Origin of the sequence: Stenotrophomonas sp. TEPEL (genome assembly GCF_004348785.1) — a bacterium.
GTDB lineage: Bacteria > Pseudomonadota > Gammaproteobacteria > Xanthomonadales > Xanthomonadaceae > Stenotrophomonas > Stenotrophomonas indicatrix.
Window position 1 is genome coordinate 264,970 of the sequence record NZ_QQXJ01000001.1, and the last position, 42,212, is coordinate 307,181.

Annotated in this window: 36 protein-coding genes and 1 pseudogene; 15 read left to right on the forward strand and 22 right to left on the reverse strand. The window is 64.7% G+C overall.

The window, feature by feature from the left end; all coding sequences use genetic code 11:
* Positions 1-52: 52 nt before the first annotated feature.
* The 3 genes from TEP_RS01160 to TEP_RS01170 all read left to right on the forward strand — a co-directional run bounded on the left by TEP_RS01160 (position 53) and on the right by TEP_RS01170 (position 2,288).
* Positions 53-493, forward strand: coding sequence for a DUF2231 domain-containing protein (locus tag TEP_RS01160; RefSeq protein ID WP_132823798.1), 441 nt, complete (start codon positions 53-55; stop codon positions 491-493).
* On the forward strand, positions 486-1,796 hold the full coding sequence (locus tag TEP_RS01165) for a sorbosone dehydrogenase family protein (protein ID WP_132823800.1): 1,311 nt from the start codon (positions 486-488) through the stop codon (positions 1,794-1,796). The genes TEP_RS01160 and TEP_RS01165 overlap by 8 nt, the downstream gene beginning before the upstream one ends.
* Before the next feature lie 81 nt (positions 1,797-1,877).
* Positions 1,878-2,288 (forward strand): hypothetical protein, encoded by a 411-nt coding sequence (locus TEP_RS01170; RefSeq protein WP_132823801.1) that lies wholly within the window; start codon positions 1,878-1,880, stop codon positions 2,286-2,288.
* 20 nt (positions 2,289-2,308) lie between these two features.
* Here TEP_RS01170 and TEP_RS01175 read toward each other — a convergent pair whose 3' ends face one another.
* A complete protein-coding gene (locus TEP_RS01175) occupies positions 2,309-2,992 on the reverse strand; it encodes an exopolysaccharide biosynthesis protein (protein ID WP_132823803.1) in 684 nt (227 codons plus the stop codon).
* Between the two features lie 172 nt (positions 2,993-3,164).
* On the opposite strand from TEP_RS01175, the gene yidA reads away from it, so the two are divergent.
* From yidA to TEP_RS01190, 3 genes are all read left to right on the forward strand, one after another.
* Positions 3,165-3,998 (forward strand): sugar-phosphatase, encoded by an 834-nt coding sequence (yidA, locus tag TEP_RS01180; RefSeq protein WP_132823805.1) that lies wholly within the window; start codon positions 3,165-3,167, stop codon positions 3,996-3,998.
* A gap of 440 nt (positions 3,999-4,438) precedes the next feature.
* Positions 4,439-6,754 carry a TonB-dependent receptor gene (locus TEP_RS01185; RefSeq protein ID WP_132823807.1) on the forward strand — a complete coding sequence of 772 codons (2,316 nt, stop codon included), beginning with the start codon at positions 4,439-4,441 and terminating at the stop codon, positions 6,752-6,754.
* A 288-nt stretch (positions 6,755-7,042) separates the two neighbouring features.
* The gene (locus TEP_RS01190; protein WP_223496980.1) at positions 7,043-7,345 is read left to right on the forward strand and encodes a hypothetical protein; all 303 of its coding nucleotides are present in this window, start codon (positions 7,043-7,045) and stop codon (positions 7,343-7,345) included.
* Here TEP_RS01190 and TEP_RS01195 read toward each other — a convergent pair.
* The 7 genes and pseudogenes from TEP_RS01195 to TEP_RS01225 form a co-directional block, all read right to left on the reverse strand.
* Positions 7,342-11,688 (reverse strand): AAA domain-containing protein, encoded by a 4,347-nt coding sequence (locus TEP_RS01195; protein WP_132823811.1) that lies wholly within the window; start codon positions 11,686-11,688, stop codon positions 7,342-7,344. The two genes, TEP_RS01190 and TEP_RS01195, sit on opposite strands and share 4 nt — an antisense overlap.
* A gap of 36 nt (positions 11,689-11,724) precedes the next feature.
* A complete protein-coding gene (locus TEP_RS01200; RefSeq protein ID WP_033832442.1) occupies positions 11,725-12,093 on the reverse strand; it encodes a hypothetical protein in 369 nt (122 codons plus the stop codon).
* Positions 12,094-12,277: 184 nt separating this feature from the next.
* Positions 12,278-13,783, reverse strand: a complete 1,506-nt coding sequence (locus tag TEP_RS01205; protein WP_132823813.1) for a YifB family Mg chelatase-like AAA ATPase — start codon at positions 13,781-13,783, stop codon at positions 12,278-12,280.
* 227 nt (positions 13,784-14,010) lie between these two features.
* The gene (locus tag TEP_RS01210) at positions 14,011-16,725 is read right to left on the reverse strand and encodes an XVIPCD domain-containing protein (RefSeq protein ID WP_132823815.1); all 2,715 of its coding nucleotides are present in this window, start codon (positions 16,723-16,725) and stop codon (positions 14,011-14,013) included.
* Between the two features lie 41 nt (positions 16,726-16,766).
* A complete protein-coding gene (locus TEP_RS01215) occupies positions 16,767-17,432 on the reverse strand; it encodes a DUF1629 domain-containing protein (protein WP_240790732.1) in 666 nt (221 codons plus the stop codon).
* A 172-nt stretch (positions 17,433-17,604) separates the two neighbouring features.
* Entirely contained in the window at positions 17,605-18,150 is a 546-nt protein-coding gene (locus tag TEP_RS01220; RefSeq protein ID WP_132823819.1) for a cold-shock protein, read from the reverse strand.
* Positions 18,151-18,196: 46 nt separating this feature from the next.
* Positions 18,197-18,567 (reverse strand): annotated as a pseudogene (locus TEP_RS01225) (hypothetical protein).
* 670 nt (positions 18,568-19,237) lie between these two features.
* Between TEP_RS01225 and TEP_RS01230 the strand changes: the two are divergent.
* The gene (locus tag TEP_RS01230; protein ID WP_132823821.1) at positions 19,238-19,840 is read left to right on the forward strand and encodes a DUF998 domain-containing protein; all 603 of its coding nucleotides are present in this window, start codon (positions 19,238-19,240) and stop codon (positions 19,838-19,840) included.
* Positions 19,841-20,089: 249 nt separating this feature from the next.
* Positions 20,090-20,581 carry a hypothetical protein gene (locus tag TEP_RS01235; RefSeq protein ID WP_132823823.1) on the forward strand — a complete coding sequence of 164 codons (492 nt, stop codon included), beginning with the start codon at positions 20,090-20,092 and terminating at the stop codon, positions 20,579-20,581.
* 31 nt (positions 20,582-20,612) lie between these two features.
* Here the strand turns inward: TEP_RS01235 and TEP_RS01240 are convergent, their stop codons facing one another.
* From TEP_RS01240 to TEP_RS01260, 5 genes are all read right to left on the reverse strand, one after another.
* Positions 20,613-21,473 (reverse strand): OST-HTH/LOTUS domain-containing protein, encoded by an 861-nt coding sequence (locus tag TEP_RS01240; RefSeq protein ID WP_132823825.1) that lies wholly within the window; start codon positions 21,471-21,473, stop codon positions 20,613-20,615.
* Between the two features lie 244 nt (positions 21,474-21,717).
* On the reverse strand, positions 21,718-23,472 hold the full coding sequence (locus TEP_RS01245) for a hypothetical protein (protein ID WP_165933879.1): 1,755 nt from the start codon (positions 23,470-23,472) through the stop codon (positions 21,718-21,720).
* Entirely contained in the window at positions 23,465-25,516 is a 2,052-nt protein-coding gene (locus TEP_RS01250) for an SIR2 family protein (RefSeq protein WP_165933880.1), read from the reverse strand. Before TEP_RS01250 ends, TEP_RS01245 begins: the two co-directional genes overlap by 8 nt.
* Before the next feature lie 318 nt (positions 25,517-25,834).
* Positions 25,835-26,269 carry an NAD(+)--rifampin ADP-ribosyltransferase gene (gene arr / locus TEP_RS01255; protein WP_132823831.1) on the reverse strand — a complete coding sequence of 145 codons (435 nt, stop codon included), beginning with the start codon at positions 26,267-26,269 and terminating at the stop codon, positions 25,835-25,837.
* Between the two features lie 126 nt (positions 26,270-26,395).
* Complete coding sequence (locus TEP_RS01260) at positions 26,396-26,647, reverse strand: accessory factor UbiK family protein (RefSeq protein WP_089237467.1); 252 nt, start codon at positions 26,645-26,647, stop codon at positions 26,396-26,398.
* A 158-nt stretch (positions 26,648-26,805) separates the two neighbouring features.
* On the opposite strand from TEP_RS01260, the gene TEP_RS01265 reads away from it, so the two are divergent.
* Positions 26,806-27,144 carry a P-II family nitrogen regulator gene (locus TEP_RS01265; protein WP_079223976.1) on the forward strand — a complete coding sequence of 113 codons (339 nt, stop codon included), beginning with the start codon at positions 26,806-26,808 and terminating at the stop codon, positions 27,142-27,144.
* A gap of 130 nt (positions 27,145-27,274) precedes the next feature.
* Here the strand turns inward: TEP_RS01265 and TEP_RS01270 are convergent, their stop codons facing one another.
* Together TEP_RS01270 and TEP_RS01275 are read right to left on the reverse strand one after the other, a co-directional pair.
* Complete coding sequence (locus TEP_RS01270) at positions 27,275-27,934, reverse strand: RIO1 family regulatory kinase/ATPase (protein ID WP_132823833.1); 660 nt, start codon at positions 27,932-27,934, stop codon at positions 27,275-27,277.
* 210 nt (positions 27,935-28,144) lie between these two features.
* A complete protein-coding gene (locus TEP_RS01275) occupies positions 28,145-29,095 on the reverse strand; it encodes an alpha/beta hydrolase (protein ID WP_165933881.1) in 951 nt (316 codons plus the stop codon).
* Between the two features lie 224 nt (positions 29,096-29,319).
* Here TEP_RS01275 and TEP_RS01280 point away from each other — a divergent pair, with 224 nt between their 5' ends.
* Positions 29,320-30,225, forward strand: a complete 906-nt coding sequence (locus tag TEP_RS01280) for an aspartyl/asparaginyl beta-hydroxylase domain-containing protein (protein WP_049465655.1) — start codon at positions 29,320-29,322, stop codon at positions 30,223-30,225.
* Between the two features lie 144 nt (positions 30,226-30,369).
* On the opposite strand, the gene speE is transcribed toward TEP_RS01280, so the two are convergent.
* A complete protein-coding gene (gene speE, locus TEP_RS01285; RefSeq protein ID WP_132823837.1) occupies positions 30,370-31,221 on the reverse strand; it encodes a polyamine aminopropyltransferase in 852 nt (283 codons plus the stop codon).
* Between the two features lie 179 nt (positions 31,222-31,400).
* On the opposite strand from speE, the gene speA reads away from it, so the two are divergent.
* A complete protein-coding gene (gene speA, locus TEP_RS01290; RefSeq protein ID WP_025874563.1) occupies positions 31,401-33,290 on the forward strand; it encodes an arginine decarboxylase in 1,890 nt (629 codons plus the stop codon).
* Between the two features lie 43 nt (positions 33,291-33,333).
* On the forward strand, positions 33,334-33,654 hold the full coding sequence (locus TEP_RS01295) for a DUF6122 family protein (protein WP_033832425.1): 321 nt from the start codon (positions 33,334-33,336) through the stop codon (positions 33,652-33,654).
* Positions 33,655-33,714: 60 nt separating this feature from the next.
* Here the strand turns inward: TEP_RS01295 and TEP_RS01300 are convergent, their stop codons facing one another.
* From TEP_RS01300 to TEP_RS01310, 3 genes are read right to left on the reverse strand one after another with little or no spacing between them, the layout of a single operon-like run.
* Positions 33,715-35,034: a sensor histidine kinase gene (locus tag TEP_RS01300; protein ID WP_132823839.1), complete on the reverse strand. Its 1,320-nt coding sequence runs from the start codon at positions 35,032-35,034 to the stop codon at positions 33,715-33,717.
* Positions 35,031-35,690, reverse strand: coding sequence for a response regulator transcription factor (locus tag TEP_RS01305; RefSeq protein WP_025874566.1), 660 nt, complete (start codon positions 35,688-35,690; stop codon positions 35,031-35,033). The genes TEP_RS01300 and TEP_RS01305 overlap by 4 nt, the downstream gene beginning before the upstream one ends.
* Positions 35,690-35,980 carry a PepSY domain-containing protein gene (locus TEP_RS01310; protein WP_132826417.1) on the reverse strand — a complete coding sequence of 97 codons (291 nt, stop codon included), beginning with the start codon at positions 35,978-35,980 and terminating at the stop codon, positions 35,690-35,692. Before TEP_RS01310 ends, TEP_RS01305 begins: the two co-directional genes overlap by 1 nt.
* Before the next feature lie 156 nt (positions 35,981-36,136).
* Between TEP_RS01310 and TEP_RS01315 the strand changes: the two genes are divergently transcribed.
* Positions 36,137-36,571: a PepSY domain-containing protein gene (locus TEP_RS01315; protein WP_025874568.1), complete on the forward strand. Its 435-nt coding sequence runs from the start codon at positions 36,137-36,139 to the stop codon at positions 36,569-36,571.
* A gap of 151 nt (positions 36,572-36,722) precedes the next feature.
* Here TEP_RS01315 and TEP_RS01320 read toward each other — a convergent pair whose 3' ends face one another.
* The 3 genes from TEP_RS01320 to TEP_RS01330 all read right to left on the reverse strand — a co-directional run bounded on the left by TEP_RS01320 (position 36,723) and on the right by TEP_RS01330 (position 39,055).
* Positions 36,723-37,214: a hypothetical protein gene (locus TEP_RS01320; protein ID WP_025874569.1), complete on the reverse strand. Its 492-nt coding sequence runs from the start codon at positions 37,212-37,214 to the stop codon at positions 36,723-36,725.
* Positions 37,215-37,339: 125 nt separating this feature from the next.
* Entirely contained in the window at positions 37,340-38,548 is a 1,209-nt protein-coding gene (locus TEP_RS01325) for an FAD-dependent oxidoreductase (RefSeq protein ID WP_132823841.1), read from the reverse strand.
* 12 nt (positions 38,549-38,560) lie between these two features.
* A complete protein-coding gene (locus TEP_RS01330) occupies positions 38,561-39,055 on the reverse strand; it encodes a lipocalin family protein (RefSeq protein ID WP_025874571.1) in 495 nt (164 codons plus the stop codon).
* 182 nt (positions 39,056-39,237) lie between these two features.
* Here TEP_RS01330 and TEP_RS01335 point away from each other — a divergent pair, with 182 nt between their 5' ends.
* Positions 39,238-39,486: a hypothetical protein gene (locus tag TEP_RS01335; protein ID WP_132823843.1), complete on the forward strand. Its 249-nt coding sequence runs from the start codon at positions 39,238-39,240 to the stop codon at positions 39,484-39,486.
* Between the two features lie 90 nt (positions 39,487-39,576).
* Complete coding sequence (locus TEP_RS01340) at positions 39,577-42,003, forward strand: DUF3772 domain-containing protein (RefSeq protein WP_132823845.1); 2,427 nt, start codon at positions 39,577-39,579, stop codon at positions 42,001-42,003.
* Positions 42,004-42,212: the final 209 nt, after the last annotated feature.

The following is a 42,212-nucleotide window of genomic DNA, read 5'->3' on the forward strand; positions in this document are numbered from 1 at the left end:
GCCCCCCTGTGCTACTACAGCCCGTGCACCCTTCCCGTCCCGGAGCACGACCATGGTCAACCCCGTCGCCCAGGCCCATCGCGGCCTCGGCACAACACTCTTCAGCCTGTTGAATCCGATACCGTTCGGCTTCTTCGTGGCCGGCCTCATTTTCGACATCCTCTACCTCAACACCGCTGAAGTGATGTGGGGCAAGTCGGCGGCGTGGCTGATCACCTTCGGCCTGCTGGTCGCCATCCTGCCGCGGCTGATCAACCTGTTCGCGGTCTGGCGCCGCAACGGCACCGCCACCGGCACCGACCGCCTCGATTTCCTGCTCAACCTGGTCGCCATCGTGCTGGCCGTCTGGAACGCCTTCGTGCACAGCCGCGACGCGTATGCGGCGGCCGTGCCGGGCACCATCCTTTCCGCGCTGACGGTGGCACTGATCGCGCTCGGCTTCATCGTGCTTTCGCTGCAGCAGCCGGTGCTGCAAGGAGCCCGTCATGGCTAAGCGCTTCCTGCCCGCCGTGGGCGTGCTTTCGCTGGCATTGGCGCTGGCCGCCTGTGCCGGCAAGGCCGAATACCACCCGGCCGACCAGTCCGGTGCACAGCCACCGCTGCCCAAACCCGAGAACTACCTGATGCCGCCGATGCAGGTGCCCAAGGGCGTGGGCTGGGCCGACGGCCAGGCACCGTCGGTGGCCGACGGCCTGAAGATCGAACGCATCGCCGCCAACCTGCAGCACCCGCGCCGGCTGCTGTCGCTGCCCAACGGTGACGTACTGGTAGTGGAAGGCAACGGTCCCGGCGAAGAGCCGGTCACCACGCCCAAGCAGTGGATCGCCGGCAAGGTGAAGGCGCGCTCGGGCAAGGCCGGCAAGGGCGGCAACCGGGTAACGTTGCTGCGGCGCACACCGGGTACCAACACCTGGACCCAGCACGTTTACATCGAAAATCTGCACTCGCCGTTCGGCATCCAGCTGATCGGTGACACGCTGTATGTGGCCAACACCGGCAACATCATGAAATACCACTACGTGCCGGGCGAAACCCGCATGTCCGACAAGGGCAGCGAGTTCACCGACCTGCCCAGCACCATCAACCACCACTGGACCAAGGAACTGCTGGCCAGCCGCGATGGCAGCAAGCTGTACGTGGGCGTGGGCTCCAACAGCAACATCACCGAGAACGGCCTGGCCGTCGAGTACCGCCGTGCGGTGGTGCTGGAAGTGGACGTGGCCACCGGCGGCAGCCGCGTCTACGCCTCGGGCCTGCGCAACCCGACCGGCCTGGACTGGGAGCCGAGCACCGGCAAGCTGTGGGCGGTGGTGAACGAGCGCGACGAGATCGGTGCCGACCTGGTGCCCGATTACCTCACCTCGGTGCAGGAGCATGGCTTCTACGGCTGGCCCTACAGCTACTACGGCCAGCATGTGGACGAGCGCGTGCAGCCGCAGCGGCCGGACCTGGTGGCCAAGGCAATCCGCCCGGACTTCGCCATCGGCTCGCACGTGGCACCGCTCGGCCTGCTGTTCTACACCGGCCAGGCGTTGCCGGCGAAGTACCATGGCGGTGCCTTCATCGGCGAGCACGGCAGCTGGGACCGCTCGCCACTGAGCGGCTACGAAGTGGTGTACGTGCCGTTCAAGGACGGCAAGCCGGCCGGCCGCCCGGAAGCGGTGGTGAGCGGGTTCGCGTCCAAGGATGAGAAGACGCTGATGGGCGCGCCGGTGGGCATGGCCATCGACGCGGAGGGCGCGCTGCTGGTCGCCGACGATGTGGGCGACGTCGTGTGGCGGGTGTCGGCGAAGTAGGGCGGACCTGGCTACTGTACTGCGGTGCCGCTGCCGGCGGCATCGCCTCGATCTTCATGTCCCACCTGAGGAGACACAAGGATGTACCGACGGATCGTGCTGGCTACCGCTGCGCTCATCTTCCCGGTTGCTGCCGTTGCTGTCGAAGCCGCGCATTGGCAGGGCAGCTACTCCAATGTCTGCATGCATCCCGAATCGGGTGACCTGCTCGGCCATGCGCTGTCCTTCATCCCCTATGCGGGAGGGACGGCGGTGCTGCTGCAGCGGTTCGAAGGGGAAGCGTTGGCCCCGCAGCTGCTGATCCTGCGTGAGCAGGACGGCATCATCACCGCCTCTGCAGCGGAGGGCATGCCGCCGGTCATCCGCCTGACGCGCGAGCACACCCGGTTGCGCATCCGTTACCTGGACGGCCAGCAGGATTCACCGGAAGGCAGCCTGCGGCCCATCGCCGCGCCGCTGTGGACGGGCGCGCGATTCCCCGATTGCAGATGAAATGCAGGGGTATCCACGGGTCAGACCAGTGCCGACCAACGCCCTGAACCGACCCAGCCCGCGCGCAGCCCACTGAACACCGATTCGGCCGCAAAGCCCACACCGCCCAGCAGCACACCGAAGTACACCACCGACGCCACCACGAAGCCGTAGCCGGCCGCCACTGCCGCGCCGTCACGCTGGATGAAGCCGATGGCGAAGGACATCAGCGCCAGCGCCGGCAGGGTGTTGCTGAAGGGAATCGGCCCGGCCGGCAGCATCAGCAGGATCGTGGCGAACACCAGCGCCAGGTTGTTCAACCGCATCATCTTCTTCGAGCGCACCATTGCCGCCAGCCGCATCGGCCGGGACAACTGCTCCATCCGACGCACCCATTTCAGCGCACGGCCCAGGTTGGCTTTCAGCTTGTCGGTGGCGATCTGCTTGTCGGCCAACCGCTGAGGCACCCACAACGGACGATCGCGCACGCGGCTCAGGCCGATCAGCAGGATGGACGCACCGAACACCGTGCTCAGCCCGGGAATCGATACCGGAATCAGGAAGATCGCCGACAGCAGGATCACCACCAGCATCAGGCCTTCGTCGCCCAGCGCATGCAGCAGCGTGCCGACACGGATATGGTCGCCGGGCAGGCCGTCGATCAGGTCTTCAATCTGCTGGGCAAGAGGGGCGGTGTCAGTGGCGTCGGGCGCTTGGTAGGTCATGCGTCGAAAGAGTGTCCAGGGAAGGGCGGTCGATTGGGCCGTCCTGCGGTGGGGGACGCACAGGCCCCACGAGTATCCCCGGCCGGCGCCGCGCAGAGGTGAACGATGCATGAGGCCGGCGTTGCCAGGCGGCCTGGCCTAAAATGGGCGTCCCCCGCACTGGTTGAAGATGATGGACATGGGTCGCAGGCAATCGACCATCGAACTGGTCGCCATCGATATGGATGGCACCCTGCTGGACCCCGCCCACAAGCTCACCGCGCGCGTGAAGCAGGCCATCGCCCAGGCGCGCGCGCTGAGCGTGCACATCGTGCTGACCAGTGGCCGCCCGGTTCCCGGGCTGGCGCCGTTCCTGCATGAGCTTGGCATCGAGGGTGACGATGACTACTGCATCGCCTGCAACGGTGGCCTGGTGCAGCGCATCGGCCCGCGCGAAACCGTGGTCGAGTATCCGCTCAGCTTCGACGATTTCGTGTACTGCGAACGGGTCGCACGCGAGATCGGCGTGCACTTCCAGGCACTGGACGCGCAGCGCATGTACACGCCCAACCAGGACATCAGCATCTACACCGTGGCCGACTCGCATCTTTCGCGCATGCCACTGTCGTACCGCCGCGTGGCCGACATGGACCCTGGCATGTCCTTCATCAAGCTGATGATGATCGACGAACCGGACGTGCTGGACGCCGCCATCGCGCGCCTGCCGGCCGCGCTGACCGAGCGTTTCGCGGTGCTGAAGAGCGCGCCGTTCTTCCTGGAAGTATTCGACCACCGCGCCGGCAAGGGGCCGAGCCTGCAGAAGCTTGCCGAGCACCTGGGCATCGACCGCGCCAACGTGATGGCCATCGGCGATCAGGAGAACGACCTCACCATGCTGCAGTACGCCGGCACCAGCGTGGCGATGGGCAATGCCATCGATGCGGTGAAAGCTGCCGCGCGCTTCGAGACCGCCACCAACGCCGATGAAGGCGTGGCCAAGGCGATCGAACGTTTCGTTCTGCAGTAACCGCGCGTCCATCTTCGCCGGTAGGTGCCAACCTTGGTTGGCACACGCAGCTGACAAGCGCCGACCAAGGTCGGCCTCCACCAGGCACCCTCCGCCCAGGTAGCTGCCAACCGTGGTTGGCACACGCAGCCGACAAGCGCCGGCCAAGGTCGGCCTGACACGCAAGGGCTATACCCACGTATAGCCCATCCATACACATCGCCATCGGCGCTGTACCACGGTGCAATGGCGGATGCGGCAGTGCGATGCAAGAATTCCGCACGTCGAAATCACGCCACCGAATCCCACGGCAGATGATCGTCTTCATCCGCCACTGACCGGCGCGTACCGCGCCGTCATCACTTCAACGCAATCGCCGCCAGCCAGCGCGCCGCACACCGGCGCTGCATCGCGCTGGGCGTGCGCCTGCGCCACCTTTCCCCCGCACCCCGGATCTGGCCATGAACACTCCACCTACGCTTCTTGCCTTGGCAATCGGCACCGCCCTCGTTGCACCGCTGCACGCTGCCGAGTCCACCGACGCCGCGCACGACACCCCCACCACCTTGAACGCGCTGCAGGTCATCGCCACCCCACGCGGTGCCGCTGTCGCCCCCACCCAGGTGGTGGGCCCGAACCGCTACGTCATCAATGCCAGCGACCTGGATGCGATGGTGACCGGCAACAACGGCCTGTCGATGCTGAAGAACGTGCCGGGCGCCAGCTACACCGCCACCGACGGTCTCGGCCTGGACATCTCGGCTACCAGCCTGTTCGTGCGCGGTTTCCGCATGAATGAAATGGGCATCACCTTCGAAGGCGTGCCGCTGAACGACAACGGCTTCCTCTCGCTTACCGGCACCAGCGTGGTCAACGTCGGTGTGCCCGATGGCATCGGTTCGATCACGGTCAGCCCGGGCGGTGCACCGGTCAGCGTGTTCTCCAGCAGCGTCAACGGCGGCAGCCTCGAGTACCGCCTGCGCGACCTGCAGGACACCTCCAGCCTGCGCCTCAAGCAGGGCGTGGGCAGCAACAACACGCGGGTTACCACGGTCTCGGGCCAGAGCGGCCAGCTGGGCGAACACGGCCCGAAGCTGCTTGTCGACCTGCAGCGCGTGTCGGCCGACAAGTACCAGGGCGCCGGCACCCAGAAGTTCCTGCGCGGTGACCTGAAGGCGCAGCAGGATGTGGCGTGGGGTGACTTCACCGTGTTCCTGTCCGACAGCAAGGCCGCGGTGTGGGGCTACAACAACATTTCCTTCGACATGATCCGCAAGCTCGGCTGGAAGGCCGACAGCTTCTATCCGGACTATGCGTGGGCGTATTACGTGGCCTCGCCGGAAAACGCCGACAATTCCTGCGGTGCCTACACGTGCGGTGAGCTGTCCGAGCTGATTCCCTACGACACCGGTCAGGTGACCCGCGACCGCGTCGCTTCGATCAACCACCGTTTCCAGATCACGCCCGCACTCAGCGGCAACGTGCAGCTGTACAACGCCAACAGCCACACCCAGGCCACGTTGACCGACCCGACCGTGCCCTCGCCCAACGGCGCGCCTTTCTCCGAACAGGTGCAGACGCCGCACCTCAATCGCCTCGGTGGCATGTTCAACCTGCAGTTCGAGACCGGTGCACACACCCTCACCACCGGTTTCTGGCAGGAGAAGAGCAAGGCGGCCGCGAAGACCGAGTGGTACCAGCAGCCGCTGTTGGGGCAGGGCAAGCCACTGAAGGCCACCGGGCCGTTCGATGTGTACGGTCCGGCGTTCCAGACCGACAACGCATCCAGCTGGGTGACCCGTTCACGGCAGCTCTACCTGCATGACAACTACGCCGTCACCGACACGCTGGTGCTGGGGTTGGGCTTCAAGGCCGTGGACTTCACTACCACCGGTGGTGGCATCGGCGACTCAGCGGAGCGCCCGGTGTTCGGCACGCTGCGCGCAAAGAGCAACTTCCTGCCACACGTGTCGCTGTACTGGAGCCCGACCGAGCGCACCGATGCCTTCATCGACCTGGTCAACACCATGAACGGCTATCGCGTGGCCCAGCGCGGCAACATCGGCTACACCGCGTCGGCCTGGACCATCAGTGACCAGAAAGAGTTCGACCGCGTGGCCGGCACCCTGCGTCCGGAAAAGAACTGGAACCTGACCGTGGGCGCCAGCCACCGCTTCGACCGCCTGACCGTGACCGGTGATGTGTTCTACAACGACATCCGCAACCGCCTGCTGTCGGCAGCCATCGGCACCCAGTTCGCGCAGATCAACACGGTGCGCTTGATGCCGAAGATGCACGTGATCGGCGCCGACCTCGGCATCACCGCCGACCTGACCGACCACCTGCAGTTCTACCAGGGCATCGCGCTGGCGCGCTCGTACTACGACAGCGATTTCGTGGTGGGCGATACCGTGTACCCGATCAAGGGCAACGCGCAGCCGGGCTACCCGCAGCTGTCGCTGGTCAGCGACCTGTCCGCGCACTTCGGCGACTGGCGCTTCGGTGCCACCAGCACCTCATACCTGCGCCAGCCCTTCACCTATGAAAACGACATCCGCGTGCCGACGTTCTGGCAGGTCAACGCGTACACGGCCTACACCCTGGGCCCGGACAGCCTGCTGCCGGGGCTGGAGCTGCGGCTGGACGTGAGCAACCTGTTCAACCGCAACAACATCGGCACCGCCACCATCGCCGGCTCGTCGTTCTCGGGCGACTACCAGACCCTGCAGCGCAGCGCCCCCCGGCAGGTGATGTTCAGCACCTCGATGTCGTTCTGATACATGGAACGGGGTCGGATCCCTCTGCATGGCAGAGGGCTCTGACCCCGGTAGATCCACGCCATGCGTGGATGCACTTCGCGGCTCTTCGGCGGCTGCCATGACCGGGGTCGGATCCCTTTGCCACGCCAAGGGCTCCGACCCCATCCGCTGTTTGCACGATCTGCACTGATTTCCTGGCACCAACGCAAGGTTCCCACAATGTTGCTGGGTCATCCTGTACGCATGGCACAGCACAACCCCCGTTTCCCTCCGGTCCGCAGGCGCGCCCATGGACGTGCGCGTCCGGTGCCGTTCGCAGCACCGGCGGTCGACCTGGAGGCCGAATACCAGTTCTGGCAGGTCTATGACCGCGTAGTCCGCCCCCTGCCCGGGGGCGGGTTCCGCCTGGCCTGGCTGGTGCTGCAGGCCGTGTACCGGGCGCGGGCGCGCTATCCCGCCGACACCCACAAGGCCGCGCTGTCGCGGGTACTGTTCGGTACCAACATGACCGACGCGCGCGCGGCCGAACTGGAAGAGCTCTACGCGCTGGTCAGCCGCAGGCTGGCGGCGGTGGCACTGCGCACGCTGGCACCCCGCAACACCGCCTAGCCCGCCTTGCAGGGCATGCAGATCCGTCCCACCCCGCCGGCACCGGCGCGCAGGTCAGGGTCGAAGAACTCTTCCTGGCTGCGGATCTGCCCACAGCGGCTGCAGACCTTCTTCTCCTTCGATTCCAGCCCCTGCACCTGCTCGATCACCTGATCGACCGCTGCCGAACGGATTTCCGTGCCGGCCACTTCAATCAGGCGATAGAGCCGGTCGGACAGCGTCTGCACCGGGTCGCTGCCGAGGTTGAACCGGTTGATGCGCAGGAAGCGGTAGCCGTAGCTTTCCAGGGTCAGCTGGCGCTCGACGTCGGCCTCCACCAGATAGCGCTCGTGGTTGCCCACATGCACCGGCTTGTCGCGGCGGAAATGGAATTCGAAGCCGTCGTACTCGATCACGATCTGCAGCGCGCCGCGCACGGTCTGCACGGTCACCAGGAAGTCCACGCGCCACGCCGGGTGCTGATAGGTCGGGTCGAGCTGGCGCAGGTAGTCACCCACCGGGAACTGCGGAATGATCTCGACCGCATCGCCATGAGCAAGCACGAACGGCGTCTGCTGCAGCCACTGCAGCACCTTCGATTCCATCGGGCTGCGCGCATCGGTCTGCGCGGCGTCGGGCGTGGGGCGGTCCAGCTGGCTGGCGTAGTAACGCAGCGCATGGCCAATCGCGCCGCGGAACGCGTCCACCGGCATCGAATGGACAAACCAGATCGCCTCCTGCGCACGGGAGAAGCCAACATTCAGGCGCTGCACTTTCAGCTTGTCTTCCACCGCATCCACCGCGCCGCTCAGGCTGACCGGGAAGATGTAGTTCAGCGCATCCTGGCCGGCAGTCGCCACCATCGAATAGAAGATCAGCCCGCGTTCCTCACCTTGGCAGGAGTCGACCGTCATCACCTTCAGACGAAGCCGCTCTTCGAACTCGCGGCCGCGCGGATGGTTGAACAGCGTCTTCGACAACAGCGTCTGCTGCTCGCGGAACGGGGTGATGATGCCCACCGTAGGCGGCGCCTCCGTATCCAGCAGTTCCACCAGGCGCTCGGCGATGAAGGCCGCTTCGGCGTCGTTGGTACTGCGGCTGGTGCGGTGCCCGCTGGCGTCGACCTGGCTGAAGCGGATCACTTCCTGCAGCGGCCGGCTGCGGATCTTCAGTGCCTGCAGCTGGTGGTTGTAGAAGGTGGAGGACGAGAACCCGATCAGTTCCGCATAGCTGCGGAAATGCTTGCGCAGCATCACCGAGTACGAGGCCGAGAGCGAGCAGAACTCCAGCACCGAGCGCTTCACATCGAACATGGCCAACCGTTCCAGCACGTCGGCCTGCTGGCTGACGTTGGTGCGGAAGTAGTTGACCAGGTCCGAGCGGTACTTGTCGTTCAGCGCGATGCTGGCGTTGGCGGCCTTGACGTTGGAGAACTGCTTGGAGTCGCCCAGCACCACCACCTTGCGCGCACGCAGCAGCGCCGGCAGTGCCTGCGCCACCGAGACCTGCGAGCCTTCGTCGATCACCAGCACGTCGAACAGGTCCGGTGCCAGCGGCATGTATTCGCCGAACTCGCGGATGCTGGCGATCATCACCGGGAACGACTCGCGCACGCTTTCGAACTTGTCCACCGGGAATTTCTGCCGGTTGGCGATCACGCCCGCCAATGCCCGCGCGTCGGCGCGGTGATGATCCATGAAGCTGATCAGGCGCCCATCCACGTGGGCGTTCATCACCGAGGTATTCAGGCGCTCCAGCTTGGTCTTGGTGCCCACATAGTCGTATTGCGGCGCGTCGACGAAGGCCTTGCGCGTGGCCATCCAGCCCTGCAGGAAGCGCAGGGTCAGTGCCCACAGTGCGGGATCGTCCTTCGGCTCGGCCAGCAGGGCCTCGACGATGGCCGGATTCAGCCGCGCCAGCAGCGTCATCGCCTGCCGTGCAACCGCCGCACCCGGTCCCGGCGCGGCGCCGTGGGCGATCTGCCGATAGCTGGCCGGCAGCTGCGTGCCCAGGCCTTCGGCCTCCAGCTTCATGCGCAGCGCGTTTGCGCCCTGCACGATGTCCTGCAGGGCGGCTGCATCCTGCTTGAGCAGCAGCGGGCGGGTGGTGCCGAGCTGGTTGAGTTGCAGTTCCAGCCCGCGCACCGCATTGCCGCGCAGCAGATAGCCCAGCAGCGGCATCTTCAGCTGCTGGTACTGCAGCAACAGCGTGCCCAGCAGCCGTATCTGCCCGGCATCCAACGACTCGAACAGCGCCCAGCCGTCAACCGGTCGGTCGGCGAGGAAGGCGGTGGTCACCGCATCGCGGCGGATACGTTCGTCCAGTGAGGCCGGCGTGTAGTCGGTGCTGCCGAACAGGTCGGCAAGATAGGCTTCCAATGCATCCGCCTGCGCGGTCACCGCTTCCAGCTCGGTCAGCACGTTGGCATCCATCACCGCGTGCACCTGCTGCAGCACCGCGGGGGCGCGCTCGCCCAGATCCGCTTCCTGCTCGTGCATGGTCTTCACTGCAGCAAGCGATACACACCCCAGCGTCTGCACGGTAGTGGAGATGGCCTGCCGGAGCCTCTGTGCCGTGTCCTGGCGCTCGCTCTCAAGGGCGGGCTGGTTGGCCTTCATCGCCTTGGCGAAGGCCGAAATCTGGCTGATCGTGCCGGTGGAGGTCAGGCGCTTGAAGTTGGCCGCCTGCTGGCCCAACCGCAGGATCGGGTTGGGGAAATCGCGATCATGGCGAACCCGGCTCATCGCATCGGACAGCTTGTCGTACACCACGTCCAGCGCTTCGGTCTTGTCCGACAGCACCAGGCAGCTCTTCTTGTTGAACGCACAGTCCGCGGCGATGGCGGTGATGGTGTGCGACTTGCCGGTGCCGGGTGGGCCTTCGACCACCACGATGCGGCCCTGTGGCTCGCGCACGGCCAGCAGGATCTTGCGCTGTTCCTCGTTCAACGGAATGGGCGAATCGAACACCATGCGCTCCACCAGCGGCAGCGCATCCCAGGCCGATTCCACCCGTTCCCCGATAGGTTCGGGGTTGCGCATCAGCACGCCTTCCACCATGCCATGGAACAGATCCACCAGCTTCGACCCCCCGTTGCGGGCCTGGTCGATGATCTCCTCGAAATCATTCAGCAGCGCCTCGTCGGCGCGCTCGAACGCAGCCAGGTGCAGGGCAGGCGACAGCGCCACGGTGGCGGTGGATGCCTCGCTGGCAGACGAGGAAAGCGAGACGTCGCCGCCCAGATCCATCGCGTTGGCCACCTGCCGGAACAGCGATGCCGCCACTTCGAACAAGCTCTGCGCCGGGTCGAGGTACTGGATGCGCTCCTGGATCGGCGACACCCACTCGCGGGCCATGCCTACGGCCAGTTCCTGCAGCACGAAGTCGATCGCGCGGCGGTTGGCGAACAGCCGGTTGCTGAGGGTCAGGGTGTAGCCCGACCCATCCTTGGCCCGCACCACGTCCAGCGGCAGGTAGAACACCGGGTACTGCACGCCCGCGTACTTGAGCGTGCCCACGTAGAGATACAGCTGCAGGCCATCGCCGGTGGCGACATAGGTTTCCAGGTCGCGGAACTCATGGAAGGCGTCGGCCGCCACGAAGTTCTCGAAGAAGGCCATCAGCGCGCCGATCGTGCCGTCGCGGGTCAGCTGGTGCTCGCAAGCCTGCTGCAGCGGCAGTTCGTCGCCGGTGGCCAGCAAGCGCGCCAGCACCTCCGGCAGGGTCTGGTACAGATCCACAACGGAGCGGGTGACCAGGTCCGATTCAGCCGCGTGCAGCGAATCCATCACCCAGTACGCCTGGCCCTGCAGTGGGCCGGCCAGATGCGCGATCAGCGGCCGCACCACCTGCACGCACATCGCATCCACCAGGGTGCCCTGCACCGATTCCACCCAGGCTTCCGGGTCTTCCAGTGCACCGGCCATGCTGGCACGTGCCTTGTCCAGCACGGCCACGCGCACCGTGGCGATGGCGGTCTCGGTGATGGCGTTGACCTGCTCTTCGACGATGCGGCGCAGCGTCGCGCTGATCGGCCGGGTATAGCTGCGCGGGCCGATGGTGAACGACAGCTCCTCGCCGGAGGGCCGGCTGAGCAGCTTCCACAGCTCCTTGTCCAACGCCGGATACGGCGCGGTGCGCATGCCTGCGCGGAAGCCGGAATCGCTGGTAAGCACGATGCGGCGCCGCGGTGCCTGCGCGCGCTTGAAATCCGATTCAAGGAAATCGCGGAAGTACTGCGAGATCCGCACCGCGATTTCGCGCATCTTCGTTTCACCCAGAGGCCCGCCGCCGCCGGTTGCCGCAGGTATCAGCGGAGTGGATGCATCGGAGGTCGGCAGGTGCGGCGGCTGGGGAGTGCTCATGTATGGCTGGGCGGGCACCTGGCAGGGCAGGCACCGCTAGGGACTGGGTCCTGCATGGTCGCACGCGTCGCCCACGGCGGGGAGGGGGCCAGTGCCCTCCAGTACCGACGGCAGGATCATGTGCGACGTCAACGATCGCCAGAACAGCGACTCGTCGTAGCTGTCGAAGTCGGTCCGGACCAGAATCGGCGACGGCAGGCCCTGCGCGCGCAGTCGCAGGCGGATACTGGCGACTTCCTCGCTCAGCCCCATGCCGAACAGCACCAGCTGCACCTTCGCATCGCGCAGCACGAACGATTCCTGCAGGCGCGTACCGAGGCCGGCCGCCAGGAACGTTCCCACCAGGTCGTAGTTGCGCCATTCCAGCACCGACAGGCCGCTGTCCACGCTGTAGATCGATTCCATGCGGATCAGGCCGCGCCGTCCTATCGTCCGTGATATCCGCTGACGGGCGGCCTCCTGCCCGCCCATGATGAGCATCCTGAGCAAAACCGCGTCTCCTTGTGTGTGGGCTTGCGGAAATGGTCAGGGCGCAGGTGGCATGGCAGATATCAGATGAATCTGATTCCTTCGTGCATGCAACAGAGTGCTATGCACCTGGCTTGCCCCGGTCCAGCTGCCGGTACCCAATGGCCTCGGCCAAGTGTGCGGTCTGGATGGTCTCGCTTTCGGCAAGATCGGCAATGGTGCGTGCCACCCGCAGGATGCGATGCATCGCCCGCGCCGACAGCTGCAGGCGCTCGATGGCCTGTTCCAGCAGGTCCTGATTGGCTTCACTCAAGCGCGTGCACGCACGCAGGGCAGCAGGCGGCAGGTGCGCGTTGAGGCCACCACGCGACTGCTGCCGCGCATGTGCCGCTTCCACCCGCGAACGCACGCTGGCGCTGGGCTCGCCCAGCGGAGTGCTCTCGCGCAGCTCCACCGCATCCATGCGGCTGACGTTGATGTGCAGGTCGATGCGGTCCAGCAACGGGCCCGATACCCGTGCACGGTAGCGGGTGATGCGCTCGTCGCTGCACAGGCAACGGTTGCTGCGGTCGCCGGCCCAGCCACAGGGACACGGGTTCATCGCCGCCACCAGTTGGAAGCGTGCCGGGTAGACCACGCTGCGCGCTGCGCGGGAGATGCGGATGTGACCCGACTCCAGCGGTTCGCGCAGGGTTTCCAGCGCACTGCGGTTCCACTCCGGCAGTTCATCCAGGAACAGCACGCCGTGGTGCGCCAGCGAGATTTCGCCGGGGCAGGGCGGATTGCCGCCCCCCACCAAAGCCGCCGCGCTTGCGCTGTGGTGCGGCGCCCGGAACGGCCGCTGCCGCCAGCGCTTCGGGTCCAGCCCTTCGCCGCTGACCGAGGTGATGGCCGCCAACTGCAGGGCATCGATCTCTTCGGAATCCGGCAGCAGGCTGGGCAGGCGCGAGGCCAGCAGGGTTTTGCCGCAGCCGGGGCTGCCGATCAGCAACAGATGGTGACCACCGGCCGCGGCAACCTCCAACGCGCGGCGCGCGAGCGCCTGCCCGCGCACATCGGCCAGATCCGGCAGCGGCAGCGGTGTGGTGTCCACCCGTTCCACCTGCGGCAACAGGCGCGGATTGCCCAGACCGGCACAGCATTCCAGCAGGGTACGCGCCACCCGCACATCGGCGTGCTGGGCGAGGGCGGCTTCAGCGGCGTTGCCCGGGGGCACGATCAGGATGCGTCCGGCTTCCGCGGCGGCGATGGCGGCCGGCAGTGCGCCGGATACCGGGCGCAGCTCGCCGGTCAGGCCCAGCTCGCCGAGGAACTCGTACTGCAGCAGCGACTGCGGATCGACCTGGCCACTGGCAGCGAGGATGCCCAAGGCAATCGCCAGGTCATAGCGACCGCCCTCCTTGGGCAGGTCGGCGGGCGCGAGGTTCAAGGTGATGCGCCGCTGCGGAAAGTCGAACCGCGCGCAGAGCATCGCGGCACGCACGCGCTCGCGCGACTCGCGCACGCTGGTCTCGGCCAGGCCGACGATCTGGGTAACCGGCAGACCGCCGGAGAGATGCACCTCGATTCGTACCAGCGGTGCGTCGACCCCGGCGCGGGCACGGCTGTGAACCAGCGCCAGGCTCATGTGTGGTTTCCTGCAGAGGGACGCTTGATGGTGCGGCAGGCGCTCTACGGGCGACCATCGGGGATTGCTGGCGAAGTGGCTAGGAGGATTCCGACAGGTGGTTGGAACGTGCCTTCTTCCTTTGCGGCACGTGGTCTCTGCAAATTGGGTGTCCAACCTCGCCCGATATCAAGTGGATCAGCGTCACTCAGCCAGACCCGCTGCCGAATCTCTACGCCACGCTGCCCTCAGCCCATCCGCGGCCCCTGCCGGCTCTCCTCACGCTGCTGCTCCTGCGTCTGCGCTTGCGCCAGCTGCTGCGACCGCTCCTGGTCCTGAGCACCAAGGCTCCGGTTGGCCGCTGCATACTGCTGCTCCGGCGCGACGGCCAGCGCGTCCTGCGTCGGCATTTGCACCCGGTTGGCGGCGGGGTCTGATGACGCGCCCGGCCCCGAGCGCGTCACGAACAATGTGGTACCCGCAGCACGGGTTTCGGTGGCCTCGTTCAATGCCATGTCCACTTTGTCGCCGGGCTTGAACCCGGCCTCTGCCGCAAGCCTGTAGGCAGAGGCCAGCAGGCGATCACTGCTCTGGTCCCACGGCTTGTTGTTCTTTTCATCCAGCATGGTGACCGACGAGCGCAACTGCTCCAGCAGCCCGCTGCCATCCGGGCGCAGGGCTGTGCTGTGGTGTCGGTCTACGTCAGCGTCGTGCTGCGTGGCAGGCCTGGAGGTGTGCGGCGGGGATGCACTCGGCGCGGGCTCGGGTGTGGTGGGTGCGCGCGGCGGGGTGCCCGCGGGTTGCTGCTCCTGACCTGCGGTAGCGCGCTGCGCGTGTGCCTGAGCAATCTCCTCTGGCGTGGTGACGGAAACGATCTGCATGCGCTCGTCATCTTTCCCAGCCAATGTGGCCAGCGAGCCATCCTTCTGTACCTGCAGCATGAAGGTGCCAAAGCTGGGCACGGTGCGTGCGTGATTCTGGGCAACCGCGGCTACAGCGTCATCAATTTCTTCTGCGTTGCGCGCAATACCGGCGCTTCGGTAGGCGTCCACGACCTGGCTGCGCAGGCCGTACTCGGTTGGCGTGGGATTGGCTCGGGCAATGTCGGCCATGGACGCCAGCTCCTGCACGCCGGCGTGCTGGCTTTGACGCGTGCGATTGAGCTCCTCGATGATGCTGCCCTCGGCCGGGTTGGTGCCATACACCCAACCCGGGGTGTGCCATTGCCCGTTGGCGTCCTGTGTGTACTTCTCGCCGTTCGAAGCGCGCAAGGGCTGGGTCTGGGTCTGCGCGTTGGCGATCACCTCCGGTACCGGCTCGATGGTGGCGAACTCGTGCCAGTTGTACTGGTTGAACGCCACCTGGTAACGGGCGGCGAGTGCCTCCGGCGTGTTGGCGGCGTTCTGGGCAATGATGCGCTGCGATTCCAGTTCCAGATGGCCCGCCTTTTCCGGGCTGACTGACACGCTGTGGTCGAAAGGGACGCGCCCATCAATCATTGAGTGGATGGAGAGGTTCCATTCGCCGTTGTGCGGGTTGCGCACGTAGTAGCGGTTGGTTTCAAACGGTTCGCGCGGGGGCGTGTTCTCGCCGCCGGCATCGAGCTTGAACGGGTTCTGCGGCTTGGGCAGGTTGGCCATGCCCAGCGAATAGGAGTCGTTGGCGGCTTTGTAGTTCAGCTCATCCACCAGCCGGCCACCGGCGACCATCGTGGTATCGCGGTAGCTTCCGTCGGGCTGCGGCGTGCGCACGCTACGGCTCCAGGTGCCATTTGCATCTTCCGGGTCGCGGCTCCATTCGTTGCCGCTGCGGTCCACCTGGGTGTAGACCGCTTTCTTGTCCTGGTACTGGGCCCAGTACTCACCGGCGAAGCCACCGGCCACGCCGCCCAGCAGCCCGGTAGCCAGCGCACCTGGTCCGGTCCACGAGCCGGTAACGACTCCGTACCCTGCGCCCAACAGGAAGCCGCCGCCAAAGCCGCCCGCGGTACGCCCGACGAAGTGGGTGGCTGCAGATTCTGCGCCGGCGTTGTTGCCCTCGCTGCGCAACTCGGCCACGCGGTGGCCGGTAATGGCGAAGTCCACGGCCAGTGCGGCGACGCCAGCGGTACCGAGTACGCGCGCGCCACTAATCTGCCCGCGCGCGGCGACGGCAGCTTCGGCGGCGCCTTCCGCAGCGCCCGCTCGCCCTGCAGTGCCCGCCAGTTCTGGGGCTGTGGTTGCCGGGCCAGGGCGCGCGATGGCCAGCGGCATTTCCGGGTTGAATGCAGTGCGCACGCGCACGGCAGTGTGCTCGGTCAGCGGCAGGCGGCCACCCTGGTTGGCCTCTTCAATTGCGGTGCCCAACGATGCGCGGCCGCCCCAGCGCTCGCTGAGGGTGGAGTTGCCGGGTTCGTCGATGGCATCCAGTGCCAGCTTCACGTTGGCTTCGGACTGGGTGACGCCGCGCCAGCGCAATTCGGACGGATTGAGCGTCTTCAGTTCCGCAATCTGCGTGGCGTGGGTACGCTGGTAGCCGTCCAAATCAGAAAAGAAGGTGCGGACCTTGGCGTTGGCTTCCGCCGGGGTCATGTTCTCGGGCGTGTTGGTGACCAGGTCGCCGTTGAGGATGCCGGCGCGAAGGGTATGTTCGAGGTTCTGGATGCGGGCACCCATACGCTCGGCAGCGGCAGCCCGCACATCCGGCGGAGTGTCCTTCGACAGCAGGGCTCGGCCATCGTACGTTTCCGCGAGGTCGTCGAGAACGAACTTCAGCTGATCCGAATACGCACCCAGAGGGCCGCCTGAGTGTGGCGAAATACCCAACCTGGTTGCCAGCGCGGGGTTCGCGGGCAGGTTGAGAATGTTGTCGGGTCCGTGGAGCGCGAAATGACCACTCCTGGCAAGCGATTTCAGCAGCGGGCTCTGTTCGAACGCAATCTGTTCGATCAGATGGTGTCCCTGAAAAACCGGTGTGTCGGCCATGCGCACCACCTCATTCAAGAATCCGTTTGAAAGAGCTCGTCTTAGATATCGGCTACATCGCGCAGCCGTACGCCGGAGAAGTTGCCCGCAGTCAATGCATCAAACATCGCGCGGTCGCAGATGGGCGGTGCGCCCATGCGAACCTGGCGGAAGATATGGGCATCTCCCACAACATCCTGTTTGAACACCAGGCTCGCTCCGCCGACGAGGCTGTAAAGCTTCTCGTCCTCGCCGGTCTGATAATTGTGGTCGAGCTTGATCCTCACGCGCGAAGCGGCTTCATCCAGAGCATCGAGTCTGCGCAGCACATTGCCCAGGTAGTACCGAGGGCCGGGGCTGCCGTCAGCAAGGCTGAAGTCGCATGCCACAAATGCAAACGCCTCGGGGTCCACCTGCTCAAGCAACTGCTTCAAAGGCTCCGACACAATCCATATGCCAGCGAGCTCTTCCAGATCGCGTGGCATTCCGCCCTTCTCCGGTACATGAACCAGGTGGGGACGCTCCGGATACTGGTCTGGCGTTCCGTCAGGACGCGAGACGACATTCATCCCCGGATCGATCAGCTTGTCTTCGTTGGCGATTTCTATGCCGGGAACCCTACCGTTGCCCAGGAAGCCGGCGTCGATCAGGAAAAATTCGCCCTTATGAGATGCGGCTTCGGCTGGAACTTCAATGGGGGTCGATTCGGTCACGGGGGCTTCCATCATGGATGCGGGGGCAGGACCTTCCATCATGGATGCGGGGGCAGGACGGGGGGCAGTCGAGCCGATGCTAGCGGGGCTGCAGCGCAGCCACAAGTTCCACCGAAACGGTGCCGCGATACCCGATTTACGTGAATCTCGGGAAAATTTGGAACAATGCAAGAGATGGTGCTGCGATTCATTCGACTGCCTGCAGTAGTCCGCGGGATGGACGAAGAGACCAGGGGGAATCCTGCCAACCGCGGCCCGGGTCCTCAAACAGACACCGCTGCTGATCAGGCACCACCCCGCCGAAGCGCCCAAACCGGGCCTCAAGCCACGATGGCCCAGCACTTTCCACCAACAGCTGCCCTTGGCTCTGGTGGAGATCCAACCAGCGCTCAAAACTGAGACGCAGGCGTTCGATGTCCGGCGCCCGCCACCTGGCATCGGCGGGCACCCGGATCAGCACGCGTGAGGGGGCGTTCTCCACGTCCATCACCAGAACGCCCTTGCATCGGATCTCGAAGGACGTCACCCCGGCATAGCGCGTGTGCAGTTCAAAGCCCTCATCTGCTTTGGCGGTCACGAAGCCGAGTGCATCACTGTGCAGCAGCCGGTAGTCGACTGGCTGCAGCTTCTGGTAGGCCCACACCTGATCGCCCGCTGGCTCCGGCCACCCCGCCCATACCGCGCCGATCACCACGATGCACACCGCCGCCGCGGCAAGCCCACGCTTCTTCATTCATCACTCCGCACAAAAACAGAACGTCACGCCCACAAGTGCGCCCTCAGTCCTGTGGCCGCACCCGCTCGTGGATGAAGGCCGTGAGTGCGATGTCGGCCATTACCAGTCCCTCCATCACCCGGTCGCCCACGTACTGGTCGGGCTCACCGTTCTGGCGGGTGCGCTCGGCCGCCAGCAGGATCTCCTGCACGATGCGCTGGCCGGTGAGGGCGCAGTCGGCTTCTGACAACTGCATCTGCCGGCTGCGCAGGTGGTGGCGTTCGGGCCACGGCTGACCGTCGGCCGCAGCGCCGGCGCCGATGCTGCGCAGGATGGCGATGAGGCTGTTGGGGTCCAGCGCAGGGGCGGGCGAGCGCACCCGCCAGAACGGTGCTCCTGGATGGGGCGCGGGGGAGGGGAGTGCGGCGTGGTCATGGCAGGCTCCGTGCAAACAGGCAGAAGCCGCCACCGATTAAGGTGGCGGACGATGCGTGGCTCGAAAACCGGATCACTAGACAATCCCGGCGGGTGCAAGACCCCCACGCACCGCCCGCCATAGCCGGCAGACGGATTGCCAGCCGGCACCACGCGTGGTGGTGCCGGCTGACAAGCGTAAACAACTTCCTAATAGCTCGGGTTTTCGACGCCCGGCCACCCGTTGTCGGTGGCTCTATCAGAGTTGCCTGATGTTGTTTGGAATGCCAAGGGGTTGGGGCCAAAGCCGCCAAAGCCTGAGACGTTTTTGGCATTTTGGCATAGCGCGGGTTGGTGCGAGAGCCTTGTGCTGCGGGAGGAACAGCACTTCTGGAACCGAGTCGTCAGATCCTTCAGCCAAGGGCGCTAAGAGCGTCAGATGCGACAGCATGGAGCCGAAGGCAATGTGTGATCGCCAATGCGAAGGAACCGGTGCGACGGCCGCTGATGGGTGCCGCGTACTTTGCCTCAAGGCGTGAGTGACTTTCTGCCTATTGACCCGACAGGGCGCCACGCGGAACTCTGACTACCGCTGTAGTCAGTCGGAGCTCTCCTGCCCGTAGCGGGAAGGTCTTGCAGCGTTCGAACGGATTCCACCCACTGGTGCAGGCCAATACAAGGATCACTGTAAGTGTTACGCCGCAATCGACTTCTTCTGTCTGTGGGGCTGGTCCCGCTTCCGTGGTTCCTGTTCTGGACCAGCGTTGCCGCCGTGTTCGCGCCGGGCTACGACCCGCTTGCACAGCACGCCAGCGAGCTGCTTCAGGCGTCAACGCTCGCAAGCATCTGCGCCAGGATTGCTGCCATCGGCTCCGGCGTAGGCTTCGTGGCGTTCTCCATTGGGGTATGGCGGGAGTCCGGTCGCCGGATTGCCGTAGGTGCGATCTGCTGGATGGTCTTTGGCGTCTCCATGCTGACCAACGGGCTCTGGCCCATGGGCCATCCGATGCACGGCTTCTACACCATCGGTATCGCAAACATCATTGCACCGGCGATGTCGCACATCGAATTGAGCGCGTGGTCTGCCAACCGAAGGGCGTACGCCGTGACCGCATTGGTGAGCATCGCGGGAATCGTCTATCTCTGGTTGAACGTGGTGGGAGCGGACCCTGAGGGCTACCGGGGGCTGACCCAGCGCCTGTTCTCATCGATCAACTCGCTGTGGCCATTTCTGGTTGCGCTGTATCTGATGCGCAGGGGTTCCAACAAGCCAAAGACGCATCCCGTGAATTGATCGGCAGGCATGAAACGGACATGGATGGCAGTTGAGCGCGTGGAGTTGAGAATATCGCGTATTCTTCCAGTTCATTCGTGGCTACGGTAGCTCGGAAATACGGAGCGGTTCTCAATGCTAGTTCATTCGTCTAAGAGTGCGCTGATAGAGTGGATCGGCTACGGTCGTGCAATTCGTTCAAGCCCAAGCGATTTCGCGGCTCGGCTCAATTCAACTGTTGGGCATCTCACAGACGAAATAAGGATCTGTATGTCATTTTCTTTCCTCGGCCTACTTTCTCTGGTTGGAGACATAGTTTCCATCGGTGATGCTGCAAAGCGACTCTTCCAAAATCCAGAGCGTGACGAAGTAGAAAAATACATTCGTTTTCTTGAGCCGCGAAAAGTAATTTGCGCTCAGATCGACCAAGAGATAAAGGTGGCAGTAATAGCTAGTCTTGAGGAGATCAAGCGCGAAACCGAGCAGCTCAGGGTCAAGATTGATGATTCGACTACCCGCAAGTCCATGTCCCATCTAATTAATGTCATATCAGATGAGCTGAGTGACCTTTGGGCATATGACACCATACATCGCAATGGTCAGATCAAGATGTTCATGTCTTTGCAAAGATTTCGTACCGAACTCGCGCGCACGCTCGGCTTGCTTTGCCATGTTTATGGCATTTCCCCGGCGTCTACAGAGCTTCAACGCTTCATCGTCAACATGGCAACTGTACGCCCAGCACAGGTCAAGAAGCGCTAGCCGGTGTTTAACACTTCGCTCATGGTGCTTTTCAACTCGTCGAACTGACGCGCTCGCGGAGCCATGCTCCGAACTGTCCGTTGTGAGTGAAACGGCGCAACTCGAACAGTCCAGATTCGTGAATGACATGCCGCCAGCGGGTGCAGCCGTACTTCTTCGGGGTCTGTTCCGGCTGATGCTCGGAAATCCAACGAACGGCTGTCTCCAGATTCACCCAGCCACCGATGGACAGTTCCCTGCAGGCTTGCCTCAACGCACTGACAATGCCCGCCATTGGCCAGTGGATCTGTCCATCAGGCGCGATGCCGTTGACCACAAGCTCGCGGAACTGCGCAGATTGTGCAAACTCGGCAAAAGCTTGTCTTCCCTCAGCCATGCCTGCGGCTAGAGTGCGCAATTGCTGGAATTGACGGTCGATCTTGGCGTAAGAAGCGCTGAGCGCATCTTGGGCTTGCAGGCATCCATCGACAGTCTGGAGGTCGTGCTCTTCGATGAAGTGGTGGACGAGCGTGTTTCTAAGTGTCACCAGTTCGCGCAAATCGGTTTGGAGGGCCGCATGGTCTTCGTCTGGAAGATTGAGCTGCGCCTGGAAAGCGAAGAAACTTGAATCGCGGGGGCGATCTGAAGCTTCGTCTGGGAACTCGCAGCCTTCCTTCATCACGTATTCGGCCATCAGCCGGCCGACCAGCGTACCCATTGTCCTGCCGCTGATCTCCGCCTTGCGATTGTCCAAGGCCATCGGAAGTGTCTCTGGTGTGCCAGAGAACTTCTGCAACGCAAGCATGGACTTCAGCAATTGCTCGTACTGCTGCAGGCGCAGGATGCACCGGCCCAGGAGTCGTTGCACGACGAGCTGTGCACCGGAAATGTCACTTTTGTCGATGGCGGGCATGGATGGATTGGAGAATATGGTGAATAATATTAATATTTGACGCTATGGGACGATGGAACGAACGAGGTCTGTCGCTGCCATTTTACCTTGCAGCTTTTTCTCCGGTGGCCAGCTCCGACCGAGATTAGACATTGTGCCCGGCCAGAGCGCCTTCTCTGCTCTATTACCTAATTGCGGGCAACGGCGGACTCCTCCCGCATCGGTTTCAGTAGCACGTTGGTTAAATAGCTAGCACCTGCAAGCCCTAGGCGCGGGCTCGCTCAAATTCATCCCATCGAGCAAAAACGGGGTTGTCGCGAAGGGTCGGATCGGAAGCCAAGATCCTTTGAAGCACGTGTCTTAGATCATCGAAGTCCCAGAACGGACCATTGGGCGATAGAAATGCATCCATAAGTTTCAACGCGGGTCGAGGGTGCGCGATTAGATGTTGAGAGGCCGCCAGCTCACTGAGCACAAAACTGTTCTCGCTCGGTCGGATGAAGCTTGACACCGTTGCGACGGCATCCTCGAATGCTTCGTTCGTTGCAAGCGCCATCTCTACCCACGGGCGGGCCTCCGTAGAGCTTCTGATATGTGGATCGCGGGGCCAGAATTTCTGGATCCAGGGCTTCACCTTTTCAGCCCAAACCGTGTCCGGATCAGCTGCTGGGTCATCCCCGCGTGTAAGCGCACCTACAATCCAGTGCAGCATGCCCGCACGAGTCTCCGGATCCATCCGGCTGATTGCGCCATGTGTGGCGTGGCGCGGCAGATCGTCAATTCCGAAGTGGAGCCCGGCGGCAGCCAAGGCTTGGGCCAGAGAGCCAATGGTCTTGCCGAGCTGATTGATCCGCCCCACTTGAAAGCAAGATAGGAAGTCGGTTTTGATCTCGTTCCATAGCAGTGGATCGAGGTGAGGTTGCCAACCAAAGCCCTGCCAGACTGCGAGAGCTTCGGTCTCGTCACGCTCCCACCTGAAATGGGGAAGCAGGTTCAAGCGAGTGAGGTCGGGATCAATTGCAAAGAGGTAGGAAAGTCGCGAGGCGAAGACCACTCGGGCAGGGCGATGGCGGGCCTCTCCATTGCCAAGAAGGCAAACAAACCGTTCCGTCAGATCCGCAGGGACGCCTCCACCCACTAACGGACGCCGGCCGAACAGGGCGTTGAGAAAAGCGAGAGCCAGGTTTCCCATGGAGGTGTTGATGGCGACAGCGACCCAGTCGTGATCATCAGGAGTGCGCGAATTGGTGTCGTCCTGAGAAACGCCCGGTACTACAGCATCAAATGCTTGCCAGAAGTTATCTTGCGGCATTTTTGGGAACTGAGGGGAGGAGGCCGCCGACTCCAGTAGATAAGCCGCAGCAGTAGAAACACTCGGATCACGTGCCAGCTCGTTGTCAATCCCGGCGACCAACATAAGTACATCTTCGCCGGGTGTTAGGGTCGCGGCCTTAGTGCGGAGACCCCAGAGTGTCGCGGCCCAGAGTTCGGCGTCTGGCCCAGTTCGATCTGCCACATCGCGTAGTACTGCCATCATCTTTTCCCAATCACTCGCTACCATCGCCCGCCAGTCGTCCAGCGCGCCTTCGCGCTGATCGGAAGCTAGCACTTCGACAATCGCGCTCGCGGTCATTGCTTCCAGTCGGCGCTCGTCCTCCGCTGCATTTAGGGCGCGCCAGCGCGACTGACTGAAGAACGAGAAGTGTGCCTGATCGCCTGGAGCGATATCCCACTGGGGATAGAGCTCCCGAAGGCGGGCAAGCTCTGCCTCCATTGCAACATGTGGTCGCTCGGGATCAGACCGTTGCATTATCCGCAGCCGCTCGAATACGCGCCGCGCGCAAAGCTGATCCCGATCAGCTTCGGGTAGGTGGTCGGACATCCATTCGGGTGGTCCCGCCACGATCCGCATGACCAGGGTGTCGCGAGCATCCTCTTCTAGGTGTGGCCACAGTGCGGCTAAGAGGTCATAGACCTCTTTCCTCGCTGAGATATCCCAAAGTGCAGGTGCCTTAACCATCGAGGAGGTGCTCCATCTTTTGAGGCCAAGTAAATTTCTGGCTGTGGTTAAGCGCAGCAAGGCCCAACCTGCGAATAACGTTGAACTCGCTGGCAAGCCACTCGCCGATGATTCGACGGCTTGCGACGGCGTCAACTTGATCCAGGTGTTGCCAACCATGCCAGATAAGCGTGACTATCAGCGTCCAATTCTCGTAGTCGCGGTTTTGTGTGTGGGGAGCGATAGATGGGCGATGAAAGACTGAGAAGTCAGTCCCAGTGGGTCCGTTTTCTATCAGAGTGAATAGGTTGACGGTCCGTCTCAACAGCGTGGTGAGCTCCTGCAGCATTGATGCAAGAAATGCGGCGGATTCGTCGCGCGCCAAGATTCGCTCAACGAGGTGGTCCACCTGGGCATCTCCCGGGATAGTTACTTCCGCGTTGACGACTTCGGAGAATCGTGTTCCTCTCGCTTTCTCCTCTCCCCACCCTTCGGCATTCGGATTGAAGTCCGGAAGTCGCGTATCGAAAGGTTGCGAGAGGGAAACGGAAGGACTTAGCGCTGAGAGTAGATCGACCTTGAATGCCAAGGTGTCGTGATCTTCGGCGAACGTTTCGGGCACCTTCAATTCGAATGGAAATAGCCGCCCCACCGCCAAAGTGTCGTCAGAGGTGGATGTAACTAGTCTCCAGAACTTCGCCAGCCCGGACTTTACATCCTCCGCCTTCGAAAGGGATTGACGAATCCGACGCATTAGGGTGGGGTGCAAGAACCTATGGTTGTCTAGCTTTTGGATCAAGCGTGACGCGAGACCGTAGTCACCAACATGCTGCGCGAGCCAGCGCGCCAAGTGCTCCGACTGCGGCGGCAGGTGCGTGAGGCGAGCGCTATGCGCCCGCGGGAAAAGTGGCTCAACGATCAGTTGCGGATAGGGCGGCTGGTCGTCACCTTCGTCTCGCGCGGCTGCTGCCGCTTTCTCGTGGATAGCCAGAATGTCAGCCTCACGTCGCTCGAACTCGTCAAACCATTCGATGGGCGGGCGTGTCTCTAGATCTGCGAACGCTTTTGCGCCGTGACCTGCGTCACTCGGTCGCCCACAAACAGCCCATACCAGGTTCGCCACGTCACTTGGGTTGATGGTGGAGGGGCGCTTGGGGGCAATTCGAGCGATTAGACCGAGCGTGTTCTCAAGATAGTCTTCTCGTGCGTCGGCCCACCCTATGATCGTATTTCGAAGATGCCGATGGTCTTTCGTTTCTCGGTAGAAGATCGGCCTGAGATTGCGGTGACGGTAGGGAGTGTCATCGGCGTCTCCTTTGCCCTTGTGAGGAACAAATATATAAGCTGGAGAGCGCTTGGACGACACACGCGAAGATAGGTTCTCAGCGGCGAACGCATCAGTCATGTAACGAAGTACAGGATCGTTGAGACTGTATCCGATGAAAAGTACGGTGAAGTCGCTAAAAAGCCTAGCGACAAATCGCGCAGCCCATGCGTCGGTCAGATAAGAGCGCCCGAAATCCGCACTCGTCAAGACGAGATGTTCGTTGGCTCCGACCTCATCCAGCCGGCCATGCAAGTAAACCACGCTGCGCCAAGTCACAGCCTTATCGTTGCGTGGGATTGGCAGGACTGGTCCAGAATGTAGGTCTTTGCCGAACTTCCATTCGGGGTTTGCTTGCTCGAAGAGAGTGTCAAAGTTTGTCGTAACGAGCCGAATTCCATTCTCGCCGCGTAGCTTAGCAAGCCTAAGAATGGCCTTATGCATGTCGAGCGAAGTTGGCGCCGCGGATAGACATCTGTGGACCGCGTCCCGCACTTGCGCCCTTCCGAACTTGCCCTCAAGGCTTCCTAGCATGCGATCAGGCCAGAGCCATTCAGGCGCTCTCTTCGGGGGGAGTACCTCAGCAAGTTCGTTATAACAGTACTTGACCAAACCCCCGTAGCTTGGAAGCCCCGCGCCCATCGATATTCCTGCTCCGCAGAAGATCACCACACGATCATCTTCGAGCGACTGAACCAGCTCATCCGGAACGACGGGCCCTTCTTTGACAAACTTAGGCATATCCACCCTCCTGTGGCGTTGGAGGCCATAATAAGACCTTGGCCGGATCTTCATGCTGCAAATTTGGTGGCGATTCGGAATCGAGAGTGACGATCTGCTGCGGGGCGGGAAGCACTAAGTGGAGGACTCCCCAGCCGAGCGGCAGATTCAGGACTGCAGGGGGCCATCTTGGATTTTCAGTGCGAGTTCCGTCGCGTATTTTGATCGCGGCTGTCCGTACTCGGGTTCCGAGGTTTGCATTGGTGCATGCAGTGGACAGTATTGAACTAACTCTTGGGGGAGCAGACGATAAAGTGTTTAACGACGTTTCTCACCTCATCAATTGATGATCTCCCCACTCCCCGACGCCACAAACGCCCTCAACTGCCGAACGAACTCCGCATCGTAGGCCTCCCACTCCGCAATCTCCCCAACAACCCGCAACGGCTCCACACTCCGATACGACCGCGTCGGATTCCCGGGAAACTTCTTGTTGGTCACATTCGGATCGTCCTCAAACGGCCCGGTCGGCTCCACCACATACACACGCGGTCGCCCCTCACCCCGGGCCATCTCCGCAGCCAGCCCGGCGCCCTTGGCAATCGTGGTGAAGTAGATGTGGTTCATCACCACACTGTCGCGATAGTTGGACCGAAATCCCGCGCTCAGCAGCTCGCCCACCGCGAGGTCAGCGCGGGTGCCGTGATAGAACGGCCCGGCAACCTGGTCGCAGGTGTCATGCGAAACGGGTGTCCATTCGGTGTCCTGTGCCATCGGCACCGCCCCCTGACTGTCCTGCCGGATCGACAGGCCGGCGAGTCTAGGGCGCCGGGCGGGCCTTGCGGCAAGGCCCCTTCAGGGAAATAATCTGTAAGGGGGAGGCGCGGTGCGCCTCCTTTTTCATTCTGCCTTGCTGCGGCCTTCCAGCTCGCGCACCGCCGTTTCCAGCGCATCCAGCTTCTCGCGGGTCTTCAGCAGCACTGCACGCTGCACTTCAAACTCCTCGCGCGTCACCAGGTCCAGCTTGGCCAGGCCGGCCTGCAGCGCGCTCTTGAAGGTGGCCTGCAGTTCCTCGCGCGATTCGCGCAGGCCCGGCGGCACCAGGTCGCTGAGGCGACGGGCGAGGTCATCGATTTGGTTCAGGTCGATCATGGGGTGCTCCGTGGGGTGGTGGGCCTGCGCATCCGGCGCGGCCACGGCTGTTCGGCCGTAAGGATACTGCTGGCCCCGGGCCGCCGGACAGGCACGGCGGGTTTCGCACCGGCCGCGTTCAGGCGCTATCCTCCACGCCGGAATACAGGAGATAGACGATGAAGATGGTCATGGCGGTGATCAAGCCGTTCAAGCTCGACGACGTGCGCGAAGCGCTGGCCGAGCGCGGGGTTACCGGGATCACGGTGACGGAAGTGAAGGGCTTCGGTCGCCAGAAGGGCCATACCGAGCTGTACCGTGGCGCCGAGTACGTGGTCGACTTCCTGCCGAAGGTGAAGCTGGAAGTGGCGGTGACCGACGATCAGGTGGAGCTGGTGGTGGAAGCCATCGTGAAGGCGGCGGGCACCGGCAAGATCGGCGACGGCAAGGTGTTCGTGTACGACCTGGGCAGCGTGGTGCGTATTCGTACCGGTGAATTGGACGCGGACGCGCTGTAAGCCGGTTGTGCGCGTAGGGCGGGGTTTGCGTCGCCGGAACGAAGAGCGGTCGAGCAAGCTCGACCTCTACCGGTAAAGCGGGTGAAGCGGTCGAGCAAGCTCGACCCCTACCGGTGAAGCGGGGCGGTGGTTACCGGCGCTTGGCCCACTTGTAGAACCGCTTCCAACCTTGGCGCACGGCCGCCACCCAACCGGGGTCGGCCACCAGCGCCGCCTGCGCAGGGCTCGGCGCTTGCCCGGTCATGCGCTGGCGCATCTTCAGCAGGTTCTTCATGTCGCTGCGGCTCAGCTGCCGGCTCAGCGGGTTGCGGCGCAGCCAGCGCGGCACGCGCCAGGCCGAGGTGAAGTCCAGCAGCACCGGCACGCCGGCGCTGACCACCACGTTGGTGCCATGCAGGTCGTTGTGGGTGATGCCGGCGGCATGCAGGCGGGTGATCGCGTGCTGCAGCTGTTCGAACACTTCATTGCCCACCGCCTGCGCGGTGCTCAGCGTCTGGCCGGGGATGAATTCCATGCCCAGTGCGAGGCCACCAAGGGTGCCGAGCAGGGCCGGGGCGTGCTTCCAACCGCCCAGCCGCTCCAGCATGCGTGCCTCGCGGCGCACCATCAGCCGGGCGATCGGCGACACCGGGGTGCCACGGTAGCGGGAGTAGTCCTTCACCACCGCCGGGCGGCCGTCCAGGCAGGTACGGTAGACATCGGGGGCGAGGAAGCGCTCGCCGCGCTTGAGCAGCAGCGGCGCCACGGCGTCATCGCCGCAGGACGGGGAGGGGGTGATGGAAGGGATCATGTGGGGTCTCGGGCGACCCGGTGGGCGGCGCTGAAGCGTCAAGCGAACCGGTACGACGGGGGGAACTGGCTAAACTTTCGTTAATTCAATTTTAGTACCGGCAAGTTCGCTATTCCACGATTTGTCGGAGAAATGTCGGCGTCGTGGCTGGAACAGTTCGTCGCGCTTTTTCGGACAATTCTGTCTCACTTGCGCGCAGGGTCATTGAAATCAGCGACTTGCAGAAGGGCCAATGCCATCGGTGCGCGCAAGGAAGGGCAGCAGTGCGTCGCGCAGCTGGTCCAACCCCGGCTGCTCGACGGGGAAATGGCCACATTCCTCCAGCAGTACCCTTTGCTTCGGCGCTGCGAGACGTTGGTAGAAACGGTCGCTGATCGCCACCGGCGTCCAGTCGTCGCAGGCGGGGTGCGCCATCAGCACGGGGCAGCGCTGGAACTGCTCGGGCTCCACGGCCGGGGCGGTGTCGAACAGCGATGCCAGCAGCCCCACCGGCACCTGGTTGCCGCCCCCCAGCGGGTCGGCGCAGACCAGCGCGGTCAGCGCCGGATTGCGCGACATGCGCTGCATGTGGGTGAACCAGCGCACCGGGACGCGCAGGCCGCGGGTCAGCCGGCTGAGCGGGCGCAGCCCCGGTAGCAGGGCGCGCATCCACCGCTGGCGGACCAGCGCCACCTGCACCGCTGGATCGCGCGGGTCGGCCAGCGTAGTGGCCGCCAGGCCACGCACCCACGGTGATTCGGCCGCAACCAGATAGGCCAGGTAGCCGCCGATGCTGGCGCCGAACAGCACGAACGGACGTGGCCGCCGCTGGTGTTCGGCGTCGATCAGCGCCAGCAGCGCCTGTTTCCAGGCACCGTAGTCCACCTGCTGCCAGGGCGCGGGGCTGAGCCCATAGCCGGGCAGGTCCGGTGCCAGCACCTCGTACCCGGCCGCCGCCAGCTCAGCCGCAAGCGGTGCGAACATCCGCCCGTAGCCGCCGGCGCCATGCACCAGCAGCACGGTCAGTCCAGCCGCTGCCGGGCCATGCCTGTCCAACCGCAGGCGGCCGTCGGTCCAGCCGAAGACCTCGCTGCGCGGTGCGGCCGGCTGCGCAGGCGGAGCGAAAAATTCGCTGTAGCGTGCGCTCAGGGCAGGATAGGGATCGGTTTGTGGCAACGTCATCGAGGCAGTGTAGGCCACCTGTTCAGTAACGCGGCACTGACTGTCCCGCACGCCTGGCTTGACCCCGGCGCACGGCCTGCCGACCATAAGCTGTTACACGCGACATCGACGGCCGCACCCACCCGGCACGTCCCCGTCTCCTGCCGCGTTCCCCCACTGATGCCGGCCCTGCGGCCGCATCGCCCTGTTTCCCTGTCCGGCGCGTGCTGGAGGAAAGTGCTTTGATCATCAAAATCGTACTTGCGGCGCTGTTCGTGTCCTGCGTGCTGTACATCCACTTCCGTGGCAAGGTCCGTGCGCGCTGGTCGCGCCAGCTGCTGGACCACTCCAGCTTCATGGCCCCGATCAACGTGGTCATGTACATGTTCTCCAAGGTGCCGACCACGCCGTTCCTGGACCCGGGCAAGGAATTCCCGCAGCTGGAGCCGTTGCGGCAGAACTGGCAGATGATCCGCGACGAGGCACTGGCGCTGCGCGATGCGCAGGCGATCGCTGCCTCCAGCACGTTCAATGATGCCGGCTTCAATTCATTCTTCCGCCGCGGCTGGAAGCGCTTCTACCTGAAGTGGTACGGCCCCTCGCACCCGTCGGCCAAGGCGATGTGCCCCAAGACCACCGCGCTGCTGGAATCGCTGCCGGACGTGCGCGCGGCGATGTTCGCGCAGCTGCCGTCGGGCAGCGAGCTGCGCCCGCACCGCGACCCGTTCGCCGGTTCGCTGCGCCTGCACCTGGGCCTGGCCACGCCCAACAACGATGCCTGCTACATCGAAGTGGACGGCATCAAGAAGAGCTGGCGCGACGGTGAGTGGATGATGTTCGACGAAACCTACATCCACCACGCGCACAACGAGACGCCCGATGACCGGGTGATCCTGTTCTGCGATATCGCCCGCCCGCTGCGCTTCGGCCTGCCGGGCCTGTTCAACCGCCTGGTGGCGTCCACGCTGCTGGCCGGTGGCGCCTCGCCGAACCTGCCGGGCGACCCGACCGGTGGCGTCAACAAGGCCTTCGGCAGCGTGTACAAGGTGCGGCTGAAGGCCAAGGCGCTGCGCGAGCGCAGCGTGGTGGCCTATCAGGTGATCAAGTGGGGCCTGGTGGTGGCGGTGATCGCCGGTATCTGGGCGCTGTAAGCGGATGGCCGCCGGGCATGGCCCGGCGCTACCGGAAAACGAAAAAACCCGCGCTGTCGCCAGCGCGGGTTTTTGCTTTGGGATGTGCCAACCTTGGTTGGCACATCCCAATCCCGGTGGGTGCCGACCGTTGGTCGGCACGCCTTACTTCAGCGCCGCCTTCACGAACGGCGGGGTCGCCAGCACGCCGGTGTGCAGCGCGGCGGTGTAGTACAGGGTATCGAAGGTCTTGGCGGCCGAATCGGCCTGGCGGAAGTCGAAGCTGCTGTCGCCCTTGCGCGCCAGGGTCACGCTCCACCAGCCGGTGGGGTAGCACGGCTGCGGGAACGGCAGGGTCTTGAACGAGCCGAAGCCGGCCTTGCCCATCTCGGTGCGCATTTCGTTGATCAGCTCCAGCTGCATCAGCGGCGACTCGGACTGCTGCACCAGGATGCCGTCGTCCTTGAGGGCCTTGAAGCAGCTCTCGTAGAACGCCTTGTTGAACAGGCCTTCACCCGGGCCGACCGGATCAGTCGAATCGACGATCACCACGTCCACGCTGCCGGCCGGGCAGTTGGCCATGTAGGCCACGCCGTCGTCGAACATCAGCTCGGCGCGCGGGTCGTCGTTGGAATCGCACAGTTCCGGGAAGTGCTTGCGCGCCATCACCGTCACCTGCTCGTCGATGTCGCACTGGGTCACGCTCTCCACGCCCTTGTGCTTGAGCACTTCGCGCAGGGTGCCGCAGTCGCCGCCGCCGATGATCACCACGCGCTTGGGCGCGGCGTGGGTGAACAGCACCGGGTGGCTGATCATCTCGTGGTAGAAGAAGTTGTCCTTGCTGGTCAGCATGATGGCCCCATCGATGGTCATCAGGTTGCCCCAGTCGGTGGTCTGGAAGATCTCGATCTTCTGGAACGGCGACTGCACTTCGTCCAGCTTGCCGGTGATGCGGTAGCCGATGGCCGAGCCGGTGCGCTCGAAGTGTTCGATGTACCAGTTGCTGTTGTCAGTCATGGGAAAGCATTCCTGTTCGGAGGGGATGGAGCCGGGCTGAAGGCGGGGTGCCACGCATCCGGACGGATCGGCCCGTTCAGGTTCAGACCTGCCACGGGCGCGGGCGCGCATGATAACGAACCTGTGGGCATATAGGCGTTATCATGCCCCCCCTTTTAGTTGCCACAAGGCCGACTGCAATGACCGATTGGTCCCTCGACCAAGCCCGCAAGACCTACTCGATCCCGCACTGGGCGGATGGCTATTTCGACGTGGATCAGGCCGGGCACATGGTGGTGAGACCGACCGGGGCGGATGGCCCGGTGGTGTCGCTGCCCAAGGTGGTCGATGCTGCGCGCGCGGCCGGTGCCAAGCTGCCGCTGCTGGTGCGCTTCCCGGACATCCTCGGCCAGCGCCTGGGCAAGCTGCAGGCGGCGTTCGCCCAGGCCCAGCAGGATTGGGACTACCCGGGCGGCTACACCGCCGTATACCCGATCAAGGTGAACCAGCACCGCGGCGTGGCCGGCACCCTGGCCAGCCACCACGGTGAGGGCTTTGGCCTGGAAGCGGGCAGCAAGCCGGAACTGATGGCCGTGCTGGCGCTGTCGCGCCCGGGTGGCCTGATCGTCTGCAACGGCTACAAGGACCGCGAGTACATCCGCCTGGCCCTGATCGGCCGCAAGCTGGGCCTGCAGACCTTCATCGTCATCGAGAAGCCGTCCGAGCTGAAGCTGGTGCTGGAAGAGTCCAAGGCGCTGGACGTGAAGCCGGGCCTGGGCGTGCGCATGCGCCTGGCCTCGCTGGGCGCCGGCAAGTGGCAGAACAGCGGTGGCGACAAAGCCAAGTTCGGGCTGTCGCCGCGCCAGCTGCTGGACCTGTGGAAGTCGCTGCGCGATACCGAATACGCCGACTGCCTGAGCCTGCTGCACTTCCACATGGGCTCGCAGATCTCCAACGTGCGCGACATCGCCAACGGCATGCGCGAAGCCACCCGCTACTTCGTCGAGCTGTCACAGCTGGGTGCGAAGATCACCCACGTCGACGTGGGCGGTGGCCTGGGCGTGGACTACGAAGGCACCCGTTCGCGCAGCTTCTGCTCGATCAACTACGGCCTCAATTCGTACGCCAGCAACATCGTGCAGCCGCTGGCCAATGCCTGCGAAGAGCACGGCCTGACCCCGCCGCGCATCGTCACCGAGTGTGGCCGCGCGATGACCGCGCACCACGCGGTGCTGATCGCCAACGTGTCTGAAGTGGAACAGGCGCAGGAAGGCCGCGTGCCGGACCAGCACGATGACGAGCCGGCTTCGATCCGCCACCTGCGCGAGATCCACGAAGAACTGGACGTGCGTCCGGCGGTGGAGCTGTTCCAGGAAGCACAGCACTTCCATGCCGAAGGCCTGTCCAGCTATGCGCTGGGCCAGATCGACCTGCCGCAGCGTGCGCGCATCGACGATCTGTTCTATGCCATCGCCCATGGCGTGCGTGCGCGCCTGAGCTACGACGAGAAGAGCCATCGCCCGGCGCTGGATGAACTGAACGAGCGCCTGGTCGACAAGTACTTCGTCAACTTCAGCGTGTTCGAATCGATTCCCGATGCGTGGGCGATCGACCAGGTGTTCCCGATCGTGCCGATCGAGCGCTTGAACGAGGCGCCGGATCGCCGCGGCATCATCGCCGACATGACCTGCGATTCCGATGGCATGGTCAAGACCTACGTCGAGAACGAAAGCCTGGACAGCTCGCTGCCGCTGCACGCGATCAAGCACGGCGAAAGCTACCGCATCGGCTTCTTCATGGTCGGTGCCTACCAGGAAATCCTCGGCGACATCCACAACCTGTTCGGCGATACCGACGCGGTGGAAGTGCTGGCCGATGCCGATGGCTATGCCATCACCCAGCAGCGCCGCGGCGATACCACCGACGTGATGCTGGACTACGTGGGCTACAAGCTGGATGACCTGCGTGCGGCCTACGCCGAGCGCGTGGCCTCGGCGGACCTGTCGCCGGAGCGCGCGCAGGAGCTGTCCGAAGCGCTGGAAGCGGGCCTGACCGGTTACACCTACCTGTCCGATGAACCGTTGATCTGAGGGTGACGGGAACGCCGGGCATGGCCCGGCGCTACCGGTGCTGATGAGCGCCCGCGCGATCTTCCATCTGTTCCTGCATGCCGCCGTGCCAGCCCTGCTGGCATGGCTGTTCTGGCGCAAGCGCTTCGCCTCGGCGTGGCTGTTGCTGCTGTTGGGCTGGATCATCGACCTGGACCATCTGCTGGCCGATCCGATCTACGCCCCGAACCGCTGCAGCATCGGCTTCCACCCGCTGCATACCGCACCGGCGATTGCCGTGTATGCCGGGCTGTGCGTGCCGAAGAAAACGCGACTGGTGGGCATCGGTTTGATGATCCACATCGTGCTCGATGCCATCGACTGCTGGTGGATGCATCACCGTTGATGCTCCGGGTGGCGCATGATCCGGTAGCGCCGGGCCATGCCCGGCGAGCGCAGCGGCGCGTCACCCCATCGGCAACCACAACGTGGCGCGCAATCCCGGTTGTGCATTCTCCAGCGCCAGCCGTCCACCATAACTGGCGGCGATATCGCCGACGATGGCCAGGCCGAGGCCGCTGCTGTTTTCGCGCTCATCCAGCCGCACGCCACGCTGGGTCACCTGCGCCAGCGCTTCGGCTGCCAGCCCCGGACCGTCGTCGCGCACATCAATGCGCAACTGTTCGTCGTCCACGCGCGCAGTGACGATCACCTCACGCTGTGCCCACTTGCCGGCGTTGTCGAGCAGGTTGCCAAGCATCTCTTCCAGGTCGGCGCTGGCGCCGGCGAACTGCAGGTCGTCGGCAATGCCCTCGGCCTGGAACTGCAGCGCACGGTCGCCATGCACGCGCGCCATCAACCCGCACAGCGCCTGCGCCGCCGTGGCTACCGGCGTACGCTCGCGATGGTCGGCGGTCAGCCCGGCGGCAAGGTAGCGATCGACGCTGGCCTGCATGCGTGCGCCCTGTTCGCGCAGCGTCGCGCGCCACGCGCGGCCCTCGCCATCGGCTTCGGCGGCGAGCACGCTCAGCGGTGTTTTCAGCGCATGCGCCAGATCCTGTGCGCTGGTGCGGGCGCGGCCCACCATCCGTTGCTGGTGGTCGAGCAGGGTATTGAGCTCTTCGCCGAGCGGTGCGATTTCAGCGCCCAATCCGGCCGTATCGATGCGCTGTGCATCGCCGCGGCGCACGCGTTCCAGCTGCGCACCGAGACGCTGCAGGGGCCGCAGACCGAAATGCACCTGGCTGGCCAGTACCGCCAGCCACGCCGCTACCAGCACGGCCAACGCCATTGCGCTGCGTTGGCGGAACGCGGCGACGTCCGCATCCAGGGCACTGCGGTCGGTGGCGACCACGGCGACATAGGGTTGGTTGGCGCGGGGCAGGCGCACCGGCTGCACGCGCGCGCGCAGCGATTGCTGCAGCGGGCCGGGCAGATTGCGTTCGGCTGCGCCAGTGGCGGCCACTGGCAGCGTTTCGTCCCACAACGAACGTGACTGCAGCAGCACCTTGCCGCTGCCATCGGCGATCTGCCAGTACGCACCGGAGAACACGCGCTGGAAGCGCGCATCGTTGGGTTCCTGGCGCAGCTGCAGCTGGCCATCGGCATCGATCTCGGCCTGCGCCAACAGGGTCAGCATGTCCTGCTGCAGTTCATTGTCCAGGCGGTCGCGCGCGCTGCGCTTGAACAGTTCGCCCAGCAGCGCACTGGCCAGTACCGAGACCAGCAGCAGGCCGATGCCACCGGCCAGCAGCAGCCGGCGTCGCAATGATGGTTGCCGGCTCACGGCGCGGCCAACCGCCAGCCCTGGCCGCGTACGGTCTGGATCAGGTCGGTGCCGAGCTTGCGGCGCACCCGCCCCAGCAGTACGTCCAGCGCATTCGAATCGGGGTCATGACCGCCATCGAACACATGTTCGCCCAGGCGGTCGCGGCCGATCACCTGGCCGCTGTGGTGGATGAAGTAGCTCAGCAGGCGGAATTCCTGCGGGCTCAGCGCCAACGCCTGGCCATCCAGGTCGAAGCGTCCGGCATTGACGTCCAGCTGCAGCGGACCGCACTGCAACCGTGGGCTGGCATGGCCGTGGCTGCGGCGGATCAGCGCGCGCAGGCGCAGCACCAGTTCGTCGGCCTGGAAGGGTTTGGTCAGGTAGTCGTCGGCGCCGGCATCGAAGCCGGCCAGCTTGTCGTGCCAGCGCCCGCGCGCGGTCAGCACCAGCACCGGGAAGTCGCGGCCGTTGCCGCGCCAGCGCTCGATCACGCTCAGGCCGTCCAGCCCGGGCAGGCCCAGATCGACGATGGCGGCCTGCAGGTCTTCCACCTGGCCGATCTCCTCGGCCTGGCGACCATCAGCCACCACCTCGACCACGTAACCGGCCTGTTCCAGCAGCGGCTGCAGGCGCTCGGCCAATGCGGCATCGTCTTCGGCCAACAGGATGCGCATCAGTCGTCCAGCTCCGTCTTCAACAGCCTGCCGTTGCGCGCTTCATAGTCCAGCTCCACCACCACGCCGTCGGCGCGCAGGATCTCCACTTCGTACACGCCATCGTCCAGTTCCACTTCCAGCAGCTGGCCGGGGTGGCGCTTGAGTGCATCGCGCACCACGCCTTCCAGCGGCACGTAGCGGCCCTGCTGCACCGCGCGGCGCGCGACCTGCTGCGCCGGGTCCTGGGCAGGGCCGGCGGCGGTCGGGGCGCTGGCCAGGGCCAGCAGCAGGGACAAGGAGGGCAGGATCGGCACGTGAGTGGCTGGAAGCATGGGAACAAGTGACAGGCGCGAGTGTGCCGTGGCCGACTAACGGTTGGCTAACAGCGCCGGCTAAGCCGCTGTTAACCACGCCGTGCATCGTGGCGTTGCCGGGATGGTCCGGCAACGAACAGGAGAACCCCCATGTTGAAGTCGCTCACCCTCGCCACCGTTGTCGCCCTGGCCGTGGCCCCCGCCGTACAGGCGGCACCGCTGGGCATGGCCCAGGTCGAACAGACCCTGCGCAAGGCCGGCTACACCCAGATCCATGAGATCGAACGGGATGATGGCCTGTGGGAAGCCGATGTCAGCCGTGCCGATGGTCGCTTCAGCGAGGTGTATGTGGACCCGAAGACCGGCGAGATCTTCGACGAGCACGATGGGCGTGCGCAGCTGAGCACCGAGCAGGTGCTGGCCAAGGCGCAGTCGCAGGGCCTGCGCGAGATCCATTCGCTGGAGCGCGACGGTGCGACGTGGTCGCTGGAAGCGCGCAATGCCCGCAACCAGAAGGTGGAAGTGCGCCTGAGCGGTCATGACGGCCGCATCCTGCACAGCGAGCGCGATGGCTGGCTGGATTGACGCCTGCTTCGGGACGGGGCGTGTCGCTGGTAGCGCCGGGCCATGCCCGGCGAGCGCAGCGGGCGCATCAGGCCGCCGGGCATGGCCCGGCGCTACCTTCCGCTGTTACCAGTAGAGGCCGACCTTGGTCGGCCCAGGCCCGACGCGGGGCTTACCAGCCGTAAGGCGGCGGGTAATCCCAATAGCCCGGGCCACCACCGTAATACCCACCACCGCCGTACGGCCCGAAGAAGCCCGGGCCCTTGCCTTCGCTCACGTGGATGTTGACGTTGACCCCGCGGGTCTTGCCTTCATCGTTGGTGTAGTTCTTGCTGAGATTCAGCGTGGCGGCGTTGTAGTGGGTGTTGCCGTAATTCTTGGCATAGCCGATGCCGGTGGTGAAGCTGCCGGAGACCTTGACCTTGTCGTCCTGCACGTCGGCGATCCTGCCGTCGCCGTGCACGCGCGGGCCGGTCTTGTCGCCGTAGAACGTACCGGGCGGATCCTGTTGCAGCGTCGGATCGTTGAGATAGCGCATCGGCGTCTGCGGCACGGACAGGTCCAGGCCGGACGCCTGCGGCGCGGTGGCGCCGGCGGCGGACTGCGCCAACGCGGTCCCGGGCAGGGCGGCCAGGCACAGCAGCAGGGTCAGGGGGCGGATCATGACGGCGCTCCAACGGAGAGGGGCCGCGCAGCACGCGGCGGTACAGGCCGACGCTAGCAGGCGTTGCTTGAATGATGCCTGTCGGCGCCCGCCTGCGGTAGAGCCAGGCCATGCCTGGCTGCACGCTACAACCGCCCGAACCCGAACAGGTCCTGCAACGGGTGCCGGCGCCGCTCGATCCGTGCCCGCAGCAGCCCGGCGCCGATCATTGAATAGGTGATGCCGTTGCCACCATAGGCCATGGCGAACTGTACCCGTGGCCCCCACTGCGCATGCGCCCCGAAGAACGGCAGGCCGTCAGCGGTCTCGGCAAAGGTGCCCGCCCATGAAAACGCCGGGGTCGGCTGCAGCTGCGGGAACCACTGCAGCAGTTGCTTCATCAGTTTGCGGGCCTTGCTGTCCACCCGGCCATCGCGGCGGGCGGGAATATCGATGGCATCGTCCAGCCCGCCCACCAGCAGCCTGCGGTCGCCGGTGGCACGCAGGTACAGGTAGGGGCGCGCGCTCTCCCAGACCATCGTGCGCTGCAGCCAGCCCAGCTCGTCGGCGTTGATCGGGTCGGTGATGAACGCGTAGCTGCTGCGGTTGCGGGCCACGCGCGGTTCCAGCCACTGCTGGTTGGCATAGCCCATCGCCAGCACCACGTGGCGCGCGCGGATCTGCATGCCGGATTCGGTGCGGGCGGTTACGCCGCGCGCGGTGGGGGTGAGGGCATGCAGCACGGTGCGGTCATGTGCCACGCCGCCGCGCCGCTGCAGTCGCCGCAGCAGCCCGTAAGTGAAGCAGTAGGGATCGACCCGTGCAGCCTGGCGGGTCAGCAAGGCACCTCCGGCATCGACGCTGAAACGTTCCTGCAGCGCATCCCGGTCCAGCCAGCGCGCATCCAGGCCGATGCCACGGCGCGCCTCGCCTTCGGCCATCAGCCGAGGTACGTCGCGACGGCGGCTGGCCAGGTACAGGCTGTCCATCTGCTTGAAGTCGACGTCCTTCAGGCCGCGCGCGACCTCGCCCAGTGCAGGGATCGCGTCCGCACAGGCCTGGTAGGCCAGCGCCGCAGCGTCCTGGCCATACTGCGAGGCCAGCTCCAGCAGATGGGTATCGATCTCGTACTGCAGCAGCGCGGTACTGGCTGCGGTGCTGCCCCAGCCGATGTCGCGCTGCTCGATCAGCGCAACGTCGTGGCCATGGGCCGACAGCTCATCGGCGATCAGCGCGCCGGTGATGCCGCCACCGACCACCAGCACATCGCACTGCAGATCCTTTTCCAGCGGCGGAAAGGCCTGGATCAGGCCGTTGCGCACCGCCCACCACGGGTAACCACTCTTCAGGTCCATGCGGGGTCGTACTCAGGCAGTGGGGTGGCCGGTATGCGGGGTCAGGATCAGTTCGGACAGATCGAAGCCCTGCAGGCGTGCGCTGGCCAGATAATGTTCCTGCACGGTGGCATCGAGCCGGGGCTCACGTGCCAGCAGCCACAGGTACTTGCGATCCGGGCTGCCGACCAGGGCAACGCTGTAGTCCGGCGCCACCTGTATCACCCAGTAGTCACCCTTGGCGAAGGGCAGCCAGCGCAGGCCCTTGGGCAGGAAGCTGACTTCCAGCCGCGCGCTGTCGTTGTCGATCGCGCAGGCCTCACCGGTGGCTTCCTCGATCTCGCCGTCCATGCGGCAACGGTTGGTGACGCCGACGTTGCCGTTGTCGAGCAGCTGGTAATGGGCCGACACGTCGGTGCAGCCCTCCGGCTCGTGGCGCATCGGCAGGCGGGCGATCTCGTACCAGGTGCCCAGGTAGCGGGGCAGCTTGAGGTCGGTGACGGTCTTCAGGGGTGGCAGGTCGGTCATTGTCAGGCGAGGCAGGAAGGGACCTCCACGATGCCGAGGACACTGCCACGGGCGGGTGAAGCCGGGGCGAGTGCCATGTCCAGAACATTCCGTCGCCCGGGCGGAGCGCGTGCCGTCATCGGCGCAGCGGTATGCTTCGGCCAGCGCCGCGTTTTTCCGATCCAATCGAAGTGGAGGTGCCGATGTACCAGGTGATCCTGTTGAAGAGTGAAACCCAGTTCGCCCGCGAGCAGTGGCCGCAGGTGGACGATCTGGTGGACTACGAAGGCGTGGCCTACAGCCTGCGCGCCGGGCCGCGCCAGCCGCTGCCGACCGACCACGCCTGGCACCCGGTCGCGGTGTATGCGCCGGATGAGATCACCGAGGAAGAATTCCAGGACTGGTACGCGCTGCAGCAGCCGCAGGTGGAAGAGCTGCGCCTGAAGTACTGAGCCGCAGCGAGCGGCCAGCGCCTGCGCATCCGCCGTTTACAGTACCTGCCGTATAGTCGCGCGCAGGCGCGGTGGTCCGCGCAAAACGGTGTGGCTGGCTTGTCTTCCTTCTTCCGAACGATCCTGGTGCGTGGCCCGTGGTTGGCCCTGCTGTTGTGCTGCACGCTGCTGCTGGCTGTGCCGGCGCTGGCGCAGGATGACGACCCCACGCCCAAGCAGCAGCTGGCGGATATCGACAATGCGTTGAAGGCGGTGGAACGCAAGCGCAACGACGCCGAAGCCATCGAAACGCTGGGCACGCTTTCGGAAAATGCGTCACAGGCCAAGCGCGATGCCGAGGCGCTGGAAAAGACCCTGCAGCCACAGCTGGACCAGCTCAACGAGCAGCTGACGCAGCTGGGCGAGGCGCCCAAGGACACCACTGAACCGCCGGAGCTGGCGGCGCAGCGGCGCACGCTGACGCGCCAGCGCGATGCCCTGGCGGCATCGATTGCCCAAGCCAAGTCCAGTGCCGTCCGTGCGCAGCAGTTGAGTGCGGACATCGACAAGCAGCGCAACGCGCAGCGCACCGAGGAACTGGGGCGCAAGGTCGCCTCGCCGCTGTCGCCAACGCTGTGGCGGCAGGTGGCCGACCAGTTGCCAAGCGATATCGCCCGCGTCACTCCTTTGGCCCAGCAGGGCCGGGCCGCGCTGACCACGGCCATTGCCACCCATGGTTGGGGCACGTTGCTGCTGGGGTTGGCGGCGGCACTGGTGATGATGTTCCCGTTGCGCCTGTGGCTGCGCGCGCTGGGGCGCCGGTTCGCTGCGTCCGAGCGTGCCCCCGACGGCCGCCTGCGCCGCTCTGGTCTGGCCATGTGGCTGCTGCTGGTGGGCACCCTGCTGCCCGGCTACGCCGTGGTGGTGCTGGTGGCTGCGCTGGATGCCATCGGCGCGATTCCGCCGCGCCTGCAGAGCGTGGCCGAAGGCGTACAGGCGGCGACGTTTGCTGCGGCCTTCATTTCCGCACTCAGCGCCTGCCTGCTGGTGCCCAAGCGGCCTTCGTGGCGGCTGCTGAACCTGGATGACACCGCCGCGTTGAAACTGCGCAAGTACGCCTGGGGTGCCGCGGCACTGGCCTGGCTGAGCACGGTACTGGTGGCCATCGATCGCGCCACCCGCACCAGCGACGTCACGACGGTGGCGCTGGACGGCGTGATCGCGCTGACCTATCTGGGCCTGATCATGGCCATGCTGGTGACGCTGGCGCGCCTGCATCGGCGCCAGACCGCCGAGGCCGAGGCGAAGCTGGAAGCGCAGGCCGACGGCCAGGGCGCGGCCGTTCCGGTGCGGCGCAGCAGCTGGCTGGTGCTGGCACGTGTGGCCGGCAACATCGCCGTGGTGGCCGCGATCATCGCCACCCTGATGGGCTATGTGAACTTCGCCAAGTTCGTCAACCAGCAGCTGATCGGCGGCAGCATCGTGGTGTTGGCGGCGACGCTGCTGTTCAAGTTCGTCGACGATTTCTCCACCTGGCTGCTCAACGCCGACAGCAAGGTCGGCCAGACCATCCTGCTCAGCACCGGCCTGAGCGTGTCGCGGCTGGAACAGGCCGGTGTGCTGCTGTCCGCCGTGCTGCGCACGTTCGTGGTGCTGATCGCGTTGCTGGCGCTGGCGGCGCCGTTCGGCAACATCGGCTCGGTGGTCGAGCGCGTCGCTTCGCTAGCCAACGGCATTTCCATCGGCGACATCACGCTCAAGCCTGCGCGTATCGCCATCGCGCTGCTGGTGATGCTGGTCGGGTTGGGGCTGACGCAGCTGCTGCAGCGCTGGTTGACCGACACCTACCTGCCCAAGACCGAACTGGACCTGGGCGCGCGCAATTCAATCAGCACCATCACCCGCTACGTGGGCATCATCCTCGTGGGGCTGTGGGCGCTGACCGCCATGGGCCTGAACCTGAAGAACCTGGCGCTGCTGGTCAGTGCGCTGTCGGTAGGTATCGGCTTCGGCCTGCAGGCGATCATCCAGAACTTCGTCTCCGGCCTGATCCTGCTGGCCGAGCGGCCGGTGAAGATCGGTGACTGGGTGAAGCTGGGCGATCAGGAAGGCGACATCCGCCGCATCAACGTGCGTTCCACCGAGATCCAGGTGGGGGACAAGTCGACGCTGATCGTGCCCAACTCGGAACTGATCACCAAGACCATCCGCAACATGACGATGGGCAACAATCAGGGGCGCATCCAGATCCAGTTCGCGGTGCCGGCCAGCACCGATGTCGTGGGCCTGCGGCAGGCGCTGCTGGATGCCTACGGTGCGCACAACACGGTGCTGCAGCAGCCGGCGCCGTCGGTGTACATCGACAGCATTGCTGGCGGCCAGATCACCATCAACAGCTTCGCCTACGTGGCCAGCCCACGGCAGGTGTATGGCACGCGCAGCGATCTGTATTTCAGCCTGCTGCAGATCCTTGCCGAGCGGAACATCCCGCTGTCCACGCCGACCGATATCCACATCACCCGCGATCCGCCGCAGTAAGGGGGGGGGGGCGGCAGGGCTGCGCCCTGCACCCGCCGAAGCGGTAGTGCCGGCCGCTGGCCGGCAACCTCAGGAGCAACAGCAACAGCAACAGCAACAGCGGGTTTCCCGAGGGATGGCGGGGTGCGTCCGGTTGCGGGGGACGCTGCAAGTACGTCCCTGTAAGCTCGGTCGCGCCATCCATGGCGCTCACGCCCCCGCAACCGGAC

What these genes read in the sequence shown, in the direction of transcription:
- TEP_RS01175 (WP_132823803.1), bottom strand. Translation starts at nt 2,992, where the DNA reads ATGACCTACCAAGCGCCCGACGCCACTGACACCGCCCCTCTTGCCCAG.
- TEP_RS01235 (WP_132823823.1), top strand. Translation starts at nt 20,090, where the DNA reads ATGTCATTTTCTTTCCTCGGCCTACTTTCTCTGGTTGGAGACATAGTT.
- TEP_RS01250 (WP_165933880.1), bottom strand. Translation starts at nt 25,516, where the DNA reads ATGCCTAAGTTTGTCAAAGAAGGGCCCGTCGTTCCGGATGAGCTGGTT.
- TEP_RS01330 (WP_025874571.1), bottom strand. Translation starts at nt 39,055, where the DNA reads ATGACCGACCTGCCACCCCTGAAGACCGTCACCGACCTCAAGCTGCCC.
- TEP_RS01205 (WP_132823813.1), bottom strand. Translation starts at nt 13,783, where the DNA reads ATGAGCCTGGCGCTGGTTCACAGCCGTGCCCGCGCCGGGGTCGACGCA.
- TEP_RS01195 (WP_132823811.1), bottom strand. Translation starts at nt 11,688, where the DNA reads ATGAGCACTCCCCAGCCGCCGCACCTGCCGACCTCCGATGCATCCACT.
- TEP_RS01295 (WP_033832425.1), top strand. Translation starts at nt 33,334, where the DNA reads ATGAGCGCCCGCGCGATCTTCCATCTGTTCCTGCATGCCGCCGTGCCA.
- TEP_RS01210 (WP_132823815.1), bottom strand. Translation starts at nt 16,725, where the DNA reads ATGGCCGACACACCGGTTTTTCAGGGACACCATCTGATCGAACAGATT.
- TEP_RS01270 (WP_132823833.1), bottom strand. Translation starts at nt 27,934, where the DNA reads ATGATCCCTTCCATCACCCCCTCCCCGTCCTGCGGCGATGACGCCGTG.
- yidA (WP_132823805.1), top strand. Translation starts at nt 3,165, where the DNA reads ATGGACATGGGTCGCAGGCAATCGACCATCGAACTGGTCGCCATCGAT.
- TEP_RS01315 (WP_025874568.1), top strand. Translation starts at nt 36,137, where the DNA reads ATGTTGAAGTCGCTCACCCTCGCCACCGTTGTCGCCCTGGCCGTGGCC.
- TEP_RS01165 (WP_132823800.1), top strand. Translation starts at nt 486, where the DNA reads ATGGCTAAGCGCTTCCTGCCCGCCGTGGGCGTGCTTTCGCTGGCATTG.
- arr (WP_132823831.1), bottom strand. Translation starts at nt 26,269, where the DNA reads ATGGCACAGGACACCGAATGGACACCCGTTTCGCATGACACCTGCGAC.
- TEP_RS01260 (WP_089237467.1), bottom strand. Translation starts at nt 26,647, where the DNA reads ATGATCGACCTGAACCAAATCGATGACCTCGCCCGTCGCCTCAGCGAC.
- speE (WP_132823837.1), bottom strand. Translation starts at nt 31,221, where the DNA reads ATGACTGACAACAGCAACTGGTACATCGAACACTTCGAGCGCACCGGC.
- TEP_RS01160 (WP_132823798.1), top strand. Translation starts at nt 53, where the DNA reads ATGGTCAACCCCGTCGCCCAGGCCCATCGCGGCCTCGGCACAACACTC.
- TEP_RS01305 (WP_025874566.1), bottom strand. Translation starts at nt 35,690, where the DNA reads ATGCGCATCCTGTTGGCCGAAGACGATGCCGCATTGGCCGAGCGCCTG.
- TEP_RS01335 (WP_132823843.1), top strand. Translation starts at nt 39,238, where the DNA reads ATGTACCAGGTGATCCTGTTGAAGAGTGAAACCCAGTTCGCCCGCGAG.
- TEP_RS01185 (WP_132823807.1), top strand. Translation starts at nt 4,439, where the DNA reads ATGAACACTCCACCTACGCTTCTTGCCTTGGCAATCGGCACCGCCCTC.
- TEP_RS01325 (WP_132823841.1), bottom strand. Translation starts at nt 38,548, where the DNA reads ATGGACCTGAAGAGTGGTTACCCGTGGTGGGCGGTGCGCAACGGCCTG.
- TEP_RS01220 (WP_132823819.1), bottom strand. Translation starts at nt 18,150, where the DNA reads ATGAAGAAGCGTGGGCTTGCCGCGGCGGCGGTGTGCATCGTGGTGATC.
- TEP_RS01240 (WP_132823825.1), bottom strand. Translation starts at nt 21,473, where the DNA reads ATGCCCGCCATCGACAAAAGTGACATTTCCGGTGCACAGCTCGTCGTG.
- TEP_RS01275 (WP_165933881.1), bottom strand. Translation starts at nt 29,095, where the DNA reads ATGACGTTGCCACAAACCGATCCCTATCCTGCCCTGAGCGCACGCTAC.
- TEP_RS01215 (WP_240790732.1), bottom strand. Translation starts at nt 17,432, where the DNA reads ATGATGGAAGCCCCCGTGACCGAATCGACCCCCATTGAAGTTCCAGCC.
- TEP_RS01200 (WP_033832442.1), bottom strand. Translation starts at nt 12,093, where the DNA reads ATGGAATCGATCTACAGCGTGGACAGCGGCCTGTCGGTGCTGGAATGG.
- speA (WP_025874563.1), top strand. Translation starts at nt 31,401, where the DNA reads ATGACCGATTGGTCCCTCGACCAAGCCCGCAAGACCTACTCGATCCCG.
- TEP_RS01170 (WP_132823801.1), top strand. Translation starts at nt 1,878, where the DNA reads ATGTACCGACGGATCGTGCTGGCTACCGCTGCGCTCATCTTCCCGGTT.
- TEP_RS01265 (WP_079223976.1), top strand. Translation starts at nt 26,806, where the DNA reads ATGAAGATGGTCATGGCGGTGATCAAGCCGTTCAAGCTCGACGACGTG.
- TEP_RS01320 (WP_025874569.1), bottom strand. Translation starts at nt 37,214, where the DNA reads ATGATCCGCCCCCTGACCCTGCTGCTGTGCCTGGCCGCCCTGCCCGGG.
- TEP_RS01245 (WP_165933879.1), bottom strand. Translation starts at nt 23,472, where the DNA reads ATGGTTAAGGCACCTGCACTTTGGGATATCTCAGCGAGGAAAGAGGTC.